The following is a 57,671-nucleotide window of genomic DNA, read 5'->3' on the forward strand; positions in this document are numbered from 1 at the left end:
ATACGGCAGATAACAAGTCGTACCTGTGGCCGTAGCATAAACCAGGTGATCGAACAGTTGCGGCGATACGTGCTGGGATGGAAAGCTTACTTCAATCTGGCTCAAACTCCGGGAGTCTGGCGCAAGCTCGACGAATGGATGCGGCATCGGATGAGGGCGATTCAACTTAAGCAATGGCGTCGTGGCCCGACGATATACCGTGAACTGCTGAAACTTGGGGCGCCCGCGAAAGTGGCGCGATTGGTAGCGGCGAACAGCCACCGTTGGTGGCATAACAGCGCCTTGGCGTTGAATAGCGTGTTGACAATCGCCTACTTTGATCGCCTTGGCATGCCTCGCCTCACATAACCTCAACTACTCGAACCGCCCGGTGCGGACCCGCATGCCGGGTGGTGTGGCAGGGGAGCAGCTATATTTAGCTGCCCCCTATGCCGATGTCAAAACGGCGGTGTCAGGTCTGACATTCGGACACGAGCTGATCCGCAGGGAAAATGGAGCAGCTATCTACAGCCGGGCCCGTGTCCGAATGTCAGACCTGACACCATGTTGTGACACCATGTTGTGGTGGGGCAGGCATCACGCGGGGCGATCCACTTGGGCGCTGCCTGCAAGATTGATGAGGATCAGGCATACTAGCCGTCTTATCAACCCTACATTATGGAGCCTCGAATGACTATTAAAATCGGCGACCGCCTGCCGGAAGGCACCCTCTCTGAATTCGTCGAGACCGAAACCGAAGGCTGCTCGCTCGGCCCGAACACCTTCCAGGTGGCCGACCTGGTCAAGGGCAAGAAGATCGCCATCTTCGGCCTGCCGGGCGCCTACACCCCGACCTGCTCCGCGCAGCACGTGCCGGGTTACGTCAAGCTGGCCGACGAACTCAAAGCCAAGGGCGTCGACGAAATCTGGTGCATCTCGGTCAATGACGCTTTCGTCATGGGCGCCTGGGGCCGCGACCAGAAAGCCACCGGCATCGTGCGCATGATGGCCGACGGTAACGCCGCCTACAGCAAGGCCCTCGGCCTGGATGCCGACTTCTCCAAGTTCGGCATGGGCACGCGCTCGCAGCGCTACTCGCTGCTGGTCGACGACGGCGTGGTCAAGCAATTGAACGTGGAGCAGGGCGGCGCTTTCGAAGTATCGAACGCCGAAACGCTGCTCAAGCAAGTCGCTTAATACCTGCCTGTTACCCCTGTCGCACAAACGGCGCCGCGGCGCCGTTTTTTATATCGCCATGCATATTCAAACCGAAACTCCGCGCCAGAGCGACGTCATCGCCATGCTCGAACGACTGGACGCCTATTTTGCCGCTCTTTATCCGCCCGAGAGCAACCACTTGATGGATGTCGACTCGCTCTGCCAGAGCGGCGTGGTGTTCCTGGTCGCCCGCGATGCGCAAGGCCGCGCGCTTGGCTGCGGCGCTTACGTCGACCGGGGCGGCTACGGCGAAGTCAAACGCATGTATGTCGAACCGGCCAGCCGTGGCCAGGGCGTGGGCGGCAAGCTGCTGGGCGAGATTGCGCAGCGCGCGGCTGCCGCCGGCCTGCCGGCGTTGATGCTCGAAGCGGGCATCAGCCAGCCGGAAGCCATCGGCCTGTATGAGCGCGACGGCTTTATCCGCTGCGCGCCGTTCGGCGACTATCAGCCGGATCCCCTGAGCCTGTTCATGGTCAAGCGCCTGTGACGGCGAACAGCGGCAATCTGCGCGCCATCTACGCGATGCTGATCGCGGTGGCCATGTTCTCGCTGATGGACACGGTGATGAAGCTGCTGTCGGCGCATTATCCGGCGTTGCAGGTGGCCGCCATGCGCGGCCTGTCGTCGCTGCCGCTGGTGCTCGCGTACGTGCTCTGGCGCGGCGCGTTCGCCCGCGCCCTGCAGGTGCGCTGGCCGCTGCACCTGCTGCGCGCGGGCCTGAGCATCACCATGCTTGGCCTGTTCGCCTTCGGCCTGCGCAATCTGTCGCTGGCCGAGGCGTACTCGATCTTTTTCATCGCGCCGGCCCTGATCACCGCCTTGTCGGTGGTGTTTTTGAAAGAGAGCGTCAACCTGGCGCGCTGGATCGCCATTGCGGTCGGCCTGGGCGGGGTGCTGGTGGTGCTGCGCCCGAGCGGGACCGGCATGCTGACCCTGGGCGGACTGGCGGTGCTGGGCGCGGCGCTGTGCTACGCGGTGTCGGCGATTACCACCCGCATCGTCGGGCGCACCGACCGCTCCGAACACATGGTGCTGTGGCTGATGGTGTTCCTGGCCATTGGCGCCACCGCCCTGGCCGCGCCCGACTGGGTGGCGGTGCGCAGCGCCGATGTATGGCTGCTGTGCGGCCTGTCGCTCAGCGGCTTCCTGGGGCAACTGGCGGTGACGGAAGCGTTCAATTCCGGCGAAGCGTCGCGCGTGGCGCCGTTCGAGTATTCGGGGCTGGCCTGGGGTGTGGGGCTGGACTGGATCCTGTGGCGCACCTTGCCCGACCAGTACACCCTGATCGGCGCGGCCATCATCATCGGCAGCGGCATCTACCTGGTGCGGCACGAGCGCGCGCACGCCCAGGCCGAGCATCCGTAGCTAAGTAAGTGCGCATAAATTCTTGTAATTTCTAGCTTCCATAAGCGGCGCCTTGCTGCGTTGCCCACCGCTAGCAGTACACGCACTGCGTCGCGGCGTGCGCCTTGCAAGGCATCCGCTTCTGTTCGCTATAAATCACAATAATTTCTGCACACTTACTTGCCGGCAGCCCCTGCCCATCAAGTTCGCTATAATCGCCGGATGTTAAAACAAAGAACCGTCAAACAACTGGTGCGCACCGTCGGCGTGGGGCTGCACTCCGGGACCAAGGTCGAGCTGACCCTGCGCCCGGCCGACATCGACACCGGCATCGTGTTTCGCCGCGTCGACCTGAACCCGGTGGTGGAGTTTCCGGCCAGCGCCGGCGTGGTGGGCGATACGCGCATGGCGTCGGTGCTGGTCAAGGACGACGCGCGCGTGTCCACGGTGGAGCACCTGATGTCGGCCTGCGCCGGGCTCGGGATCGACAACCTGTATGTGGACGTGTCGGCCGAAGAAATTCCGATCATGGACGGCTCGGCATCGTCGTTTGTCTTTTTGCTGCAACAGGCGGGCGTGCAGGAGCAGGGCGCGGCGAAAAAATTCATCCGCGTGCTGAAAGACGTGGAGGTGCGCCAGGGCAGCGGCGCCAACGAAAAATGGGCGCGCCTGACCCCGTACGACGGTTTCAAGCTCGATTTTTTCATCGAATTCAATCATCCGGCGGTCGACGGCACGACCCAGCGCGCCTTCGTCGACTTTGGCGACGTATCGTATGTACACGATGTGGCGCGCGCGCGCACCTTCGGTTTCATGCAGGACGTGGAAAGCTTGCGCGGCATGGGCCTGGCGCGCGGCGGCTCGCTCGAAAACGCGATCGTCATGGACGAATACCGCATCCTCAATTCCGATGGCCTGCGCTACGACGACGAATTCGTGCGCCACAAGATCCTCGACGCGATCGGCGACTTGTACCTGGTCGGGCACCCGCTGCTGGCTGGGTACGAGGCGCACAAGTCGGGCCATGCGCTCAACAATCTGCTGCTGCTGGAACTGCTCAAGCATCCGGACGCGTACGAGATCGTGGCGTTCGAAAAACCCGGCAGCGCCCCGGCCTCATACGTGCGCCAGATGGCGCGCGAGTGGGCGCTTACCTAGCGGGTATTCCGATCAGCGCTGGCGCGCCGCCATCGCCTTGACGGCGGCGATCAGGGTAGCGTTGGCCTTGGTTTTCGGCAGCGCGTCAGCGAGCGCTTCGAACGCCGAGCGCGCCGTGCCGGGCAGGATCAGCTGGTGCGTATGCACCACTTGGGCGATGCTGCGCGTGACCTGTACCTTCAGTTTGATGTCGTCGATATGCCAGCCGCGCTTTTGCAGCGCCCCTTGCAGTTTGGGCAGTTGCTGTTTGAGCTTGGCGGCGACGGCCGAACTGGGCGTGGCCAGCACCAGGCGCGCGTCTTCGAACGAGAGCACGTCGCAATTGCCGAACATCGGCGGCAGCGCTTTGGCGCAGTCGCTCTGCAGGCTGGCCATGCGCATCGCCGTCGGCAGCAGCGCCGCCATCTTGTCGTTACGCTTGAGAAAATCGGTAGCGACAATCGAGGTGCGGCGCGTCTTGGTTCCGTAGATATGCATAAGGCGCAACATATCACAGCGCGCGGCGTCCCGCTACCAGCGCGTCCCGGAGTCATTTTATTAACTTTGTTTTGCCCCTGCCCCTTGAGTTCCGGGCCAATATCCCCAAGTGTGGCCGTATCGCATGATAAAATCACAGTCTTTTTTGCATAGTCGGCCGTTGGGTGATATGTTTTTGCTATCATTGCGGCTTCTTTTTGCGGCGTTTTTTTCAAGAATTCAAGCATGTCATTACTGACCCAGATTTTCGGTAGCCGCAACCAGCGGCTGCTCAAGCAATATCAAAAAACCGTGCGCGAGATTAACGCGCTCGAGCCACAGATCGAAAAGCTGTCGGACGCTGAACTTCAAGCGAAGACGCCGCAGTTCCAGCAGCGCTTCGCGAAGGGCGAAACGCTCGACCAGCTGCTGCCGGAAGCGTTCGCGGTGTGCCGCGAAGCGGCCAAGCGGGTGCTCAAGATGCGCCACTTCGATGTGCAGATGATCGGCGGGATGGTCCTCCATTACGGCAAAATCGCCGAGATGGGCACCGGCGAGGGCAAGACGCTGATGGCGACCCTGCCGACCTACCTGAACGCGCTGTCCGGCAAGGGCGTGCATGTCATCACGGTCAACGATTACCTGGCCCAGCGCGATGCCGAGTGGATGGGACGCCTGTACGGCTGGCTGGGCCTGACGACCGGCATCAACCTGTCGCAGATGGATCACAGCGTCAAGCAGGCCGCCTACGCCTCCGACATCACCTACGGCACCAACAACGAATTCGGTTTCGACTACCTGCGCGACAATATGGTGTTCGAGGCCAGCGAGCGCGTTCAGCGCAGCCTCAATTTCGCGGTGGTCGATGAAGTCGACTCGATCCTGATCGATGAAGCGCGTACGCCGCTGATCATCTCGGGCCAGGCGGAAAACCACACCGAGCTGTATCACCAGATTAACTCGCTGCCGGCCATGCTGACCCTGCAGATCGGCGAAGAGACGCCGGACGGCAAGGGCGAAGTATCGGTCCCGGGCGACTACACCAAGGATGAAAAAGCGCACACGGTGCTGCTGACCGAACGCGGTCACGAGAACGCCGAGGCGATGCTGACCAAAATGGGCCTGCTGCCGGAAGGCGCCTCGCTCTACGACGCCGCCCACATCACCCTGATCCATCACCTGTACGCGGCCCTGCGCGCGCACGCGCTGTACCACAAGGACCAGCACTACGTGGTGCAGAACGATGAAGTGGTGATCGTCGACGAATTCACCGGCCGCCTGATGACGGGCCGGCGCTGGTCGGACGGCCTGCACCAGGCGGTCGAAGCGAAGGAAGGCGTGCGCATCCAGAACGAGAACCAGACCCTCGCTTCGATCACGTTCCAGAACTACTTCCGCATGTATGCCAAGCTGTCCGGCATGACCGGTACGGCCGATACGGAAGCGTACGAATTCCAGGAAATCTACGGTCTCGAAACCGTGGTCATTCCGCCGAACCGTCCGTCGCAGCGCAAGGACCGCCAGGATCAGGTGTACAAGTCCTCGGCCGAGAAATACAACGCGATGCTGATCGATATCCGCGATTGCTACGAGCGCGGGCAGCCTGTCCTGGTGGGCACCACCTCGATCGAAAACTCCGAGATGCTGTCGGGGATCCTCGACAAGGCCAAGCTGGCGCACAACGTCCTCAATGCGAAGCAGCATGCGCGCGAGGCCGAAATCATCGCCCAGGCGGGTCGTCCGAAGATGATCACCATCGCCACCAACATGGCCGGCCGTGGTACCGACATCGTTTTGGGCGGTAACGTCGAAAAGCAGATCCAGATCATCGAAGCCAATGCAGCGCTGACCGATGCCGACAAGGCGGCCCAGGCCGAAAAGCTGCGCAGCGAGTGGAAGTCGCTCAATGAGCACGTGGTCAAAGCCGGCGGCCTGCACATCATCGGCACCGAGCGTCACGAATCGCGCCGCGTCGACAACCAGTTGCGTGGCCGTTCCGGCCGCCAGGGCGATCCGGGTTCATCGCGCTTCTACCTGTCGCTCGACGATGCGCTGCTGCGCATTTTCGCGGGCGACCGCGTGCGCGCCATCATGGACCGCCTGAAGATGCCGGAAGGCGAACCGATTGAAGCGGGCATCGTCTCGCGCTCGATCGAATCGGCCCAGCGCAAGGTCGAAGCGCGCAACTTCGACATCCGCAAACAGCTGCTCGAATACGACGACGTGGCCAACGACCAGCGCAAGGTGATCTACACCCAGCGTAACGAACTGCTGGAAACGACCGACATCGCCGAACTGATTGCCTCGCTGCGCGCCGGTGTGTTCACCGATGTGGTGCATGCCTACGTGCCGGAAGAATCGGTCGAAGAGCAATGGGACATCGCCGGCCTGGAAGCGACCCTGGCCAACGAATGGCAGCTCAATGTGCCGCTGGCGCAAATGCTGTCCACCGATACCAGCATGACCGACGACGACATCCGCGAGCGCGTGCTGGCCGCGGCCGACGCCTCGTACAACAGCAAGATCGCGATTGTCGGCAAGGAGTCGTTTGGCGGCTTCGAGCGCAACGTCATGCTGCAAAGCGTGGACAGCCACTGGCGCGAGCACCTGGCGGCGCTGGACCACCTGCGCCAGGGTATCCACCTGCGCGGCTATGCGCAGAAGAACCCGAAGCAGGAGTACAAGCGCGAAGCGTTCGAGTTGTTCGGATCGATGCTCGACATGATCAAGAACGAAGTGATCCGCATGGTCATGACGGTACGGATCCAGTCGCGCGAAGAGATCGATGCGGCCGAAGCGGCAATGCACCAGTCGCACGTCGAAAACGTCAGCTACCAGCACGCCGACTTCAATCCGGACACGGCGCCGGAAGACTTGCTGGCGCCGGTCGGCGTGGTGGGCGAAGACGAGATGCTCGGACCGAAGGTCGGCCGCAACGACCCATGCCCTTGCGGCAGCGGCAAAAAGTACAAGGCATGCCACGGCAAGCTCGCATAAAGCGCCCGGCATGACGGACAGGGGAGGCGGAACGTGATGTTCTTCCTCCCTTTTTTTATGGCTGCGCGCAGTTCGCGCGGCCGTATCGCCAATATTTCAGGAGAATTTCATGACTGTTTCGGTGAACCGCACCATGCTGGCGGCGCTGGCGCTGGCGCTGGCGCTGCTCGTTGGCGGAATGGCGCTCGCCGCGCCGGCGATCGAACAAATTTTGCCGCCAGCGGGCTTGTACCGGCTCGATTCGGCATCGACCAGCAGCCTGCCGGCGCCGGCGCCGGCCAACCGGGTAGATACGCGGGTCGATGGGTCCAGTGGCGACATCGTGCGGCGCGAACGGGTCGCCGGGGCTGACTCGGGCGAGAAGGTCTATGAAGGCAAGGGACCGGTAACGCATTGCATCCGGCCACGCAGGATCTCGGATGCGCTGTATTCGTCGGCGGTGGCGCTGGTGTCCTGCCCTGACCAATCGAGCCAGGTGGGTGCGGATGGGGTGCTGGTGCATACGGCGAATTGTCCGGCGGCGGTGGTGACGCTGACCATCCGGCGCATCGACAAGGTGACGTGGGACTACGACACTGTCAGCGCCACCCGGGCCAGCGATCCGGCGGCCGACCTGGCGTGGATGCGCCCCGTGCTCGAACGCGAGGCGGCACAGGGCAAGACGGCGCAAGCGCGCGCCAGGGCGGCGCAGCAGCTGCTTGACTTGCCACGCTTGCAGCGCGAGCTGGCGGAAAAGCAGGTGGCGGTCAATGTGGAGTTTGCGAAAGCGCTGCGCAATGCGAAGACGCCCGAGGAAGCGGAGGCGGTACGCGCGGCGATGGCGCAGTCGGGCAAGTCGGTGGCGACCGATACGCGCCAGCGGGTGCGCTGGACGCGGATCGGAAATACCTGCGCGGCTGGCAGCGGCGGCTGAAGTGGTGTGACGGCGTCGCGCGGATGCCACGTTTGTGGCATTGCGTACAGGTAAGAAAATAAGAGTTGATTTTACGCAACAATGACGTGGACACTTCCTGCAATGGTTAGGTTTCACCGCCAAGCAAGAGGACGTCATGAAAGCCATTTTTATCGCTGTCGCCGTGTTTGCAGGCTTGCTGCTTGCATCGGTGTGGACCAAGCCGCCCCATATGCCGGGTGGGTCCGGGCTGACTGTGCAGCGCTCGGACAAGCCATGTCCGGCCAACAGTTACCTTGCAGGGACGCATTGCGCCTGTCCTGAAGCGACCAACTGGACCGGTGCCGAGTGCATGCAGGTGTGGTCCAATTCGGACCGCAAGTTGGCTGTCGTGGCGCCACCTAAGCCGAGCGTGGCCAAGTCACGCCAAGTGCATACTTACTGAGCAATGAAAAAGGCTGCAGGCCCCATGAGGCAGCTGCAGCCTTGTTTCGCCGGCTGCCGTCCTGGTCAGGTTTTCACCACTTTAACGAGCTCGACACGGCGATTTTTGGCGCGACTTGCTTCGTCCGTGTTGGGCACCAGCGGCTGGTCGGCACCGTGACCGGCAGCGGCGAGACGCGTCTTGTCGATGCCGCTGGCGAGCAGGGCTTGGACGACGGCGTCGGCACGCTGTTTCGACAATGCGCTGTTGTGTCCGGCGTCACCGACGTTGTCGGTATGGCCTTCAATCGACAGGCGAAGCGCGGGATCCGACTTGAGGACGGTCGAAATTTCATCGACTGCCGCCTTGCCGTCGGCCTTGACGATGGCCTTGTCCGTATCGAAGTTGATATACAAGGCGATGTGGCCTTTGGCATCGAGTTCCGACTTGATTGCTGCGGCGCGCTTCAAGATCACCGGCGAGACCAGCTCCTTGGCTTGCGCAACGAAGATATTCGTACGCGATTCGTTCACCATCAGGACGATCCAGGAAATGCCTTCGGTGGTGCGCAGGGCGTAGGCGTCATAGGACATTTCCCGCTCGGGGATGTGCAAATCTTTGCGCAGTTTTGGAGAATCAAATTCCTTGAGAAACGTTGGATCATCTGGCGATACGCTGTTCACCTTGACGGCACCGAGTGCCTCGATAGCATTGGTATAACTACGGTGCGAAGCCAAGACAGTCAGATTTGCCTCCCGGTTCGAAAATAGAATTTCCGCATAACGTCCTTCCACAAAACGCACCTTGTTCTCAACAATGATGCCAACTCTGTCGAATTCCACAAGCTCCCCTCGATATTGATGTTTAGGGATTACTGCTGGATATTCAAAAAATGGGTAGGGCGGCACCGCAGCTGTGGTAAGGGGAATCTTATCTAAGATATCGCTTCTCGCGAGAGTGGGCGGCTCGGCATTTGCAGATCCCGAAATAGGAGAGTTTTCGAGGGTGGCCGGCGGACCAAGTGGAGCAGCTGACAATGTCGGCGGCGATGATGAAGTGGCAGGAAGTGGCCCCGCAGGGCTAGCGCTCTCAGCATGAAGCGTTGGCTCGGTGCGAGCTGCAGGCGTTGTGCCGGTGTCGGATTGGCGTGAACACCCGCTTAAGAGCGAGCAGATGACGGCGGTTGTCGGCAATAGAAGATAGAAATTGTTTGCCATGATATGCCCAGTTAGGTTGATAGAAAAGTATTGGTTGACGATACATCAACAAGACCTGATTTCGCACGGTAAGAATATTGAGAATTCTGCCGGATTAAGGTGACGTGGCCTCTGCGAAAAATTTCGCTGGGAAGCGATGAAACAAGTCACGCAGCGGACAATTTTGATTTTTGTAAGTATCCACTCTGGGAAATTGACTGATAGTGATTCTAGCAAGAACTATTCTTCTCCAATCTTGACTTTCCTCAAACAAACGCCGGCCAATCGCCTCACACCCATAGGCTCGTCATTTGCATGCTACGTTGGCAAGGTTCAGTTAGCGAAATTTAACAGCGCATATTCATGCGGATTTGTGATTTATACGCTATTCGATAAATTTCAGTATGGCAATAATTTTTCCAATTTGCAAACATGAATGAAGATATAGATCAAAACATTAAACTTATGATCAGCTAATCTGACTCGTGACTATTCAGCCTCTGGGAGGGGTGTAAAAACCTATTTAAAATCAATGGGTTGCGGCCATCTGAAAACAGCTGAAAAACGCGAAAACCCGGCTTTTTTCATAAAAACTGAGTAAATCGCGCCTTTTTCAAGCGTGAAAATCACGTAACTCATTGATTTGTAAGGGCTGAATAGTTACTCTGACTCAACATTTTCATCCAGACACATTTCATACACGATCGTTCATTGGTTGAATCTGGATGAAATGGCAATCGCAGTTGTCACGTCGACTATCAAGCATCGCAGTATTAAGAGGTGAAAGGAGGTTGAGCTAAATTTGCAACAGTTGTGGAAAAATCTTGAGACAATTTGATCTAGGTTAAACACCTTGCATTCAGGATTTTTCACTTCCTATTACATGAGTATAGTTCGTCCAGTTCGTGTGGTTTCTCTCGATCAATATTAATGGAGTCAACATGAATAAGTTCATTACGCGTCGTCGTCAACTTGGCCAAGGCATGACTGAATACATCATTATCGTTGCGCTGATTGCTATCGCGGCCATTGGGGTATACCAGGCCTTCGGAGACGTGATCCGTGGCCAAACAGGTGTCGCCGCCTCGACCTTGGCTGGGGCTAAGAATGAAGGAGCGCGAAAGGTCGTGACTGACGGGAACACTGCAGCAAATGCTCGGGCTAAAAGCCTCCACTTGGATGCCTACGAGTCGACTGCCGGCGTCAAATAATATCGGTAGTGCTAGTTGATTTCTTGAGCTCGGGGGAGCGTCCCCCGAGACATAATCGCCGGGGGCGGTGTGCGAAAAATCAGAAACTATCAGAATGGCCAGGCTCTTGTCCTATTCCTTGCCTTTGCTGCTGCGCTGACCGGGATCATGCTCGTGGCGTTCAATTCCGGGCAGGTGACCAACGCAAAAATGCGCGCTATGAACGCGGCTGACGCTGCTGCCTACAGCGGTGCTGTGTGGCAGGCGCGTACTCTTAATTTTCAGGCTTACATGAACCGGGCCATGATCGTCAATGAAGTGACGATCGCCCAATCCGTGAGCCTTCGTTCATGGATTGACTATTTGGCGGAGCTTGTCAGAAATGTCAGTCACATAGCAAAACTTTATCCTCCGGTTTATGCTGCCGTACAGAAAGTATCTGTGGTCCTGGACAAAGTCAACAACGAGATACAACGACAGTTACCGCAGGTTGAAGATGCACTGCGCGCGCTAAATACCGTTGAACACACCGCGCAGATTGTATTTAATAACTCCGGTAGCGTTATCGCTGCTGACATTGCTTACGAGGTAACAAAGAGGAATGGTGCGGAAATCTCGCGCGGTGGCATTGCACTCTTCGCATACAACATTAAAGAATGGTCTGAATTCACCGAAACATACAATAAGACAAATCGCCCCTCAATAGGAAAAAACAGTGATGGCCGTGCTCGCTTACGAGAAGTTGCGCTTAATTCGCGAGATGAATTCTCGCGGGCGCGTGACTGGAAGTTGGGTACTTTTATCAGCCTTAGAAAGCAGGGTGGGACCGATTTAATCGACTATGATGCATGGAAGGCAATGGATTCATTGAAGTTCCGAATGGGTTTCTCGGGTTTGGGCGTGCAGATACCGTTAGGGTGGGGCGGTGCACAAGCGTATTCGACGTCTCGAGCAGTCAGCAAGATTGGTGATCATGGTGACATCAACGAATGGGGCGCTTACGATGGCCTGCTGGCGCGTAATGCAGCGATGAGCAAGCTTACTGCAAATCAGCTTACTTTCAGGTCAAGGCAAGCCCCCTTTCCGAATTACAGAGATATCCAGGAATTTGACGTCAAAAACTTAAAGAAAAACATGCTTCCGTTTGCTGTCGAAGTCGTAATAAAGAAGAATGTCATAGCGACAGCTGACAGCGCACTTGCGGCTAAGGCGGTGTTAATAGATGGCAGTGTGATCGAGCATGATCCTCAATATATAGATGAAGGCGGTGTCTATGCGATTGCCGAAGCATGTATCACCTTTCAACGTCCATTCGATCATCCGCGCGGAGGTGGCGGGGTAGAGTTTCCGAGCCTGTTCAATCCCTACTGGCGTGCTTCTTTGGCGACTGATGATGTTATACCGATAAGTATCGTTGCGTTCGCTAAAGGAATTCCTGTTTTGAGTGCTGCAATGAAAGGTAGAGGATCGTGCAGAGTATAATAAACTCAATTTTGTTAAGATTTCGGCTATTTTTTTTGATGGGACTCGCATTATTAGCTTCATGTGGAGAGGAGGAAAAAATAGGGAAGCAAGATACACAATCCCTTATCCACAATAATGGCCGAGATAGTTATGAGTTAATCACTATACGCCGGCCTACATCGGTTGAGGAATATTTCAAGCTGTGGAGTTTGCCTTACAAGCTTTGCGTTGCGTCTGCCAAATTGAAGAACATTCCTGTCAAACCGTTTCCAGCTATTCCCAAAGATTTTGTAATGAGGCGAACCACGGTAACAAGTGACGGCAAGTCATTTAGGACAACCGAAGAGGAATTCGGAGTGGATATTCAAGATATAACGGCCGAAAACGGATGTGCAACAAGCTATGGAAGTGGTTTCAGAACTTGGGTTGCCCATAATGGAATTGAGGCGGACCTTGATTCGGAAAATCAAAGTGAGAATCATGAGGGGCGAGTTTCATATCAGTTAAAACCATATGATCCAGAGCTTGCACAAGCCTATTCTATTGTAAAAAAGATCAATGGAATTGCCGTAAGATGCACGGGGGCGCACGATCTTATGGTTGCTGGTAAAGTGGTTGACGAAATGTGTGTGCTCGATCCAATTCTCGGGAGAATAGCAATGGCTGATGGAAAACCTCCAATTGTCTACACGCGCGATATTCCGGGTCCGTCATTGTTTGGTAGCGCTATGGTAGATGAGCCTATATCGTTAAAAGTTGGCATAGAGGTAAATCCTGAGATTTTTGTAAATGCGGCGGCAAAATGAGCATTTCCCCCTATTTTCTACGTCAGCGTGGCCAAGCGATGGTGGAAATGACCATAGTTACGAGTTTTGTAGTTATGATTTTTTTGGCTATTTGCTATTTGGGGAAATTCCACGATATTCAGGCGAGCACAATTCAAGCTGCGCGTTATAGCGCATGGGAACGCACGGTACGCCCCCCATCATTTAGCGATAGCAAGCTCCAGGAGCAGACGCGTGCACGTCTTTTTCATTGGAATCTGGACGCGTTTAAGAGCGGCGACGGTATGACCGATAGTTCAGAATGGGGCGTCCAAAGTCAGGTCTGGAAGGACCACTCGGGGGAACAACGTTTACTTGATAAACCGATAGATGTAACGGTCCGCACCGTACACGATAAACTGCCGGGCAAGGCCGCAAGCGTGATTACAGACGTTATGGGTTTGGTAACGGAAACCCTCGCAACAATATCCGACGGCGAAAAACTCCCCGAAGGCGGCCTGTACACCAGCACCGTCAGCGTCAAACTGAGCAACGTGACCTCGTTGCCCGCACCGCTCAACGAGCTCAATCTCACACTTAACGAAACATCTTCGCTCATCACCGACAACTGGGATGCCAACAGTCCGTCCCAGGTCGCCGAACGTACCCGTGTCTTCACCGGAGCCGGGCTGTTCCACAGGATAACGCCGGTGATCAAGGCCGCCAGCTACCTTCTGGTGCCCCTCGAACCAGCCTTTCGGCATTTCGAACCAGGCAAGATCTGCCCCGACATCGTCCCGGCCGATCGTGTCACAGGCAGCAATCTGCCGGCCTACGGAGGCGCTCAATGTTTCTGACAACGATGACGGCCCGCCTCGTACTTGTCCTGATGGCGCTCGCACTCCCTGGCGTCGCCCGCGCCGGCTGGCAAGACATGCCCGACACGGTACAGCTGCAAGCGATGGGCGACACCTTGCAGGTCAACGGCACGCCGATGCAAGTGCGCGCTTTCGCCTCGAGGCTCGCTCTCGACGCACTATTACAGGACGTCGAAACCCGCTGGCGCCGCTCGCCGGGCGAAGTCAAACGCTCAGTCAACAGCGCCTGGACCGTCCTCAATCAAACCGTCGGCGCGCAGCACCGCAGTTTTCAGGTGCGCCAGGCCAGCGCCTCGACCATCGAAGGCTTCGTCGCGCTGACATCGCCGTCGGCCACCCGCGAACCGAAGCTGGCAGTGCGCCTGCCGCCCGATATGACCCCTGTTTCCATCATCGATTCGGTCGACCAGGGCCGCGCATCCCAGCAAGTGATCGCCGTGTCGAAGCGTTCGATGACCGCCACCGCTGCCTCGCTCGAAGCATCCCTCAAAGCGTCTGGTTGGGAACGCCACCGCTTCAAGGCGGAACCCACCGGCATTGTGTTCGCCGCCAATAAGGGCAAGCAGCAATTCGACGCAACCCTGACCGCGCAACCGAACGGTTCGATCGTCATGATGAATACCCTTCTTAACTAAGCCAGGATGAACCGCATGCGCCGCCATCAATCGACTTCCACCGCAGCGCCACCGCCGGGCACACGCCAGCGCGGCCAGGCCATGATCGAATACCTGGTCGTGACCAGCACCGTGGCACTGGTCCTGTTCATCCCCACCGCCCTGACCAACGACATGTCGCTGGCCGATTACCTCGCGCGCGCTGTGCGGGCATTCTTCCGCAGCTACAGCTTCATGATGTCCGTTTCTTAACCTACCGTCCGAATGCGTCCCTTGAAAATCTCTAAAAATACCCTGTTGCTGGGTGGAGCGGTTGGTCTCGGCATCGTGTGCTTTGTCGGCGCCAACTACTTCCTGCGCGCCCATCTCAGTCGCGAGGAAGCCAGGCTCGCCGGCGACTACCAGACCAAGAAAATCCTCGTGGCCAAGGCCGAGATTCCGGCCGGCGCCACGCTCAGCGGCGCCAATCTGGCGGTGCGCTCGGTGCCGGAGCGTTATCTGAGCAGTACCGTGCTGGCGCCCGATTCGTTCGACATGGTGCAGGGCCAGAAAATCATGGTGGCGCTCAAACCCGGTGACCCGATCGACCGCGGCGCGCTCGAACGCGGCGACCACGCAGCCCTCTCGACCACCGTCGCCAAGGGCGAGCGTGCGATCACGTTTCCGGTCGACGAAATCAGTTCGATTTCGGGCATGCTGGTCCCGGGCGACATCATCGACCTGCTGTTCACCGGCCCCGGCACCACCAGCAATTCCTACAACCAGCCACCCGAAGCCGACGGCCAGGCGCGCGCCAAGGAGCTGCTGCATGTGCGCTTGATCATGCAGGCGGTCTCGGTCATGGCGACAGGTAAAACCACCCAAAAGCGCGTCGTGCGCACTGAAGGCGGTGGCGAACACGAAGTCAACGCGGAATTTAGCACCGTCACCTTGAACGTCGGCCCGCGCGACGCCGAGCAGATCCTGCTGGCCCAGCAAATCGGCAAACTGACCGCGGTGCTGCGCAACCCGGAAGACAAGGATGTGCTCAAGCGCGTCGTACTCGACGAGGCGACTTTCAAGCAGGTGGAAGGGGCCCCGCCCAAGCCGGACGAGGGTCGCTTTATCGAGATCATTATCGGCGGCACCGGCACCGCCGGCGGGGCGCGCGTCAAGGCGCCCGAGGGCGGCGAGGCGCTGGTCAACCTGCTCAAGGAGATCGCGCCGCGCCCGGCAGCGCCGGCCGCCGCACCCGCGTCGGCGCCCAGCGCCGGCAATGTGCATAACCGTCTCGGCCTTGTAGCGGCGCCGGCGCCATTGGTCGCTACCGCGGCGTCCCCCACCAAACCATAAGAACGGACCAACCAAGTGATCAAAGCACTCGTCGCTACATTGAGCATCCTGGTGATGCTGGCCACGCCGGCACATGCCGCGCCACCGACTACGATCGATATGTTCGTCGGCGAAGCACGCGTGCTGCCCTTGTCGCCGTCGCGTATCGCGATCGGCAACGGCAAGGTGATCTCCGCTTCCAGCCTGGCCAATAACCAGATGCTGGTGCTGGCCGAAAGCGGCGGCAGTACCACCTTGCACGTCTGGCTCAAGGGCGGCGGCGAGAAAATCATGACGGTGCAGGTGCGCGAGGCGAATCTGGCGGCCACGCTGGAAGACATCAACCGGCTGCTGGCCAATGTCCAGAATGTCCGCGCCCGCGTGGCCGGCGCCCGCATCGTGCTCGAGGGCGAGATGGTCAGCGATATCAACCAGGAACGGGCGCAGTCGATCCAGAAGATGTTCCCGGAGCAGGTGGTCAATTTCGTCGGCAAGGTGGGCTGGGAAAAAATGGTCTACCTCGACGTCAAGGTCCTCGAATTGACCACCAAGGGCTCGCGCGACCTCGGCATCCGCTGGGACTCGAACGTCAATGGGCCGCATGCCGGCGTCATCGCCGATTTCTACAGCAACCCGACGTTTCGTTACCTTCCCCCCGCCGGCAGCAGTGGCATCGATATCGCCGACGGCGCCCTGGCCAACAAGATCTGGCCGCCGAAAGGCTTCATCAACCTCACGTCGCTGATTACCTCGCGCATCAACTTGCTGGTGCAGGACGGTGAAGCCCAGGTGCTTGCCGCCCCCAGCCTGAGCACGCGCAGCGGTTCGAAAGCGCGCTTCGTGGCCGGCGGCGAAATCCCGCTGCCCAGCGTCGATGCGCTTGGCCGCACCAGCGTCGAGATGAAGGAATATGGCGTCATCCTCGATGTCACGCCGGTGACGGACGAATCGGGCGCCATTTACGCCAAGGTCGACGTCGAAGTGAGCAGCATCGACCGCTCGGTCACCGTGCTCGGCGTCCCTGGCCTGCTCAAACGTAAATCGACCGCCGAATTCAATTCGCGCGACGGCGAAACGGTGGTCCTTAATGGCATGTACTCGTACGAGGGCGCGCGCGACACGCAGAAGGTGCCGGGGGCCGGGCAGATTCCTTTTCTCGGTGGCCTGTTCCGCAACAAGGCGACGGTCAGCGCCACGCGTGAAGTGGCCATCATGATCACGCCGCGCCTGGTGCAGGCAACCCCCAATCCCACTGCCGGGCCGGCGGATGTGAACAAGCAGAAGCTGTATGAATTCGACAAGGCCCTGCGCGACAAGCAACTTGGCCCGAAGCCCCCCGCACCGCTGACGATGACGGAATAATCCCATGATCACGATCGAATCCAGACAGCCCGACGGCCAGCTCGCCGACTATGTCATCAGTAAAACCGCCGTGATCGGCGCCGAGGCAGCCTCGCCGATTCCGCTGCCTGCCGCAGCCGGCAAGGGCGCGCTGCACCTGACCGTGGACGCGCAAGGCGGCACCAGCGTGATCGACCTGGCCTCGCTGGCCGGCGTCTTCGTCAACGGCGAGCGGATCGTGCGTTACGGCCCATTGCGCGTGGACGACGCCATCATGGTCGGCGGCCAGCACCTGCGGGTCAAGGCGGTTGGTCTGGCGCGTCCGGCCGAACCGGTCAAGCCTTCCCTGTGTGACCCGGTTACGCCGGCCGCCGCCGCGCAGGCGCTGCTCCAGCCGGTCGAGGAGCCGCGCGGCGGCGCCCGCAGCGACGCCGCGCGCGCACTGCACCTGGCCCTGTCGCGCAATGCCGAGGTGCTGCACGCGGAGCTGATCCAGACACTCGACCTGCGCCGCCAGGATGTGACGCGCATGGGCGACACCGAGTTGCGCGGCGTGGCCGATAAGCTGATCCGCGAGTTGATGGCGAAGGTCACCCTGCCGGCCGTGACCGATCCCGATGAACTGGCCAGGTTCGTGCTCGACGAAGCGGTCGGCCTGGGCGTTCTCGAAAGCCTGCTGGCCGACGACTCGGTGACCGAGATCATGGTCAACGGCGCCCAGGATATTTTTGTCGAACGCGATGGACAGACGCGCCGCAGCGACATTGCCTTCAGCAGCGAGAAGGCGCTGATGGGCGTGATCGAGCGCATCGTCTCGCCCATCGGACGCCGCGTCGATGAATCGTCCCCCTTGTGCGACGGGCGCCTGAAAGACGGCTCGCGGGTCAATATCGCGATCCGCCCGATTGCGCTCAAGGGGCCGTCGGTCTCTATCCGCAAGTTCGCCAAGCGCCGCCTGGGTGTGGCCGACCTGGTCAAGTTCGATTCGGTCGACGCCGCCATGGTCGCCTTCCTGCGCACCTGCGTCGAGCAGAAAAAGAACATCGTCATCTCCGGCGGCACCGGCTCGGGCAAGACCACGCTGCTCAATATCATTTCGAACCTGATTCCGCCCTACGAGCGCATCGTCACGATCGAAGATGCCGCCGAACTGAAGCTGTATCACGACAATCTGGTCACGCTCGAAGCGCGCCCGGCCAACGTCGAGGGGCGCGGCCAGATCACCATCCGCGAGCTGGTCAAGAATGCGCTGCGCATGCGGCCCGACCGCATCGTGGTCGGCGAGTGCCGCGGGGGCGAGGCGCTCGACATGCTGCAGGCGATGAACACGGGCCACGATGGTTCGCTCACGACGGCCCACGCCAATTCGCCGCGCGATATGCTCTCGCGCCTCGAAGTGATGGTGATGATGGGCGGGATGGAGCTGCCGGTGATGGCGATCCGCGAACAGGTGGCGTCCGCGGTCCAGATCATCGTCCAGCAAACCCGCTTTGCCTGCGGCACGCGCAAGGTCACCAGCATCACCGAAATCACCGGCATGGAGCGCGGCGTGATCCAGATGCAGGAAATCTACCGCTTCCAGCGTCTCGGCTTTTACGATAACGGCAAGGTGCGCGGCCAGTTCGTTCCGTGCGGGAACGTGCCCACCTTTTACGAAGAACTGCGCGGCTTCGGCATCGACATCGACCTGACCACCTTTGGCGTCGACGGCGCCGTCGGGGCGGGCCAGGCCGGCCATGGATGACGCGCTGCTGCCCAGCGTGATCGCGGCCGGCATCGCCGTGGCCACGGTGCTGTTCGTGGCCGCCGTATGGATGCTGGGACGCAGCCTGGCCGCGTCTTACCAGGAAAAGGTGCTCGATACGACCAGCCTGAAGCTGTCGGACATGTTCATCTTCATGGACCCGCGCCTGCTGACCAAGCTCAGTATCGTCGCCACCGTGCTGGTGCCTGTCGTGCTGCTGGTTTTGAGCCGCAATCCGCTGCTGGCTGTCGCCGGCGCCGTGGCGTGCCTGGTCGGCCCCGGCCTGGTGCATAAGCGCCTCAGGGCGCGCCGCCGCAGGATGCTGATCCGCCAGTTGCCCGACACCCTAGACTCGCTGGTCGGCGCCCTGCGTTCGGGCATGAGCTTGCAGCAGGGACTGGCGCTGCTGGCCGAGCAGTTGCCCAAGCCATCGAGCCAGGAATTTTCGCTGTTGGTGCGCAAGCTGCGCATGGGCGTGGGCATGGACGAAGCGGTCGATGAACTGGAGTCGCGCATCGGCTCGCGCGAGTACACGATGTTTGCCACCAGCATGCGCATCGCGCGCGAGGTCGGCGGCAACCTGACCGAGTCGCTCGAACGCCTGGCCGACACCATGCGCCGCAAACTGGCGATGGAAGACAAGATCGACGCCCTGACCGCGCAGGGCAAGCTGCAAGGACTCATCGTCGGCTGCCTGCCGCTGTTCCTCATGGCGGCGCTCAACGGCATGGAGCCGGAGGCCATGGCGCCGCTGTTTACGACCTGGATCGGTTATGGCGTGCTACTGCTCATTTTCGTGCTCGAGTGCGTCGGGTTCGTCCTGATCCGCAAGATCGTCGCCATCGATGTGTAAGGGGAGCTGCGCATGATCGAAATGTATCTGCTCGCCGGCGCGTTTGCGATGGCCATGATGTTCGGCGCGGTATTCGCTTACCGGATCGTCACCGCGGTCGAAGTCGAAGACCGCACCTATGCCGACAAGCCGCCGCCGGCCATGGCGCGTGTCTGGCCGCTGATTGTCCTGGTCACCCATTATCTTGGTCCCTTGCTGTCGGTCGAGTACCGCGAGAAGACCATCCGCCGGCTGCGCAAGGTGGAACTCGACTATGCGCTCTCGCCCCAGCAGTGGTTTGCGTCGAAGGTCGTGTATGCGTGCCTGATCGGCGCCCTGGTCACGCTGCTGGCCTTATGGGTGGGGGCGAAGGGCCTGGTGATACCGATGGCCGGCTTCCTGTTCGGTTTCTGCTACCTCGAAATCTGGATGCGCGACCGCATCAAGCGCACCGAGATCGACGTGCTGAAAAACCTGCCGGCCTTTCTCGACATGCTGACCCTGGCCATCGAATCCGGCTGCAACCTGACCGTGGGGATGAACATCGCCGTCGAGAAAACGCCCGACAATGCCTTGCGCCGCGCCTTTGCCCGCCTGCTGCGCGAGATCCGCTCGGGACGCAACCGCATCGACGCGCTGCGCATGCTCGAGGAGCGGCTCGACAACGCCGCCGTCAGCTCCCTCATCAGCGCACTGGTCCAGGCCGAAAAGACCGGCGCCAGCCTCGGCATGGTGCTGCGCGCGCAGTCGACCCAGCGCACCAACGAGCGCTTTTCGCGCGCCGAGAAGCTGGCCATGGAAGCGCCGGTCAAGATGCTTGGCCCCCTGATCCTGTGTATTTTCCCTTGCACCTTCGTCGTGATCGGTTTTCCCATCGTGGTCAAGATGCTGGGCGCAATCAACTGAGGAGGCCTTGATGCTCAAGCCACGCAACGCCGTTTTTCGCGCAGCGCTGATGTGCTGCAGTTCCTTTCTGTTGGCCTGCACCACGCCGGCGCCGGCGCCGCAGGCTGCCGGTCCGATGAGCGAGGCGCAGATGACGCAACTGGCGGCGCGGGCCGAGCAGGAAATCGGCGCCGGCCGTTTTGGCGATGCCGAGCTGCGTTACCTGCAAATCGTGGACGCCTTTCCCGCCAACGCCACGGCCTGGTTCCGGCTCGGCACCGTGTACCTGCGCACCAAGCAGGTGCGCCAGGCCCAGGGCGCGTTCGAACAAGCCTTGCGGGTTGACCCGGGCATGGCCAAGGCCCAGGCCAACCTGGCGCTGGCGCACGCGATCTTGTTGCGCGGCGCGGCCGGCATCGCCGTGCGCAGCGGCGATGTCGCCGCGCCTAACCGGCAAGCGCTGCAAGCGCTGATGCGCGATGTCGATCATGCGCTCGGCCCGCAGGCGCCGCCAGCGCCGCAGGCCGCGCTGGAGCCCTTGCAGTGACACGGCGTGACGGCGCCGGCCGCGTGTACGCTCAGTGCGGCGCCGCGACGATCGAGTTCTACATCATCGCGTTCTGGGTTCTGGTTCCCTTGTTCATGGCGATCCTGCAATTGGGTTTGTTCATGGTGGCCAAGAACACGGCCAATGTCGCTACGCTCGCTGCCGCCCGCGCCGGGGCGGCCTCGGGGCTGGACATGGGCGAGATGCGCCGCGCTTTTGCCTTGCACATCGCGCCCTTGTACGCTACCAGCGGGTTGTGGCGTATCAGCGATGAGGGCTTCGCCGACGCGCAATCGAATTACAAGAGCGTGGGCCTGTCCGCGATTGTGCGTGCCAGATTGGAGACCGAGGGCATGAAAATCCACCGCATCACGGTCCTCAATCCGACCAGCAAGTCATTCGACGACTTCCAGATCACGCGTGCGTCGGACAAGGCGCAGATTATTCCCGTGGACGGCCTGTACGCCAACAATGCCATGGGTGGAAAATCGCAGCAGCAGCGCTCCGATGCACTGCTGCTCAAGATCGAAACGCGCTACTGCTACCAGATGATCATTCCGGTCATCGACAGCATGATCATCAAGGTATTGACCAGCGACTTGTGGTCCGATCATAGCCTCGATCACCTCACCTGTTATGCCATCAACGCCATCCCGATCCTGTCGCAATCGGTGGTGCGCATCACCGTGCCGCCGGAACGCGGCAAACTGGAGAAATGAACATGGATAAGCGGTGCGTCGAGGTGCGTGGCATGCGAATCAGCGTAGCGTGCTCGTTTGGCGCGCGCCTGGTCGGCTTGCTGGGACGGCGCGCGCTGGCGCCGGACGAGGGGCTGTTGCTGGCGCCCTGTTCCAACATTCATACCTTGTTCATGCGCTTCGCCATCGATGTCGTGTTTCTCGACAGTGAAGGGCTGATCCTGGCGATCCACCGCGACGTCAAGCCGTGGCGCGTGCGGGCCGCGCGGCGCGCGCACGCCTGCCTCGAACTTGCCGGTGGCGGAGCGCTGCGGGCCGGGCTGGCAGTGGACCAACGCCTGGCCAGGCTGGCCAGCCACCGTCTGGCCGTGGCGTCATGAGCCGCGCGTGCCTGCTGATAGCGATGCTGGTGGCGCTGTCGCCCGCGCTGGCTGAAATCCATGTCCGCGTCGACCGCGCCAGCGGTGTCACCGTATTGAGCAATGTGCCGCCCAAACCCGGGCTCGCGACAGCGCCGTTATCCCCGGCAGTCCCGCTGCGCAGTGCGACGGTGGCGTCCTTCCCCAGGGTCGATCCGCACACGCAACAGGAGCGCGACATCGACCGCCGCGCGATCCTGGAAAACGAATTGGTCTCGGAACAGAAGGCGTTGACGACTGCCCGTGAACATGGCGCCGACGCCGATGTGCGCCATCGTCATATCGCCAATCTGGCGGCGCTGCGACGTGAACTGCGCAGCATTCGCTGAGCGATGGCCGCCGGTTGATGCCTGGCTTGCTTACCGCTCAGGTGCTGCTTGCTTGATACTTACTTGCTGCGGCGCGCCCGCTTCTTGCCGCCAGCGGCCGGCGTCTTGCCAGCGCCGCCCGGCATGGCGATGGCCTTGCCGTTGACCGTCAGCTTGCCTGCCTTGTAGTCGAGCATCGACACCAGCACATCGCCTTCCAGGCGCGCATAACCCGCATCGACGGCCATTGTCACGTACGTGTCGGTCATCGACTTGACGGTGGCGTCGATCGCTTCAGGCGATGGCTTGTCGGCCTGTTTTTCAGCCTGCGACAGCGTGATCTTGCGCGTCACGGCGCTCACCAGCGCGACCGGCACGCGCATTTCGAAGCGCGCATCCATTTTCTTGACCAGCGCGCTGGTCGTCTTAAAGTCGCTCTCGACCGTCTTGCCCAGGGAGAAGCGGCCTTTCAGGAGCGCGCGGTGACCCAGGTAGCCCACGCTCATCTCGGTCAGTTCGATCGCCGTGCCGCGCGCCGACATGCCCTTGGCGAAGGCCTTGATCTGCGGGCCTAACTCGTCCAGCTTCGGCTCGGCGCCCGGCTTGGTCTTTTTCCTGATCTCACTGCTTAATTGCTCGAACGCTTTCAGGTCGAGCTTGCTCATGCGCAGGGACGCGCGCAAGTCCTCGATTTTTTCGTCCATGACCGTGATCAGTTCGATGCGCAAGTCGCTGGCGAGGTCGTAGTCCTTGCCGTTCGGCTCAACCACGGACGTGACCGACAGCTTGTCCATTTTCATGCTGAACGGCTTGTCCTTGCCGCTCATCTCGATCGACTTGGCCTCCACGCGTGCCGCGCCGATCCAGACGTCGTCGCTGTTGCGGCTTTGCTTGCTTTCCAGGGTGATATTGTTGACGATCCCCTTGCCCGATTTACTGTCGAACATGAACACTGGCCAGCTACCGGTGCTGGTCATGGTGCGGCCGGCCTGGTCGGTCAGCATATGGAGCTTGAGCGCGCTCCACGACCAGTTTTGTTCGTTCAGGTCGGCGTAATTGTGCGCGGGCACCGAGAAATCGAAAGCGATCATGCCGCCTGCGGCCGGCGCGCGCGTGAGCGTGTACGGACGGGCCGAACCGAAGACTTTTTTCAGCTTCTCGCCGGTCGGCGCGCTGAACTCGTACACAGCCAGCTTGTCGAAAACAGGAATCGGATTGCCCTTGGCCGTGCCGAAACTCTGCTCGAGTTCGACTGTGGCCGCTTCCATGGCGTCGGCCATGTTCGACTCGGTCTTGGCGGCGGGCGCCTTGGCGTTGTCGGTGGCATTGGCGGCCATGGCCGGGAAGGAGGCCATCAGGGCCGCGCACAGGAGAAATTTTTTCACTGGAGATTGATTGATAAATAGATAATGTTAAACATTATCCGGCAAATGTGTTTACTTGTCATTAAGCATGTTTGTGGTTGCTAAATTGCAACGCGTGGAAGGTCCGGCCTTGTCTTGCGACAGCCGGCAGGGGCACGCTGTCGCCCCGCTCAGCCAGCGCGGCCCGGGCTTGCGAGCCCTTGCAGCCATCCCGGCGCCGCACCCCTACGAGCGCGCCGCAGTGTACCCGGGTAGCGCCGCCTCGATCACGTGGACCGCCGCGCCGGGCGCGCGGTGCGCGGCGCAGCGCGCCTGCGTTGCCTCGCCGTCAGTGCCCCAGACGTCGAAGATCAGCTGCGCGCCGATGCGCTCGACGATGGCGTCCATGGCCTCGTAATCCCTGGCCATGCAGGCAAAGTAGGCGAACGCATTGAGGTTCCACGCGGCCGGGTACAAGCTGACCAGGTGCTCGAAGCTGGCGCGCATGGTCGGCCAGTCGGCGCGGCCGGCGTCGAACAGGTGCCCGTGATACTCGCTCTGGTCCATGAACCAGTAAATGCGCGCATACATCGACGGCTGCTCCCTGCCGGCGGCATGGCTGGCATCGTGCGCCAGGCGCGCCACGCCGTCGGGCGTGCCGCCCCAGCGCGGGTGCGAGTACAGCGCGGCGGTGAAGTAGGCGGCGTGATAGTTCGGATGGCGCGCCAGCGCCTGCCGCACCTTTTTGCGATAACCCTCGGCCGACATGCCGTCCACGTAGGGCGCCACGCTAAGCACGGCGCGATGCCATTCCGGATCGTTGGCCCGCTCGGCCAGCACCCGGGTTTTTTCCAGCATGCGCATGGCCACGTCGGCGCCGTACGAGACGGCGTCGCGCTGTTGCTCCGGCAGCTTGCTGAACAAGCCGCTGCCGCGCGCCACATGCAGCCGCCCCAGTTGCAGGTACACGCCGAACAGGCGCGCAGGCACCGACTTCGGATAGCCGGCCTGCCATTGGCGCGCCTGCTCTTCCACCGCCTCCCAGTAGTCCATGTCGGTGGTGTGGGTGCCGAAACGGCGCAGCTGGTTGTAGAAGATCGCCAGTTTCCACAGCCCGCTCGGCGTGCGCTGGCCGGCGTGGTTCAGGGAGCGATACAGCGCTTCCAGGCGCCGGAAGTCGCCCGCCACCAGATAGCGCTCGGTTTCCTGCTTGATCGCTTCGTGTGCATGCGTTTCCGCATCCGCCGGCGGATTGTCGGTTGCGGCCGGCGCGGCGGCATGGCTGCACAAGGCCGCCGACAGGCACGCCAGCGCGAGGACGGCGCGAGCGCCCCGGGAAATGCGCGAAAATGTCGTCATGATGTCCCTTTCAGTGCCGGATCGCGCCTTGAAACGCATCCACGGCAGGGAAATAATGACAGCGTGCAACTCTTTACGATCTGCGAAAACGCAAGGGATGACGCCGCTCGGGCGCACGACGCCCTACAGGCGCGCCGCGGCAGGGGCCTGGTGCGCCAGGCAGCGCGCGTACGTGGCCTTGCCAGCGGCGCCCCAGAGGGCGGGGAACAGCCCGGGGCCGATGCGTTCGACGAGGGTGTCCATGGTCTTGTAATCCTTGGCCATGCAGGCAAAGTAGGCGAACCCGTTCAGGTTCCACGCGGCCGGGTACTGCGCAACCATGTGCTCGAAGCTGGCGCGCATGCTGGGCCAGTCGGCGCCGCCGGCATCGAACAGGCGGCCCTGATACGCGCGCTGGTCCATGGCCCAGAAAATGCGCGCATACATCGAAGGCGATTCCTTGCCGCCGGCATGGCTGGCGTCGCGGGCCAGGCGCGCCACGCCATCGCGCGTGCCGCCCCCGCGCGGCTGCGAGTAAAGCGCGGCGGTGAAGTAGGCCTCGTGATAGTCCGGGTGGCGCGCCAGTGCCTCCCGCACCTTTTCGCGGTAGCCGTCGGCGGACATATTACGCATGTACGGCGCCACGTTGAGCATGGCGCGCTGCCATTCCGGGTCGTTGGCTTGAACGGCGAGGCGCCGGGTATCTTCCAGCATCTGCATGGCCTTGATCGCGTAGGCATCGAGGATGCGGCGCTCCACTGCCTTCAGCTTGCCGAGGGGGCGGCCGGCGCGCGTTAGCTCCAGCAGTTCCAGTTTCACGTACACGTCCAGCAAGCGTGCCGGCACCGAGTCCGGATAGCGGGCCTGCCACTGATTGGCCTGGCCTTGCATCTCAAGCCAATCATTCATGTCCGGGACCTGGGTGCGGAAGCTGCGCAGCTGATTGTAAAAGATGGAGAGCTTCCAGAGTCCGCTCGGGGTGCGCTCGCCGGGCCGGTTCAGCCTGAGGTGCAGCGCTTCCAGGCGCTCGAAGTCGCCCGCCAGCACATAGCGCGAGGTTTGCTGTGCGATCCCTTGTTGGGCGCGTATTTCCGCGTCCAAGGTCGCACCCTCGTTTCCGGCCGCAAAGGCGGCATGGCTGCACAGGCTCGCCGACAGGCCGGCCAGCACCAGGAGAGCGCGCATCCCCACGAACATACGCGCAATGATTGTCATGACGGTTCTTTCAATGGTCGACAAGGCCGCGGATTATCTCCACGGCGGGTAAATAAATCACAGCGCATCGCAGCGGGCCGGCGCCCGCCTACGCGGCCGCGGCGCTGCGTACGAAGCAGTTTTCCGGCACCCCGTCGTCGGCCTCGGCATAGGTGAAACCGAGTCCCACCGAGAACGCCGGCAGGCCGAGCGCTTCGGCCAGGCGTTCGTGCCGTTCCACCGCCATCATGAACGACTCGTCGCGCAGCACCGCCTCGACCGCGCCGACATCGGCCGCGCCGAACGCGGCGCACAGGCGCGCCGCGTCGCCCCCTTGCGGCACGCCGAATCCATCCTCGTCATCTTCCGAAAACGCCGCCGGATTCGAGTTGTACTGATCGGTCTTCGCGCCGTTCTCGTACAGCTCCAGGTACAGGAAATTGTCATCGTGATTGAGCAGCGCCAGCACCGGGCAGGCGAAAAAGGCCGACAGGCTTTGCCCCAGCGCCCCGAGCACCTGCGGGTCCTGGCATTCGCTCGCCTCGTCGAGCACCGTGAGATTGCCGTCTTGCTCGCGCGAGACGAAGGCGCGCCGCTCGTTCAGGTGGGCCAGCACGGCCTGCTGGCGCGGACCGCGCACTGTGTGGCTGGTGTAAAAAGAACCCATGTTCGCTCCCTTGCGATGATTGATTCAAGGCGCATCCGGCTTGATTTGATAGCAATATTTCAATGCTACTATAAGTTGTCTGCCGCATCGATGGGGCGGTGTTGCGGCGCCCGTCCGCCGTCCGCTTGCAGTTGCCTCCCGCATATCGTTTCAAGCGTTACAATAGCGTCTTCCCACTTCCACGCTAGAGAATCCGCCATGGCCGTTAATTCCCCTCTGCCCGTCGCCGCCGACCTGAAGCCCGTCAACGGGATCGAGATCGGTTTTGCCGAAGCCGGCATCAAAAAGCCCAACCGCAAGGACATCCTGGTGATGAAGCTGGCCGACACGGCCACCGTGGCCGGCGTGTTCACCACCAACCGCTTTTGCGCCGCTCCCGTGCAGGTTTGCAAAGCCAACCTGGCGGCTGTCGCCGCTGGCGGCGCGCCGATCCGCGCGCTGGTGGTCAACACCGGCAACGCCAACGCCGGCACCGGCGAGACCGGCCTTGCCAGCGCCAACGCCACTTGCGCCGCGCTGGCCAGGCTGCTCGCCTGCGAGCCGCACCAGATCCTGCCGTTTTCGACAGGCGTGATCCTCGAGCCGCTGCCGGTCGACAAAGTCATCGGCGCGCTGCCGGCGGCCATCGGCAAGCTGAAAGCCGACAACTGGTTCAACGCCGCCGAGGCGATCATGACCACCGACACCCAGCCGAAAGCGGCCTCGCGCACGGTCGACATCTGCGGCCACAGCGTGACCATGACCGGCATCAGCAAGGGTGCCGGCATGATCCGCCCGAACATGGCCACCATGCTCGGCTACCTGGCGATCGACGCCAAAGTGTCGCAGGACGTCTTGAATGAACTGGTCAAGCATGCGGCCGACCATTCGTTCAACTGCATTACCATCGACGGCGACACCTCGACCAACGATTCGTTCATGCTGATCGCCACCGGCACCGGCAGCCTGGCCATCGCCAACACCGATTCGACCGAATACGCCGAACTGAAAACCGCGGTGACCGAGCTCGCCCGTTCGCTGGCGCAGATGATCATCCGCGACGGCGAAGGCGCCACCAAGTTCATCACCGTCACGGTGGAAGAGGGCGGCAACATGGAAGAGTGCCGCAAGATCGCCTATTCGATCGCCCATTCGCCGCTGGTGAAAACCGCGTTCTTCGCGTCCGACCCGAACCTGGGCCGCATCCTGTGCGCGATCGGCTACGCCGGCGTGGACGACCTCGATGTCACCAAGCTCGATCTGTACCTCGACGACGTGCTGGTGGCCAAAAGCGGCGGGCGCAATCCGGCCTACCAGGAAGCCGACGGCCAGCGCGTGATGCAAAAGAGCGAAATCACCGTGCGCGTGCGCCTGGGACGCGGCGCCCACAGCGCCACCGTCTGGACCTGCGACCTGTCGCACGAGTACGTGACCATCAACGCCGACTACCGTTCCTGAGTCGCGCCTTGACGACGCCACTCGAACAATTCCTGCGCCGCGCCGAGGCCCTGCTGCAGCGGGTCGAGGCGGTGCTGCCGCCGGCCTACCCGCGCATGCCCGACTGGCGCTCGGGCACCGCGTTCCGCTGGCGCAAGCGCCCCGGCAGTACCGTCAATTACCTGCAGCCGGTGCAGCATGCGGCCACCATCGCGCTGTCGGACCTGCACAACGTGGGGCCGCAAAAGCAGCAGATCGAGCGCAACACGCGCCAGTTCGTGCAGGGGCGCCCGGCCAACAATGTGCTGCTGACCGGCGCGCGCGGGACCGGCAAGTCGTCGCTGATCAAGGCCTGCCTGAACCAGTTCGCCGCCGACGGCCTGCGCCTGATCGAAGTCGACAAGGCCGACCTGGCCGAACTGCCCGACATCGTCGACCTGGTGGCCGGACGCCCCGAGCGCTTCATCATCTTTTGCGACGACCTCTCGTTCGAAGAAGGCGAAGCCGGTTACAAGGCGCTCAAGGTGGCGCTGGACGGCTCGATCGCGGCGCAGTCGGACAATGTGCTGATCTACGCCACCTCCAACCGGCGCCACCTGCTGCCCGAAAAAACCAGCGACAACGCCAGCTACAAGCATGGTGACGACGGCGACCTGCATCCGGGCGAAACGGTGGAAGAGCGCATTTCGCTGTCCGAGCGCTTCGGCCTGTGGCTCTCGTTCTATCCGTTCAAGCAGGATGATTATCTCGACATCGCGGCGCACTGGCTGGCCAGTTTCGGCTGCAGCGCGCAGCAGATCGAGCAAGCGCGCCCCGAGGCCCTGCAATGGGCCTTGCAGCGCGGTTCGCGTTCGGGCCGGGTGGCGTGGCAGTTCGCGCGCGATTACGCGGGAAGGCTGCCCGAATGACCGAATCGACCAGTAAAAAACCGATCGATGTCGCGGTCGGCATTTTGATGAAACCCAATGGCGACGTGCTGCTTGGCCAGCGTCCCGCCGGCAAACCGTACGACGGCTATTGGGAATTCCCGGGTGGGAAAGTGGAAACCGGCGAAGCCCTGCTCGACGCGCTCAAACGCGAATTCGTCGAGGAGCTTGGCGTTCATATCCTGAGCGCGAGCGAATGGTGCGGGGTCGAGCACGTGTACGAACACGCGCACGTGCGCCTGCACTTCTTTATCTGCCGCCAGTGGCGGGGCGAACCGCAAAGCCTCGAAGGGCAGGCCTTTGCGTGGCAGGGCGTGGTGGGTGTGTCGCCGCTGCTGCCGGCCACCATTCCGCTGCTCGCATGCCTCGACCAGGTGCGCTACCCGTAAGCTTTTTCACCTGTATTTGCCGCTTCGGCAAACCAACGCACCGCAAGGAAGTCCGTGAAAATTATCGTGCTCGGTAGTGGCGTGGTCGGTACCACGTCGGCCTATTTCCTGGCCAGGGCCGGCCATGAAGTGACCGTCATCGAGCGCCAGGACGGCGCCGCGCTGGAGACCAGTTTCGCCAACGCCGGCGAAGTCTCGTCGGGCATGGCCGCGCCGTGGGCCGCGCCGGGCATTCCGATGAAGGCGCTGCGCTGGCTGGCCATGCGACACAGTCCGCTGGTGGTGCGCCCCTCGTTCGATCCGCGCATGTGGCGCTGGTTGATGCAGATGCTGGGCAACTGCAATCCGGCCAGCTACGCCGTCAACAAGAGCCGCATGGTGCGCCTGGCCGAGTACAGCCGCGATTGCCTGATCGCGCTGCGCGAGGAGACCGGCATCGCCTACGACCATCGCAGCAAGGGCACCTTGCAGGTGTTCCGCAATCCGCGCCAGTTGGATGAAGCCCAGGACGATATCGCGGTGCTCCAGCGCTACGGCGTGCCGCATGCGCTGTTCGACGCCGCCGGCTGCGAAACGGTGGAGCCGGCCCTGGCGCGGGTGCGCGGCAAGATCGTCGGCGGCCTGCACCTGCCTTGTGACGAAACCGGCGACTGCTTCAAGTTCACCCAGGCGCTGGCGCAGATGGCGAAAGGCCTCGGCGTGGTTTTTCGTAACAAGGTCGAGATCCGGCGCCTGCTGCATGAGGGCGACGCCGTCACGGCGGTCGATACCTCGCTGGGCGAACTCAAGGCCGATGCCTTCGTCATGGCGCTGGGGAGCTATTCGCCGCTGATGCTGGCGCCTTTGGGGATCAAGATCCCGGTGTATCCGGTCAAGGGCTATTCGATCACCTTGCCGATCATCGACGCGGCCAGCGCGCCCGAGTCGACCATCATGGAAGAGACCTACAAGGTCGGCATCACGCGCCTGGGCGAGCGGATCCGCGTCGGCGGCACCGCCGAAATCGCCGGCTACGACCTGCGCCTGCACGAGGCGCGCCGCGCCACCCTGGTGCATGCGGTGAGCGAGTTGTTTCCGGGCGGGGGCGACGTGGAAAAGGCGACCTTCTGGTGCGGGCTGCGCCCGATGACGCCGGACGGCACGCCGGTGATCGGGCCGACCCGCTACCGCAAGCTGTTCCTCAACACCGGGCACGGCACCCTGGGCTGGACCATGTCGTGCGGTTCGGCGCGGGTGCTGGCCGACCTGGTGTCGGGGCGCGCGCCCGAGATCGATACCGAGGGCTTGTCCATCGAACGCTACCGGCCCTGAGGCGCGCGTCCGCGGGATGGTATTGTTGATGGTTTTATAATAAGATACTGGCAACAAGTTATTTCTGCGGGAACTACAAGTGATACTACGATACAAGACAAACCAGCCACGCTGCCTGCTGGTGCTGCTCGCCGCGCTGTGTGCCGGTCCTGCCGCCGGCGCCAACGCCAACCGGGTCGACGCCGACAAGCCGGGAGGCAGCGATCATCCGCTCATCTCGCGCTACGCCGGCTCCACGCTGTACACCTACGGCGACGACAATGTCGGCACCGCCCCCATGCTCGAGCCGGGCAAGGGCCGGCCGGTAGAGCAAATTATCGAAGGCAAGGTCGCCACCCGCGCCTACTGGGGACCGGCGGGGCGCAGCGCGCTCGAAGTGTTTCGCAACTACCAGAGCGCGCTGCGCAACGCCGGCTTCCAGCCGGTCTACGAATGCGAGGTGGCGCGTTGCGAAGCGGACAAGGTCCAGCACATCCTGGTGCGCTGGCCGATCGCCGCGCGCTGGGTCGGCAACGACAAGTCGGATTACCACGTCATCCGCATGTTCGAATACAAGCCGGGCTTTCACTACATCCATGCGCGCAAAAGCGGCCCGCATGGGCCGGTCGATGTCCAGGTAGCGCTGCGCGAGGGCGACGCAGGCAACAAGGGCACGGCAGACAAGGTCCTGCAATACGTGCAGGTGGTGGAAGCTGCCACGGTCGAACAGGGCAAGGTCACGGTCGACGCGGCCGCCATCGGCAGCGCGCTCAAACGCGAAGGGCGCATTGCGCTCTACGGCGTGCTGTTCGATACCAGCCAGGCCGCGATCAAGCCCGAATCGGGCGCCACGCTCGAACAGATGGCCAAGACGCTCAAGGATGACCCGCAGTTGCAGGTGCTGATCGTCGGTCACACCGACAACCAGGGAGCGATCGACGCCAACCTGGCCTTGTCGCGCAAGCGTGCCCAGGCCGTGGTCGAGCGCCTGACGGGCCGCTACGGCATTGCGCCGGCGCGCTTGCAGGCGCATGGGGTGGCCAATCTCTCGCCCACGTCGAGCAACAGCGACGACGCCGGACGCGCGCGCAACCGCCGGGTCGAAATGGTGGTTCGCTGATGCGCCCGCTGTTGTGGACGGCCGTGCTGGGATGCGCGGCGGTGCTGGCGGCGCCGGCCTGCCTGGCTACGCCGATGAGTCACGTCACGCCCGAGCCGGGCCTGTACCGGGTCGATTTCGATGGCCGCATCGAGATGGCAAACGGGCAGCCGCAGTTCAGGCAGCACAGCGATGGCGCGAGCGGTGATGTCCACGCCGAACACTACGCCGATGGCGCGCTCAAGAACAAGCGCACCTTCAAGGGCGCGCCGCCGGTAACCCAGTGCATCAAGTCGTGGCAAAAGAGCGACGTCGTCCAGCTGCTGCCGCTGCTTCCGGGCGCTTGCAAGAATCAACGCATGCAGGAAACGCAGGATGGCGCCATCATGACGGCAGAGTGCAGCATGGGCCTGACAACGACCACGATCCGCAAGCTGAGCGCCGAGCAATGGGAATACCTGATTGACATGCCGTCCGGCCGTCCTGCTGGCGGCGCGCCCGATATGTCGGCCATCATTCAGATGATGCAAACGCAAATCAAACAGACGCCGGTGCCGGAGGCGCGTGCCAAACTTGAAAAGCAACTGGCCGAATTGTTGCAGGCGCAGAAAGAAATGGCGAAAATCTATCGCGAGGCCAGTGAACAGGGTGCCCTTGCGAACAAGTCAGCGCCTGCGGCGTCGAAGGGCGCAGCAGCGCCGATGCGTGCCAGGAGCCGCGCCGTGTTGACGAAAATTAGTAACACCTGCAACTGACGGCGCGAGGGTCTCATCGACATCACAAGGGGGATCACGGCGCGGGTTTGCGCCATCGCGCTGGCATTCGCACTGCCCCTGACGCTGCCGCTGGCGGCGCATGCCCACCTCGGTGCGTCGGACCCAGCCTGCGAACGCAGCGGGGCCGGCGGCGCGCGCACCGCGCTGGTGCTCAAGCGCTCGTACCTGAACAAGCGCGGGGAATTCATCGGCGTGTTTGAATTGCGCAATGATGCTATCAGCCCGGCGCTGGCCGTGCCGGGCGAACGGCGCGGTGGCCGCTTCATGGTGGGGCCGCCGGATACCTGGATCGACTTCCAGGATGTAAACGGTCGCTGGGATATGCTGCTGTTCGGTGCGATATCGCATTACCTGCCGCGTCCGCACGCGCTCAGCGTCAAGCAGGGCAGGGCGGTGCAATTCGACGCCTATCTTTTCCCCCGCGACCTGGTGCGCAAGGACGGCGCCGCATTCACCTTGACCTTGTATTCCAGCGCGCCACGCCATTGCGTGGTCTCGCTGCCGTTTACGGCCGTGCGCGCACCCAGGCCGGTCACGCGCCTGGTATCCGATCCGGTGCCGCCGATGGTTGGCTGGATCGAGGAAACCGATGTCAAAACGAAGCAGAAATGACGCCATGAAGGCGATGTGGGCGCGCGTGCCAGTCGCAGCGGCATTGCTGGCTGCGTTGACGGGCGCTGCCCCGGCGCTGGCCGAGGAAGAATGCGAAGGCGAGGAATTCATCGCTCCGGGCGCGACCCTGGTGCTCAAGCACGGGAGCGTCGACCAGCAGGGCCGGTTCATGGGGACGTTTGAATTTCACAACTACCATCTCGGCCCGGCAGTCGAGCTGGCAGGCCAGTTCGAGCAAATGCCCGGCCAGCGCAAGATGCTGGTGGTGTCCGCGCGCGACACGCGCATCGAGTTCAAGGATTTCACCCCGGCCTGGAGGGCGCTGGCGCGCCCGTCTGCCCATAAGGCTAGTGCGGCCGGCAAGCTGGTCGTCAAGGCACGCAGCTCGGTGCCGGTCAAGGCCTACCTGTTCGACCAGCGCGTGGTGCGCCATAGCGGCTCCGCATTCCGGCTCAAGCTGTACACCAGCAATCCGCACGGATGTGTTGTGTCGGTGCCTTTTTCGGTAGCGCCGGCGCGTGCGCCGGTGACAGGATTCGTGTCGGCGCGCCCTGTGGCGCCTGGCAAATAAGCGCGCTTGCGGTGCGCTTGCTGCGCGCGCCGGATCAGGCGTTGGCCAGCTGCGCCTTCGGTGCGCGCGGCAAGTGGGCCGTGAAAGTGGTGCCGCACTCCACGCTGGAGGTGACGTTCAAGGTCCCGCCATGCGCCACGGCGATTTCGCGCGCGACGAACAAACCCAGTCCCAGGCTGGTGCGCGGGCGTGCCTCGGCTTCGCCCTCGCCCGGCAACTGGATCAGCGGACTGAAAATACTCTCCAGCGCCGAGGGCGGAATCACCGGGCCGTCATTGGTCACGGCCACCGTCAGCGCGTCCGGATGGGCGCGCGCGACGATGCGCACGGCGGCGCCGCGCGTACCGTACTGGGCGGCGTTGACCATCAGGTTGGTCAATAACTGGTGCAGGCGCACGGCGTCATACTGGCCTTTGATCGCCTCGTCGGCCTCGATCTCGAAGCGCGTGGCCGGATGGGTGGCGTGGGCGTCGGCCAGCGCGGCGCGGCAGACGTCGCCCAGGTCGACCTCGCGCAGCACGGTCGGCATGCCGCCGCCGAGCTGGGTGCGGGTGTAGCCGATCAGGTCATCGACCATGCTGCTCATCAGGCGCGCACCGCGCTTGACCCTGCCGCCGATTTCGGCGGCCTGGGTGGCGTCGACCCGTTGGCGGCTGAGCAGCTCGCCCGCCATCGACATGCTCGACAGCGGCGCGCGCAGGTCGTGCCCCAAGATAGCCAGGAACAGTTCGCGCATGTGGTCGGCGCGCGCCGAATACGTCACCACCGATTCGGCCAGGGCCTGGTCGATGGCTTCGTTAAAGCGCACCATTTCGTCGGCCACGTCGGACGTCATGCGTTGTACCTGCGGCAGCCACAGGCGCAGCACGGTGGCGCGCAGGGCGCGGTATTCGGCGCTGAGCTGGAGCAGGGAAAAATTGCTGGCCTGGCGCAGCGCGCCGTGGATCGAGGCGGCGCTCTCGCCCTCGACCGTGTCGGGCGCGCGGCCCTGCGACTTGGCGATCTGCTGTTGCGGGTTCTGCGAGGTTTCGATGTCGAGTGCGATCGCCTGCAGGATCTGGCGCGCGTGGTCGCGCAGCGCCAGGTCGGTCATCTGGCTGGCGGCCGGCAGCAGGGTCTGGGCGAACGCCTCCCACTCCGTCAGGATGGCTTCCATGCGCTCTTTGATGAAACGGTCGAGTCTCATCGGTATGCCCGTGGCATTGCCATGACGTTGCATCCTTTGCAAGTGGGAAGGTCAGTCATTGTAAGCGTTTTGCCGCCGCTGTGGCGAACACGACGCTACTGGGGCAGGTTCTCGTCGTCGAGCAAGGGGTCGGACGGGGCGGCGCCGGGAATGGTGTATTTTTCCTCGGCCCAGGCGCCCAGGTCGATCTGTTTGCAACGTTCCGAACAGAAGGGGCGGAACTTGTTGGCCTCGGTCCATTCGACCTTTTTGGCGCAGGTGGGGCAGCTGACAACGGTCATGGCAACATCAAACAGTTAGAAATTACAGAGCGTGAGCTCGAACGGGACGTCTTCTTCCAGCGGCTTGGGCTTCAAATCCCCGCCCTGCGTGGTGAAACGGACCCACAACATGTACTTGTTGGCGGAAATCTCGGGGATCGCCCCCATCGACTCATCCATGGTCAGGCGCAACATCTGATAGACCTTGCCTTGGAGCATTTGCTGGTAGCTGCCGGCGATGGCGATCATCTTGACCGGGCCGCCCGAGTCGCGCAACAGGCGCAGCACCAGGGCCAGGGCGTCGAACAGGGGCGCCAGCGGGGCGAACCAGTTGACGATATCGTTGAAGCGCTGTTCGGCCGGGCGTTTTTGCCAGGCGTAGTAGGACGGCAAGTCGAATTCGCAGGCGCCGCCGGGAATGATGGTGCGTCCGCGGATGCTCATCAGCCATTCGTTGTCGCGCACGTTCTGGCCAGTCTTGCCCTGGGCTGCGACCAGGGCGGCGCTGACCGTTTCGACCTCGAGCAGGACGGCGTCGAGCATGTCGGCCGCCACGTTCGGATTCGACCGGTAGCTCAGCAAGCTTTGCTTCTGGCGTTCGAGTTCCTGCAGCAGGTCGCTCTTGAGATCGGCGCGGCCGGCCACTTCGAGCATGTCGAAAATGGTGGCCAGGGCAACGTGATGCTGCATTGCATGTTCCTGATGCACAAAGAACTTGAACTTCTCATACAGGTCTTCCAGCCGCAACAACGTGCGTATGCGCTCGTTGAAAGGGTATTCGTAGACGATCAAAATGACATCCCTTTACATGGCAGGAGAAGAATTCCGTGATTCTGAACCAAGCGAGGCAAAATTACAAACGCCGCACCGGTTATCGTGCCATTCTCCCGCAAAATGCCAGATATTGGGCATGCAATAGAGCAATTTGACGGTCCAGGGCGTCCAGGCCGCCATCGTTGGACAGCACATCGTCGGCTTGCGCCAGCCGTTCGGCGCGGCTGGCCTGGGTGGCCATGATGGCGCGCACCTGGGCTTCGCTCATGGCGTTGCGGCGCATCACGCGCGCGATTTGCATTTCTTCGGGGCAATCGATGACCAGCACGCGGTCGACCCGCTCGCGCCAGCCGCCGGACTCGACCAGCAGCGGTACCACGTAGATCAGATAGGGACCGCTGGCAACACGGGCCGCCGCCGCGGTGGCGGCGCGGATGCGCGGATGCAGGATCGCTTCCAGGCGCGCCTTGGCGGGCGGCTCGGAAAACACCAGTTCGCGCATGCGCACGCGCTCGAGGGCGCCGTCGGCGCTGACGAAGGCCGGGCCGAATTCTTGCAGCAGGGCATCCATGGCAGCGCCGCCGGGGGCGGTCAGGGCGTGGGCGATGAGATCGGTATCGATGATGCTCGCGCCGAGCGCGGCGAAACGGTCGGAGACGGCCGTCTTGCCGCAGCCGATGCCGCCGGTCAGGCCGACGCTGAACTTGCCGCGCTGTGCCGCGCCAGGCGACGCGCTATGCGACGCGCCAGGCGACGCGCTATCCGACGCGCTATGCACTTTACTGGACCCAGTGCTTGATGACGACATCGGTCACGCCGGCGATTTGCTTGCCGTATATCATCACGATCAGGCCGGCCGCCGCCAGGTAGGGACCGAAGGGAATCTTGACGTTGCGCTCGCGCCCGCCGAACACGATCAGGCAGATGCCGACCAGCGAGCCGACCGCCGACGAAATCAGGATCACGCTCGGCAGCATGCTCCAGCCCATCCAGGCGCCGAGCGCGGCCAGCAGCTTGAAGTCGCCATGGCCCATGCCGACCTGGCCGCGCAGCTTCTCGTACAAGGTCGCCACCGACCACAATGCCAGATAGCCGACCGCGGCGCCGATGACGGCGTCCTGCAGCGGCACGAAGCGGCCCTGGATATTGAGCAACAGGCCGATCCACAGCAGCGGATAGGTCAGCTCGTCGGGCAGCAGTTGGGTGTCGGCGTCGATGAAGGTCATCGCGATCAGCAGGTACAGGAAGACCAAGGTGGCCAGCCCGGTATAGTCGCTGCCGAAGGTCCACACCAGCAGGGCCGACAGCAGGCCGCTGGCCAGTTCGATGAGCGGATAGCGCGGCGAAATTTTCGCCTTGCAGCCTTTGCACTTGCCGCCCAACATCAGGTAGCTGATCACCGGAATGTTTTCCAGTGCGCCGATCTTGTGGCCGCAATGCGGGCAGGCCGAGCGCGGCACCATCAGGTTGAAGGTGTCGGTGTGCGCCTTGCGGGTGCCGCAGCCGCAGCCGTATTCGCCGGCCAGGTAATCGTTATAGTCGCGCTCCATCATCTTGGGAAGGCGGTAGATGACGACATTGAGGAAGCTGCCGATCAACAGGCCGAACAGGCCGGCGACGAGGGCCGGGCCCAGGGAGCCGGGGGCGGCGAACAAAAGTGTTTCCGGTAGCATGATGCTCCACGTTATGAATTGATCAAGCAGTTCTGTACAACAATCTATTTTAGGGGCTTTCCGCCGCTTTGGGGAAGGCCGATGGCCTTCTGACCGCGCGCAAGGCCGATGTTGTCGCATTTGGACCGCCGCCGGCGTCGCGCGCCATCGCGCATCGGCGTAGGCGGGCAATGGCGATGCGTGCGCAAGCGAGTGGGAAGGGCCGGGCGCATGTGAAAACGGACCGCAGCTTGCTGCGATCCGTCATGCGATGTCACCGTGTCCGAGGCCAGGTGAGCCCGGGAAGGCTGGCCTTCCCGACGTGGCCGGGCGATTACACCACCGCGCCCAGTTTGAAGATCGGCAGGTACATGGCAACGACCAGGCCGCCGATGATCACGCCCAGGATCACCATGATCAGCGGTTCCATCAGCGAAGCGAGCGAGGCCACCGCTTCGTCGACTTCATCTTCGAAGAAGCCGGCGACCTTGCCCAGCATCGAATCGAGCGCACCCGATTCTTCCCCGATGGCGACCATCTGGGTGACCATCGGCGGAAACACATTGGCGTTCTGCATCGCCACCGTCAGGCTGGTGCCGGTGCTGACCTCGTTCTGGATTTTCTTGGTCGCTTCCAGGTACAGGGCATTGCCGGCCGCGCCGCCGACCGAGTCGAGCGCTTCGACCAGCGGCACGCCGGCCGCGAACATGGTGGCCAGGGTGCGGGTCCAGCGCGCAATGGTCGCCTTGCGGATCACGGAACCGAAAATCGGCGCCTTGAGCAGGGCCAGGTCCATGAAACGCTGCATCTTGGCCGAACGTTGCCAGGCCTGGAAGAAGAAGTACAGGCCGGCAAAGATGGAGCCGAAGATCGCCCACCAGTACGAGACGAAGAAGTCCGAGATATCCATCACGATGACGGTCGGGGTCGGCAAGTTGGCGCCGAAGCTCTCGAACACCGTCTTAAACGCCGGCACCACCCAGATCATGATCACGGCCGTGACGATGAACGCGATCCCCAGGATCGACACCGGATAAATCAGCGCCGAGCGGATCTTGGCCTTGATGGCCAGGGTCTTTTCCTTGTAGATCGCCAGGCGCGTGAGCAAGTCTTCCAGGATACCGGCCTGTTCGCCGGCGCCGACCAGATTGCAGAACAGCGGGTCGAAGTAGAGCGGATACTTGCGGAAAGCATTGTTCAGGCTGGTACCGGTTTCGATATCGCCGCGCAGTTCCATGATCAGCTTGGACATCGAGGGGTTCGAGTGGCCCTTGCCGACGATGTCGAATGATTGCAGCAGCGGCACGCCGGCCTTCATCATCGTGGCCAGCTGGCGCGTGAACAGGGAAATATCCTTGTCGGTGATTCTTTTACCGCTGCGATAGCGCTTTTTCTTGACCTTGGTCACCATCACACCCTGGCGCCGCAAGGTCACATTGACCACGGCTTCGCCGCCGGCGCGCAGTTCGCCGCGCACGGTCTTGCCGGTCTTGTCCTTGCCTTCCCAGGCGTAGACCGACTCCTTGGCGGCGGCGGCGGTTTTGGTTTGAGCGAGTGCCATACTGTATTTTCCTATTCGTTGGTGCAGCCGAGAACTTCTTCAAGACTGGTCAAGCCTTGCTTTACTTTCATCAGGCCGGAGCGGCGCAGGGACTTGACGCCCTCCAGCTCCGATTGCGCGGCAATTTCCATCGAATTGCCGTGCGCCAGAATGATTTTTTCGATCGCCGGGGTGATCGGCATGATCTGGTAGATACCGACCCGTCCCTTGTAGCCGCCACCCATGCAGCGCTCGCACCCGACCGGACCGTAGGGCTTCCAGCCGCCTTCCAGTTCATCGTCCTTGAAGCCGGCCGCGAGCAGGATTTCGCGGCTGGTCTCGACCGGTTTCTTGCAGGTACACAAGCGGCGCGCCAGGCGCTGCGCCGTGATCATGATCACCGAGGAGGCGATGTTAAAGGGCGCCACGCCCATGTTCATCAGGCGCGTCAGGGTCGACGGCGCATCGTTGGTGTGCAGGGTCGAGAACACCATGTGGCCCGTTTGCGCAGCCTTGATGGCGATGTCGGCCGTTTCCAGGTCGCGGATCTCGCCGACCATGATGATGTCGGGATCCTGGCGCAGGAAGGACTTGAGCGCGACCGGGAAGGTCAGGCCGGAGCGGTCGTTGATGTTGACCTGGTTCACGCCGGGCAAGTTGATCTCGGCCGGGTCTTCCGCGGTCGAAATATTGATGCCGGGCTTGTTGATCACGTTCAGGCAGGTGTACAGCGACACCGTCTTGCCGGAGCCGGTCGGGCCGGTCACCAGCACCATGCCGTACGGGCGCTGGATCGCTTCGAGCAGCAACTCTTTCTGGTCTGGATCGTAGCCGAGCGCGTCGATGCCCATCTGGGCCTGGGTGGCGTCCAGGATCCGCATCACGGTCTTTTCTCCGAACAGGGTAGGGCAGGTGCTGACCCGGAAGTCGATCGCCTTGGTGGGCGAGAGGATCAGGCGCATGCGGCCATCCTGCGGCACCCTTTTTTCGGAAATGTCGAGCTTGGAGAGCACCTTGATGCGCGAGACCAGCTTGTCGCGGATGGTGATCGGCGGCTGCGCGTGCTCGCGCAGCATGCCGTCCACGCGCAGGCGGATGCGGTAGAATTTTTCGAACGGTTCGAAGTGGATATCGGACGCGCCCAGGTTGATCGCGTCGGTCAGGATCTTGTTGAGGAACTTGACGATCGGTGCGTCTTCGATTTCCGCCGCGCCCTGGTCGATCACCGTGGTGGGCGCGTCGTCCTCGCCGAACTGGATTTCTTCCTGCTCGCCCACCATGTCGTTGAGACTGGTTTCGGCGTTGCGGCCCAGGCTGGCCAGCAAGGTCAGCAGCACGTCGTGCAGCACGATCACCGGTTCGACCGAGGCTTCGCTCTGGAACTTGATCTGGTCCAGGGCCTGGATATTGGTCGGGTCGGAAATGGCCACCGACATCTTGTTGCCGCGCTTGGCCAGGGCGATCACGCGCTGGCTTTGCATCAGCTTGCCGTCGATGGCGTTGGCCGGCAGGGCGTCGACATTAAAGCTCTGCAAGTCCATCAGCGGGTAGCCGAAGGTTTCCGCGCAAAAGGCGGCCAAGGTGCGCGAGTCGAAGGTGCCGGTCAGCAGCAGGGTATCGATGAAGGGACTCTTGTCCGCCAGCGACTTCTTGTGCAGCGAATCGGCCTGCTGCGCACTCAGGCGGCCCGCCTGCATCAAGGCGCGGGCCAGGCCCGGCATCGGGGTTCCGGGGGTCGTATTGGGGAGGACTGCAGCCATATGCGCGCTTGGTTTAAAGAGTACGGGGAACGACAAAGCGCCGTCCAGGAGTGACTGTTGCGGCGAACTGCCTTGGATCATGCCTCCGGGCATCACATTTGTAAAGCGTTTGCTGCATGGGGGAGGCAACCATACCACGTAGCCAAAATGGAACGTTTTTTAGTCTTTTGGAACTTCTATGGTTGGAGTGAAATTGTTGGTGACAGTCTGATTAGGGACTGTCTCAGCGCGCCGGAGGGCGGGTCAGCTTGACCAGCTTGATCGCCTGGTTTTGCACCTGGATGACTTCGATCGCCACGTTGCCGATTTTCATGCTGATCGGGGCCTCGGGAATTTCCTGCAATTGCTCCAGCATGAGGCCGTTGACGGTCTTGGGGCCGTCCAGCGGAAACGCCAGTCCCAGGCGTTTATTGATCTCGCGCAGGGGCGCCGTGCCTTCCAGCACACATTCGCCGCGCGCATCCCAGCAGACGTTATCGCTGGGCGCCGCGCCGGGCGCCGAGGTGGTGAAGTCGCCGATCATTTCTTCGATGATATCGTCGAGGGTGACCAGGCCCTGCACTTCGCCGTACTCGTCGACAATGATGCCCAGGCGTTCTTTGTTTTCTTGAAAATATTGTAGCTGAGTAAAGACGCTGGTGTCCTGCGGAATGAAATACGGTGTTGTCAGCAAACCACGGAAATGCGCGATGGTCAGTTCATCTTCCGCGTTGAGCAGGGCGATCGCATGGCGCACATGCAAGATCCCGATGATGTGGTTGATCTCGCCTTCATACACGGGCAGCTTGTTGTGGTAGCACCTGGTCAGCTGGGCCTTGAGCTCGGCGACCGGGACGGCCAGGTTGAGCGCCTCGATCTGGGCGCGCGGGGTCATGATGTCTTCGATCGAGGTGGTGTCGAGGTCGAACAGGTTGAGCAGGATGCTTTTATGCTTTTGCGGAATGAAATTGCCGCCTTCGAGCACGATGGCGCGCAATTCGTCGGGCGAGACGCGGTTCTGGGCGGCGCTGTCGGCCGGCTTGACGCGCAGAATAGTCAAGAACAGGCGCACGAACAGGTTGACGAACCAGATCAGCGGCTTGGCTGCCGCCATCATCGGCTTGAGCAAGGTGCTGGCGACCAGCGAAATGGTTTCGGGATAGGTGGCGCCGATGAACTTGGGCGCGATTTCGGCGAACACGATCAGCACGAACACCAGCAGCGCGATGGCGATCGCAATGACGCTCTCTTCATAGCCGAACAGCAAAATCGCAATGGCGGTGGCCAGCACCGTCGCCATGGCGTTGACCAGGGTATTGGCGATGAGGATCAGCGAGAGCAGCTTGTCGGTGCGCTCGAGCAGCCATAAGGTGGTGATGGCGCCGCGGTGGCCGCGCTTGGCCAGGCTGCGCAGGCGGAATTTGTTGGCGGCCATGAGCGCCGTTTCCGCCATGGCGAAAAAGGCTGAACACAGGATCAGCAAGACCAGCGCGGCGACAAGCACCCAGGGTGACACGGTATCCAAGGGTCAGCGTGCGGCAGCGGTAGAAGAACAGGGGAGCATCGAAAGCGGGCCACGCCCAGAATGGTGCGTCGCCGGAACGGCAACCGCAGAGCTGCTGATTTTAAGTCAAGGTCCGTTTCCGTGCAAGTTTGACTAGAATTATGTGCGTCACGTAGTGCGGCAACTATTCGCCCTGCATCCGCGCATGCGTTGTCAGCCGTTCCACCAGTGCGAGGTGGTTCCCGCAGCCGGCAGGCGCGCCTGCACGGCCTTGTGGATGATGCCGGCCTCGACCGCCTGGGTGGCGTCGTAGATGCGCGCGTTGCCGAACAGGTTGGTGCGGATATTGTCCCGCACCCCGGCCGGCCTGGTCGCTTCCTCGAAGATGCAGGCATAGCGTTCGGCATCGAAATCGAGGCAGTCGCGCCACTCGCTCACGCGCGAATGGTCGGCCGCGACCAGGCTGCCGAAGCCCCAGTGCAGGGGATGGACCAGAAAGCGCGTGCCGGGACAGGCATAGCGCTTGGCGCCGGCCAGGAAAATCACCACCCCGACCGATTCGACGCTGCCGATGTTATGGGTGGTCAGCGGCAGGGGCAGCGACTTGAGGAAGAAATACAAGGCGAAGCCGGCGGTCATGTTGCCGCCTTCGGTCGACATGTGCAGCTCGATCTCGCTGGCGCCGCTTTGCAAGGCTTGCAGGCAGAGATTGCGGACCGCGCACACCGCGCTGTGGTTGATGGGGCCGATAAAGTGAACGATGTGCAGCGACATTATCTCTCCTGTAGCTCGTCGCCCAAGAATAGCAAGTTTTTGCCCGCCGCATGGTTTCCTTGTTGTTCAACTGCCCCGGTAAGTGGAATACGACCACGGCGTCACCACCAGCGGCACATGATAATTCTGGGCCGGATCGGCGATGCCGAAGGCCAGGGTCACCTGATCGATGAAGCGCGGTTCGGGCAGCTTCACGCCCTGGGCGGCAAAATAATCGCCGGCGCCAAACACCAGCTCATAGCGCCCGGCCAGCATGGCCTCGCCTTCGAGCAGGGGCGTGTCGACCCGGCCGTCGCGGTTGGTGGTGACGGTCTTGAGCAGGGTGCGGCCGCCGGGCGTGAGCGCGTACAGTTCGACCACCACGCCGTTGCCTGGCTTGCCTTGCGTTGTATCGAGCACGTGCGTACTAAGTTTTCCCATCATCGTTCCTATATGATCAATATGCGGCATCTTATCTGGCTGATCATATACCGGCGCGCGAACGCCGCTATATGATGCGAACTATACCTCCCATGCATTCACTTCCCTCCCGAGCCCATTCATGACGACTTACGACAACTATCCACGCGACCTGGCCGGCTACGGGCGCACGCCGCCCCATCCCCACTGGCCGGGCCAGGCGCGGGTGGCGCTGCAGTTCGTGCTCAACTATGAAGAGGGCGGCGAAAACAATGTGTTGCATGGCGACGCCGCCTCTGAAACCTTTCTGTCCGAAATCATCGGCGCCGCGGCCTTTCCCATGCGCCACATGAGCATGGAGTCGCTCTACGAATACGGCTCGCGCGCCGGCCTGTGGCGCCTGCTGCGCATGTTTGAAGGGCGCAAGCTGCCGCTGACCGTGTTCGGCGTGGCCATGGCGCTCAAGCGCAACCCGGAAGCGGTGGCAGCCTTCCAGCAGCTGGGCCACGAAATCGCCTGCCACGGCCTGAAGTGGATTTCCTATCAAAACGTGGACCAGGCGACCGAGCGCGCCCACATGGAGGAGGCGGTGCAGATCATGCGCGAGCTGACCGGGTCCGCGCCGCTGGGCTGGTACACCGGGCGCGACTCGCCCAACACGCGCCGCCTGGTGGTCGAGCATGGCGGTTTTGCCTACGACGCCGATCACTACGGCGACGACTTGCCGTTCTGGCAGCAGGTCGAGCACGCGGGCGGCGTCACGCCGCACCTGGTGGTGCCGTACACGCTCGACACCAACGACATGCGCTTTTGCGCCATGCAGGGATTTAACTCCGGCACCCAGTTCTTCGATTATCTGAAAGACGCCTTCGACGTGCTGTATGCGGAAGGCGACCCGGATGGCCTGAACCAGCCGAAAATGCTCTCCATCGGCCTGCATTGCCGCATCGTGGGCCGTCCCGGGCGCTCGGCGGCGCTGGCGCGCTTTCTCGATTACGTGCAAAGCCACGACAAGGTCTGGATCACGCGCCGCATCGATATCGCCGAGCATTGGAGGGCGGTCCACCCGGCATAGTGCTTTTGGGTGATAACAGACATCTCCAAATAGATATAATTACGGATGCCTTGGGTGTTAGCCTTGCAGACTGGGATAAAGCCGAGGCAAGCATGTCAACACCGATCCGTTTTTACTATCAGGGCGCCGTGCGCGAAGTCACGCAGGCCGCGCCGACGCAGACCATCCTCCAGCATTTGCGCGAGGACCTGCACTGCACCGGCACCAAGGAAGGCTGCGCCGAAGGCGACTGCGGCGCCTGCACGGTCGTCATTGGCACGCTCGGCGCCGACGGCCAGGTCGAGATGAAGGCGGTGAACTCCTGCATCCAGTTGACCCCCACGCTCGACGGCAAGGCCCTGTTTACAGTCGAAGATGTGCAGCAGCCGAACGGCCTGCTGCACCCCGTGCAGCAGGCCATGCTTGAATGCCACGGTTCCCAGTGCGGCTTTTGCACGCCCGGCTTCGTCATGTCCCTGTGGGGCATGTACCTCAAGCAGGAGGGGCAAGCGCCATCGCGCTGCCAGATCGACGACGCCCTCTCGGGTAACCTGTGCCGCTGCACCGGCTACCGCCCGATCATCGACGCCGCCAAACGCATGGGCGAACTGCCGCCCGTGAGTTTCGACCGCGCCGCGCTGGCGGCCCGGCTGGCGCCCCTGCAACGCGGCGCCATGGCCACCTACAGCGCCGGCGGCGCCCCCTTCTACGCTCCGCGCACGCTCGATGAACTGGTGCGCATCCGCGCCGACAAACCCGACGCCGTGCTGCTGGCCGGCTCCACCGACATCGGCCTGTGGGTCACCAAGCAGATGCGCGAGCTGGGCGACATCATCTACCTCGGCCACGTCGACGCCCTCAAACAGGTCACGCAAGGCGACGGCATGATCGACATCGGCGCCGGCGTCACCCTGGAAGAAGCCTACAAGGCCGTCGCCGCGCACTATCCGGCCGAACTCTCAAGCATGTGGCAGCGCTTTGCCTCGCTCCCGATCCGCAACGCCGGCACCCTGGGCGGCAACGTCGCCAACGGCTCGCCCATCGGCGACTCGATGCCGTGGCTGATCGCACTCGGCGCGCGCGTGGTGCTGCGCGGCGCCGCCGGCGAACGCGAGCTGGCGCTGGAAGCGCTGTACCTCGGCTACCAGAAAAAGGACCTGCAAGCGGGCGAATTCGTCCAGGCGGTGCGCGTGCCGCTGCCGCGCGCCGGCGTGCGGTTCCGCACCTACAAACTGGCCAAGCGCTTCGATCAGGATATTTCCGCCGTGTGCGCCGCCTTTGCGCTGCGCTTCGACGGCGATGTGGTGAGCGAAGCCCGGATCGCCTTCGGCGGCATGGCCGCCACGCCCAAGCGCGCCGCGCGCACCGAAGCGATGCTGGTCGGCCAGGCGTGGAGCGAGGCGACCGTGGATGTGGCCATGGCCATGCTGGCGCACGATTACGCGCCGCTGTCGGACATGCGCGCGTCGAGCCAATACCGCATGAAGACGGCGCAGAACCTGCTGCGCCGCTACTGGTTCGAGACCCGTCAACACAACCCGCTGACGGCCGATGCCGTCAACGCCTTTGCCGTGCGCGCGTAAGGAGAACACCATGAACGACGCAGCTACCCCAGCGCTCAAAGCGGCGGCGTGGACCGGCGTGGGCGTCTCGCGCGCCCACGAATCGGCCGCGCTGCACGTGCTCGGCCAGGCCACCTACACCGACGACATCCCGGAAGTGCAGGGCACCCTGCACGCGGCGCTCGGCTTATCGAGCAAGGCGCACGCCAACATTAGCGCCATCGACCTGGCGGCCGTGCGCGCCAGCGCGGGCGTGGTGGCCGTGCTGACGGTGGCCGACATCCCCGGCACCAACGATAGCGGCCCGATCATCCACGACGACCCGATCCTGGCCGATGGCCTGGTCATGTACGTCGGCCAGCCGATCTTCATCGTCGTCGCCGACACCCACGACCATGCGCGCCGCGCCGCGCGCCTGGGCCAGGTGACGTACGAAGAACTGCCCGCCATCCTCACGCCGCAAGCTGCGCGCGCCGCGCAATCGTACGTGCTGCCGCCAATGCGCCTGGCACGCGGCGACTATCAAGCCGCCTTTGAAAAGGCGCCGCGCTCGGTCAAGGGCGAGCTGTATGTGGGCGGGCAGGAGCAGTTCTACCTGGAAGGGCAGATCTCGTACGCGATCCCGAAGGAAGACAAGGGCATGCTGGTGCTCTGCTCGACCCAGCACCCGAGCGAAATGCAGCACGTGGTGGCCCATGCGCTCGGCCTGCACTCGCATAACATCGTCGTCGAATGCCGCCGCATGGGTGGTGGCTTCGGCGGCAAGGAGTCGCAATCGGCGCTGTGGGCGGCCGCTTCCGCCATCGCCGCCGCGAAACTCAAGCGCCCGGTCAAGCTGCGCGCCGACCGCGACGACGACATGCTCGTCACCGGCAAGCGCCACTGCTTCCATTACGAATACGAAGTCGGCTACGACGACCACGGCCGCATTCTGGCCGCCAAGGTCGACATGGTGACGCGCGCCGGCTATTCGGCCGACTTGTCGGGGCCGGTGGCCACGCGCGCGGTCTGCCACTTCGACAACACCTATTATTTGTCGGACGTCGACATCCGCGCCGCCTGCGGCAAGACCAACACGCAATCGAATACGGCCTTCCGTGGTTTCGGCGGCCCGCAGGGCGCGATCGCCATCGAATATGTGATCGACGACATCGCCCGTGAGCTCGGACGCGACGCGCTCGATATCCGGCGCCTCAATTTCTATGGCCGTGACGATCGCAACGTCACTCCGTACGGCCAGGTGGTGCTCGACAATGTGATCGACGCGCTGTCCTTTGAGCTGGAACAGACCAGCCAATACCGCGCACGGCGCGCGGCGATTGCCGCTTTCAACGCCGCCAGCCCGGTGCTCAAGAAAGGGCTGGCGCTCACGCCGGTCAAATTCGGGATCGCGTTCAACGTCACCCACCTGAACCAGGCCGGCGCGCTGGTACACGTGTACGTCGATGGCTCGATCATCGTCAATCACGGCGGCACCGAAATGGGGCAGGGCATCAACACCAAGGTGATGCAGGTGGTCGCGCATGAACTGGGCGTGGACCTCGCCAACGTGCGCGCCACCGCGACCGACACCAGCAAGGTATCGAACACCTCGGCCACGGCCGCATCGACCGGGGCCGACCTGAACGGCAAGGCGGCGCAGGACGCGGCGCGCCAGATCCGCGAACGCCTGGCCGGGTACGCGGTCAAGCTGTATGGCGGGGTAGCGGGCGAGGTAGTGTTCGCCAACGACACGGTGTTCGTCAACGGCCACGAGCTCGCGTTTCCGGTGCTGGTGCAAAAAGCCTATCTGGCGCGCGTGCAGCTGTGGTCCGACGGTTTTTACGCCACCCCCGGCCTGCACTGGGACCCGAAGACCATGAACGGCCGCCCGTTCTCCTACTACGCCTACGGCGCCGCCGTGGCCGAAGTGGTGGTCGATACGCTCACCGGCGAATGGAAGCTGCTGCGCGCCGACGCGCTGTACGACGCCGGCAAGTCGCTCAACCCGGCCATCGACATCGGCCAGGTCGAAGGCGCCTTCATCCAGGGCATGGGCTGGCTCACCACCGAAGAACTGTGGTGGAACCCGGCCGGTAAACTCATGACGCACGCGCCATCGACCTACAAGATTCCCGGCGTATCGGACTGCCCGGAAGACTTCCGCGTGCGCCTGTTCGACAACCGCAACGTCGAAGACAGCATCCACCGTTCCAAGGCGGTGGGCGAGCCGCCGTTGCTGCTGCCGTTCTCGGTGTTCTTCGCCATCCGCGATGCGGTGTCCAGCGTCGGCGGGCACAAGGTCAACCCGCCGCTCAATGCGCCGGCCACCAGCGAAGAAATCCTCAAGTCGATTTCCGCTGTCGAAGCGGCGCTCAAGGCGGCCTGATGGACGACTGGCTCAGCGCCGGCGCCTGCGCGCCCGCCATCCTGGTGACCGTGGCCGTCGTCGAAGGCTCGGGCCCGCGCGAATGCGGCGCCAAGATGCTGGTCGACGCGACCCGGGTGCTGGACACCATCGGCGGCGGCCACCTGGAGCACCGCGCCATCGAGACCGCGCGCGCCATGCTGGCCGGTGGCCGTGCGCGCCATGTCGAGCGCTATGCGCTCGGTCCGAGCCTGGGCCAGTGCTGCGGCGGCGTGGTGCATCTGTCGTTCGAACTGTTCGATGCGGCGCAGGCCGCGCTGCTCGGCCAGCGCCGCCAGCACGACAGCTGGCGCGTGAGCGCCATCGACGGCGCGCCAGAGACCGCGCTGTTCGATGGCGACGGCCGCTGGCTGGCGGGCCAGCGTCCACCCGTATTCGCGCGCGACCGCGGCGCCTACGTCATGCAGGAGCCGGACGGGCGGCGCTGGCTGGTCGACCCGGTGTTCGCGCCGCGTGCGCACCTGCTGTTGTTCGGCGCCGGCCACGTGGGCACGGCCATCGTGCGTACACTGGCGCACCTGCCGTGCCACGTCACCTGGGTGGACGGGCGCGACGACATGTTCCCCCAACAGGTACCGGCCAACGTCGCCATCGAAGCGACCGACCTGCCCGAGGCGCTGGTGGCCGCCGCGCCGGCCAATGCCAGTTACCTTGTCATGACGCACAGCCACGCGCTCGACCAGCGCCTGACGGAGGCGATCGTGGCCCGTCCTGATGTGGGCTGGTTCGGCCTGATCGGATCGAAAACCAAGCGCCGCCAGTTCGAACACCGCCTGCTTGCGCGCGGCGTGGACGCGGCGCGGATTGATGCAATGGTCTGCCCGATCGGGCTGGCCGGCATCACCAACAAGGCGCCGGCGGTCATCGCCGCTTCTGTCTGCGCGCAATTACTGACCGTCTGGGAAGCCATGCAAGGAACGCCGGGCGCGTTCAAGCGTGTCATGGCAACACCGCCGGCCGCAATCACCGAAAGAACCTGATGTCCAACGTACCAAGCACCGTGCAAGCCTACCGAGCCAGCTTGCTGCATTTTCACGCCGACCCGGCCTTCAGCAAGGACGCCTGCCTGTGGCACGAAGATGGCCTGTTGATCGTCGCCGACGGCAAAGTCCGGGCGGCCGGCGATTACGCGCAGCTGCTGGCGACGCTCCCTGACGGCGTGCAGGTGGTCGATTATCGCGGCAAGGTGATCATGCCGGGCTTTATCGACACCCACCTGCATTTTCCGCAGACCGACATGATCGCCTCGCCGGCGCCGGGCCTGCTGCCGTGGCTGGAGACCTACACCTTCCCGACCGAGCGCCAGTTCGGCGACCCGGTACACGCGCGCGAAGTGGCCGACTTCTTCCTCGACGAGCTGCTGCGCTGCGGGACCACCACGGCCATGGTGTACTGCACCGTACACCGCGAGTCGGTCGACTCTTTTTTTGAAGCCAGCGCGGCGCGCAACCTGCGCATGGCGGCCGGCAAGGTGCTCATGGACCGCAACTGTCCCGAGTTCCTGCGCGATACCGCCGAGGGCGGGGTGCGCGACAGCGAGGACCTGATCAAAAAATGGCACAACAAGGGCCGCGCCATGTATGCGATTACCCCGCGCTTCGCGCCCACGTCCAGCGACGCGCAGTTGCGCTTGAGCGGCGAGCTGGCGGCGGCATACCCGGACACGTACATACAGACCCACGTGTCGGAGAATGCGGACGAATGCAGCTGGGTCAAGTCGCTGTTCCCGGATGCGCGCAGCTATCTGGACGTGTACGACCAGTATGGGCTGATGCGCGAGCGCGCCATGTTCGGCCACTGCATCTGGCTCGATGACGCCGATTTTGCACGGATGGCCGACACCGGGTCGGCGGCGGCGATCTGCCCGACCTCCAACTTCTTCCTCGGCAGCGGCTTGTTCGACTTTGAAAAGGCCGACGCGGCGCGGGTATCGCTGTCGCTGGCGACCGACGTGGGGGCGGGGACTTCCTTCTCCATGTTGCAAACTATGAATGAAGCCTATAAAGTAGCGCGCTTAAGAGGCAGTTACCTGCCGGCCGCGCGCATGTTTTACCTGGCGACGCTGGGCGCGGCGCGCAGCATGCGACTCGAAGGGACCATCGGCAGCTTTGTCGCGGGGGCGGAAGCCGATTTCATCGTGCTCGACCCGAAAGCGACGCCCTTGCTGGCGCGCCGCACGGAGCGTTGCAATAACCTCGAGGAGCTGCTGTTCGCGCTGGCGCTGCTGGGCGATGACCGGTGCGTGGGTGCGACGTATGCGGCTGGCCGCAAGGTGCATGAGCGCACCACTGACTTATAGCCGTCTTCCCCGCGCGGGCGGGGATCCATACCACCGTTGATCAGAGGTGCTATGGGTCCCCGCCTTCGCGGGGAAGACGGATATTCTACTATCGAGAGAAGAAATCCATGATCCGTAAAACGAGCAGCCTGTTGATCGCCCTGGCCCTGGCCGCCAGCGCGCACGCGGCGCCGCCGACCGTCCAATCCAAAGCCAACGAAGCGGCCACCGCGCGCCACCTTGCGGGCCTGATCGCCGGCGCCGGGCCGAAGCTGTCCGAACTGACCCTGTTCTTCTCGCAGATGCCCAAGGGCGCCGACCTGCACCACCATTATTCGGGCGCCCTCTACGCCGAACAATACGTCGACTTCCTCGACAAGCAGGGCCTGTGCGTCAACAAGCAGACCTACCGCGTCGAAACCAGCAAAGCCGTCATCGACGCCCAGCGCGCGCTGCCCGCCGCCGAGCGCACCTGCCTGTCATCAAGCGAGGTGCTGGCAGACGACTTGACCTACCGCGAACTGCTGCAGCGCTGGTCGAGCAAGGACTTCTCCAACCACGGCGCGACCCAGCCGCCGCCGGACCGCCATTTCTTCCAGACCTTCGGCTTTTTCGGCCCGGTCTCGAACGCCAACTATAACGAAGGCTTGCTGGAGCTGAAAAAGCGCGCCGTCGCCGAAAACGTCGGCTATATCGAAACCATGTTCAAGCTCGCGCCGATGACCGGCAGCGCCGGCGCCGATACGGCCATGTGGAAGGCCGCCGACGATGCCGCGCTCACCACCGCCATGCGCAACTGGATGGAAAAGCTCGACAAGGACCCGAGCTTCAACCAGGGCCTGGAAGACTACGTCGCGCGCATCGAGACCAACCATGCCAACATCGACGACGCGCAGTTCACCATGCGCTACCAGGCGTATGTACTGCGCCTGGTCAACCCGTCGCTGGTGTTTTCGTCGATGCTGGCCGGCTTCAAGGCCGCCAGCCGGAGCGAGTTGATCGTCGGCGTCAATATCGTCGGCCAGGAAAGCCTGGCGCCGTCGATGCGCGACTATGAACTGCACATGAAGATGTTCCGCTTCCTGAAGACCCAGTATCCGAAAGTGAAGCTGGCGCTGCACGCCGGCGAGCTGGCGCTGGGCGACGTGCCGCCGGAAGGGCTCAAGTTCCACATCGAGCAAGCCCTGAACGTGGCCGGCGCCGACCGCATCGGCCACGGCATCGACCTGGCGCACGAGTCGAATGCGATCGCGATCATGAAGACCATGCGCGAGAAGGATATTCCGGTCGAGATCAACCTGACCAGCAATGCCTTCATCTCCGGCATCGAAGGCGCCAATCATCCGGTGACCTTGTACCGCAAGTTCGGCGTGCCGTATGTGATTTCGACCGACGACGCCGGTGTCACGCGCCATAACCTGTCGCAGGAATACACGCTGTTCGCCAGCCGCTACCAGCCTTCGTACGCCGAAATCAAGAAGGTCTCGTACAACGGCGTGCGCTACGCCTTTTTGCCGGAGCAGCAAAAGCAGCGCCTGACGCGCCAGCTCGACGAGCGCTTTGCGCGCTTTGAAGCGCAGGTGGCAAGCTGGCCGACGGACGTCAGCGCCACGCCGCGCGCGCGCTGACTTGCCCGCATCGCCTCCGGTACTGCCGGAGGCGATGGCGTTTTGCCGTTTTCCCGCTCCCACCTCCCAAACTCAGCACAACCCCTCCCGTGCGATCTTGAGTTAGCCCAAATCTCCCCGCTTTAGTTGTAAAAAATGATTTACGTAATGGAAAGTGTGTGGCCGTCCCGCTACACATTTGCGTGTCCGGGCAAACGTTTGTCGAAATTCTGTATGAAAGGATTTCACCTCAGAACGTAGGATTTATAATCCCGCCAAGGCCACAAGCCCGGAAACACGTCTCAGGAACCCCTTCTAGCACTACTTTATGCATGAATTTATATGATCGATATATAAATGCATAAATGAAATGGTATTTGTCAGCCGCGCAGCCAGTGCTGCATAGTTGCCTGAGGATGATCCACGAAGCAATCTTGCCAGTCGCCACTTGGTCATGCTGGTGACATATTAAGTCAGTAGACTTGCGCGCTGCGCAGGACATTGTCGCGGTCGAGCGCGCTCGCTTGACGGACCTGGCCGATGAGAACAAGAACGGCATCGCGTTGATGCGACTGGTTTTTCGTGGCGGCGCCAATCCGCGCCGCCAGCGCAGATTTGCAACAAAGTACAGAGGGAAAGCATCGCCGCTTTCCCACCATAACATGTCTTTTTTTGGGGTTACACAATGATCAAACATAATCGGATGCAGGTCACCAAGCTGGCGCTGGCGCTATCGATCGCGCTGGCGACCTTGCCGGCCATGGCGCAGAACACCACGTCGGCCATCGGCGGGCGCATTTCCGCCGCCGACGGCAAGCCGGCCAGCGGCGCGACCGTATCCATCGTCCACGCCGAATCCGGTTCCGTCAGCAATGTCGTCACCGATGGCGAAGGGCGCTATGTGGCGCGCGGTCTGCGTTCGGGCGGCCCGTACACGATCATCGTCACCAAAGACGGCATCACCGAAAAACGCGAAGGCGTGTTCATCCAGCTGGCCGAGACCGCTTCCATCGACGCCACCCTGGGCGCGCCGATGCAGACCGTGACCATCGCCGGTTCGGCTGCCCGCTCCGAAAAATTCTCGAAAACCAGCATGGGCTCGGGCACCAGCCTCGGTTCGACCGAAATCGCCACCCAGGCATCGATCCAGCGCAACCTGCAGGACTACGCCCGCGCCGACCCGCGCGTGGCCCAGACCGACAAGGAACGCGGCGAAATCTCCGTGGCCGGCCAGAACTCGCGCTACAACTCGCTGACCATCGACGGCGTGGCCGTGAACGATACCTTCGGCCTCGAATCGAACGGCAGCCCGACCGCCAAGCAGCCGATCTCGATCGAAGCGATCCAGACCGTGCAAGTCAACGTCGCCAATTACGACGTTACGCAAAAGGGCTACACCGGCGGCAACATCAATGCCGTCACCAAGTCCGGCACCAACACCCTCAAGGGCAGCCTGTATTACGTGTTCCGTAACGACAAGATGTCGGGCGACCGCTACAACAACGCCAACGACACTTACTACGCGCCGCCCTCGACCAAGGACACCACCGCCGGCTTCACCCTGGGCGGACCGCTGATCCAGGACAAGCTGTTCATCTTCGCCAACTACGAGAAGCTCGAATCGAGCCGCGCCGCGCCGGCCTTCGGCCCGCTGGGCAGCTCGCTGACCAACGTCGGCATTTCGCCGCTGCTGATCTCATCGGCCCAACGCATTGCCAAGGACCGTTACGGCCTCAATGCCGGCACCACCGAGGTGCCAAGCGGCGCCAAGCTGAATGTGGAAGATGCGCTGGTCAAGGTCGACTGGAACATCAACGACGACCACCGCGCCATGTTCCGCTACTCGAAGACGTCGCAGTCCGAGCCGCAATTTGCCGGCATTTCCGCCACCGGCCTGTCGCTCAATTCGCAGTGGTTCGCGCAAGACAAGACCATCGAAACCTTCGTGGCCCAGCTGACGTCCGACTGGACCCCGACCTTCTCGAGCGAATTCAAAGTATCGCAGCGCGACTACGACAGCGTGCCGACCCTGAACTCGCGCCTGCCGTCGATCAGCCTGTCGATGACCGGACCGAATCCGACCGGCACGCCGGCATCGGTGCCGACCACCAACCGCTCGCTCGCCTTCGGCACCGAGAACAGCCGTCACCGTAACATTCTCGGCACCAAGACCGACGACATCTACCTGGGCGCAAACTGGGCCCTGGGCGCCCATGAAGTCAAGTTCGGCACCGACTACAGCAACAACAAGGTCTACAACGCCTTCCAGCAAAACATTTTCGGCAACTATTCGTTCAGCTGCCAGAATCCGAGCAATACCTGGACCTACAGCTTCGCCTTCTCCACCTGCGCCAATGCGACGCCGGCCCAGGTTGAACAAGCCATCCTGGAAAACTTCAGCAAGGGCCGTCCAAGTTCGTACCAGTTGCAGGTTGCCGCCCAGGGCGTGAACCTGAACGACGCCGTGGCCGATTTCGCACTGAAGAACTACGGCGCGTTTGTGCAGGATACCTGGACCATCAGCCCACGCCTGACCCTGACCGCCGGCGTGCGCCTCGACGCTGCCCGCATCAGCGACCGTCCGCGCCGCAACAACGCCATCGCTGCACCGAAAATCGAAGGCAATGTGCTGACCGGCTTGCGCGAAAAAGGCGGCTATGGCATGGACAACACCAACACCTTCGATGGCCAGAACCTGGTGCAGCCGCGTTTCGGCATCAACTACCAGCTCGACACCACCCGCAAGATGCAAATCCGCGGTGGCGCCGGCCTGTTCCAGGGTAATGCTGCCGCTGTCTGGCTGTCGAACCCGTTCTCCAATCCTGGCGTGGCAACCACCACCGTCGGTTGCGGCACTGGTAACTTCGCATCGTGCAACGGCGCAACCATCTTCAGCCCCAATCCGGACCAGCAACCGACCGCCATCGGCGGCAACGCCTCCACGCCGGCGGCCAACGTCGACATCCTGGCGCAAGGCTTGCGCCAGCCGTCGGTGTGGAAAGCGAACGTCGCTTTCGACATGGAACTGCCATGGTACGGCCTGGTGTTCAGCGCGGAATACCTGCACGTCAAGTCCAAAGATGCGATCTACTACCAGAACTTGAACCTCGGCGCGCCAACCCGCAAGGGCAGCGACGGACGCGATCTGTACTACACCAACCAGGCTTACAACAAGGATTGCTGGAGCGCGACCGGTAACGTGATCAACAGCGGCACCGTCTGTGGCGGCCTGCGTTCTAAAGCGCTGAGCAACGAATCGTTCGCCAACGTGTTGCTGGCGCAAAAGACCGACAAAGGCGGCAGCGGCATGGCCACCATGTCGCTCAGCCGTCCCCTGACCTCGGGCCTGGGCTGGTCGCTGGCGTACACCTACACGGACGCCAAGGAAGTTTCGCCGCTGACCTCGTCGACCTCGAACTCGAACTTCACCGGCCGTTCGGTGTTCAATCCGAATGAAGAAGTCAACGCCAATTCGAGCTACCTGGTCAAGAACCGCGTGAACGCCATCGTCAACTTCCAGAAGAACTTCTTCGGTGCTTACAAGACGCGCTTCGGCATGTTCTACGAAGGCCGTTCGGGTAAACCTTACAGCTGGACCATCAACAATGACTTGAACGGCGACGGCTCCGGTGGTAACGACCTGATGTACATCCCGTCGGCGCCAGGTTCGGGCGAGGTGGCGTTCTGGGGCGACACGGCAAGCAATCATGCCAACGAAGACAAATTCTGGGGCGTGGTCAACAGCAACAGCGTGCTGAAAAAAGCCGCTGGCGGCGTGGTTGGCCGTAACACGGACTTCTCGCCATGGACCAACAGCTTCGACATGCGCATCGCTCAGGAACTGCCAGGTCTGTTCGCCAAAAACAAGGCCGTGTTCAGCCTCGACTTCTTCAACGTGGGCAACCTGCTGAACAAGAAATGGGGCCGTATCAATGAAGTGGCCTTCCAGGGCGCCGGCGCCCAGGCGCGCAGCTTCGTCGACTACGTCGGCATGGAAAACGGCAAGTACATCTACAAGGTACGCGACAACGTCGAATCGCTCGACGTTCGCCAGACCAAGGGCGAATCGCAGTGGGCCATCCAGGCGACCGTCAAGTACGAATTCTGATGCGTAGCTAAGTAATTCAAGGAACGGCCGGTGGCGACACTGGCCGTTTTTTTTCGTCCCGCGCGATACATTCCCGATACATTTCAAGGGGCGTAGCGTCCGCTGCGGCCCGCGCTCTTCGGTTATCCTACTACCTATGACACTATTCTCAAGGCCCCTTTGCGCCGCGCTCGCCGCGGCCTTCCTGTCGGCGGGCTGCGCCACGCGCCCGACGACCCAGATCGAGATCAACCTGGTTGCGCTGAACGACTTCCACGGCCACCTCGACGCCACCAAATTCCAGTACAACAGCATCCACGCCAGCGGCCAGCAAACCGTGCAAGCGGGCGGGGTCGACACCATCGCCGCCGCCGTGCAAGCCTGGCGCCGCGAAGACAAGGAGCTGTTGTTCGTCGGCGCCGGCGACCTGATTGGCGCCTCGCCCGCCATGTCGTCGATGTGGGCCGACGAACCGGCGCTCGAAGCCTTGAGCATGGCCGGCATGCGCATCTCCTCGGTCGGCAATCACGAATTCGATAACGGCCGCGCCGAACTGCTGCGCCAGCAG

55 protein-coding genes (1 of these 55 running past the window's edge) are annotated in these 57,671 nt (G+C 62.4%); 39 read left to right on the forward strand and 16 right to left on the reverse strand.

All coding sequences use genetic code 11. The annotated features are described in order from the left end of the window. The 5 genes from F1735_RS06110 to lpxC all read left to right on the forward strand — a co-directional run. The coding region (locus F1735_RS06110) for a group II intron maturase-specific domain-containing protein (protein ID WP_308626775.1) at window positions 1-348 on the forward strand (348 nt) is incomplete at its 5' end. Between the two features lie 321 nt (window positions 349-669). Then, the gene (locus F1735_RS06115) at window positions 670-1,176 is read left to right on the forward strand and encodes a peroxiredoxin (protein ID WP_126074515.1); all 507 of its coding nucleotides are present in this window, start codon (window positions 670-672) and stop codon (window positions 1,174-1,176) included. Window positions 1,177-1,234: 58 nt separating this feature from the next. Then, window positions 1,235-1,684, forward strand: coding sequence for a GNAT family N-acetyltransferase (locus tag F1735_RS06120; protein ID WP_167236103.1), 450 nt, complete (start codon window positions 1,235-1,237; stop codon window positions 1,682-1,684). Window positions 1,685-1,719: 35 nt separating this feature from the next. Then, window positions 1,720-2,562: a DMT family transporter gene (locus tag F1735_RS06125; RefSeq protein WP_167236186.1), complete on the forward strand. Its 843-nt coding sequence runs from the start codon at window positions 1,720-1,722 to the stop codon at window positions 2,560-2,562. A 201-nt stretch (window positions 2,563-2,763) separates the two neighbouring features. Beyond that, window positions 2,764-3,699, forward strand: coding sequence for a UDP-3-O-acyl-N-acetylglucosamine deacetylase (gene lpxC, locus F1735_RS06130; protein WP_167236104.1), 936 nt, complete (start codon window positions 2,764-2,766; stop codon window positions 3,697-3,699). A gap of 12 nt (window positions 3,700-3,711) precedes the next feature. Here lpxC and F1735_RS06135 read toward each other — a convergent pair whose 3' ends face one another. Continuing rightward, complete coding sequence (locus F1735_RS06135) at window positions 3,712-4,176, reverse strand: DciA family protein (RefSeq protein ID WP_167236105.1); 465 nt, start codon at window positions 4,174-4,176, stop codon at window positions 3,712-3,714. Between the two features lie 225 nt (window positions 4,177-4,401). Between F1735_RS06135 and secA the strand changes: the two genes are divergently transcribed. The 3 genes from secA (at window position 4,402) to F1735_RS06150 (ending at window position 8,489) form a co-directional block, all read left to right on the forward strand. After that, window positions 4,402-7,152, forward strand: coding sequence for a preprotein translocase subunit SecA (secA, locus tag F1735_RS06140; protein ID WP_167236106.1), 2,751 nt, complete (start codon window positions 4,402-4,404; stop codon window positions 7,150-7,152). A gap of 109 nt (window positions 7,153-7,261) precedes the next feature. Next, window positions 7,262-8,065 carry a hypothetical protein gene (locus tag F1735_RS06145; protein WP_167236107.1) on the forward strand — a complete coding sequence of 268 codons (804 nt, stop codon included), beginning with the start codon at window positions 7,262-7,264 and terminating at the stop codon, window positions 8,063-8,065. 136 nt (window positions 8,066-8,201) lie between these two features. Beyond that, complete coding sequence (locus F1735_RS06150) at window positions 8,202-8,489, forward strand: hypothetical protein (RefSeq protein ID WP_167236108.1); 288 nt, start codon at window positions 8,202-8,204, stop codon at window positions 8,487-8,489. A 65-nt stretch (window positions 8,490-8,554) separates the two neighbouring features. On the opposite strand, the gene F1735_RS06155 is transcribed toward F1735_RS06150, so the two are convergent. Continuing rightward, window positions 8,555-9,685 (reverse strand): OmpA family protein, encoded by a 1,131-nt coding sequence (locus tag F1735_RS06155; RefSeq protein WP_167236109.1) that lies wholly within the window; start codon window positions 9,683-9,685, stop codon window positions 8,555-8,557. Window positions 9,686-10,605: 920 nt separating this feature from the next. Between F1735_RS06155 and F1735_RS06160 the strand changes: the two genes are divergently transcribed. From F1735_RS06160 to F1735_RS06230, 15 genes are all read left to right on the forward strand, one after another. Further along, window positions 10,606-10,875, forward strand: a complete 270-nt coding sequence (locus tag F1735_RS06160; protein WP_167236110.1) for a hypothetical protein — start codon at window positions 10,606-10,608, stop codon at window positions 10,873-10,875. 69 nt (window positions 10,876-10,944) lie between these two features. Continuing rightward, complete coding sequence (locus F1735_RS06165; RefSeq protein WP_167236111.1) at window positions 10,945-12,336, forward strand: pilus assembly protein TadG-related protein; 1,392 nt, start codon at window positions 10,945-10,947, stop codon at window positions 12,334-12,336. A gap of 35 nt (window positions 12,337-12,371) precedes the next feature. Next, window positions 12,372-13,124 carry a hypothetical protein gene (locus F1735_RS06170; RefSeq protein ID WP_167236112.1) on the forward strand — a complete coding sequence of 251 codons (753 nt, stop codon included), beginning with the start codon at window positions 12,372-12,374 and terminating at the stop codon, window positions 13,122-13,124. Next, window positions 13,121-13,939 carry a TadE family protein gene (locus F1735_RS06175; protein WP_167236113.1) on the forward strand — a complete coding sequence of 273 codons (819 nt, stop codon included), beginning with the start codon at window positions 13,121-13,123 and terminating at the stop codon, window positions 13,937-13,939. Before F1735_RS06170 ends, F1735_RS06175 begins: the two co-directional genes overlap by 4 nt. Next, the gene (locus F1735_RS06180; RefSeq protein WP_167236114.1) at window positions 13,930-14,595 is read left to right on the forward strand and encodes a hypothetical protein; all 666 of its coding nucleotides are present in this window, start codon (window positions 13,930-13,932) and stop codon (window positions 14,593-14,595) included. Before F1735_RS06175 ends, F1735_RS06180 begins: the two co-directional genes overlap by 10 nt. A 15-nt stretch (window positions 14,596-14,610) precedes the next feature. Further along, on the forward strand, window positions 14,611-14,826 hold the full coding sequence (locus tag F1735_RS06185) for a hypothetical protein (RefSeq protein ID WP_166894205.1): 216 nt from the start codon (window positions 14,611-14,613) through the stop codon (window positions 14,824-14,826). Between the two features lie 21 nt (window positions 14,827-14,847). After that, a complete protein-coding gene (cpaB, locus tag F1735_RS06190) occupies window positions 14,848-15,906 on the forward strand; it encodes a Flp pilus assembly protein CpaB (protein WP_167236115.1) in 1,059 nt (352 codons plus the stop codon). 15 nt (window positions 15,907-15,921) lie between these two features. Next, on the forward strand, window positions 15,922-17,247 hold the full coding sequence (locus F1735_RS06195; protein ID WP_167236116.1) for a type II and III secretion system protein family protein: 1,326 nt from the start codon (window positions 15,922-15,924) through the stop codon (window positions 17,245-17,247). A 4-nt stretch (window positions 17,248-17,251) separates the two neighbouring features. Then, complete coding sequence (locus F1735_RS06200) at window positions 17,252-18,970, forward strand: ATPase, T2SS/T4P/T4SS family (protein ID WP_167236117.1); 1,719 nt, start codon at window positions 17,252-17,254, stop codon at window positions 18,968-18,970. Continuing rightward, entirely contained in the window at window positions 18,963-19,823 is an 861-nt protein-coding gene (locus tag F1735_RS06205) for a type II secretion system F family protein (RefSeq protein WP_167236118.1), read from the forward strand. Before F1735_RS06200 ends, F1735_RS06205 begins: the two co-directional genes overlap by 8 nt. 12 nt (window positions 19,824-19,835) lie before the next feature. After that, window positions 19,836-20,708, forward strand: a complete 873-nt coding sequence (locus F1735_RS06210) for a type II secretion system F family protein (protein ID WP_167236119.1) — start codon at window positions 19,836-19,838, stop codon at window positions 20,706-20,708. 10 nt (window positions 20,709-20,718) lie between these two features. After that, a complete protein-coding gene (locus tag F1735_RS06215) occupies window positions 20,719-21,234 on the forward strand; it encodes a tetratricopeptide repeat protein (protein WP_167236120.1) in 516 nt (171 codons plus the stop codon). Continuing rightward, complete coding sequence (locus tag F1735_RS06220) at window positions 21,231-21,953, forward strand: TadE family protein (protein ID WP_167236121.1); 723 nt, start codon at window positions 21,231-21,233, stop codon at window positions 21,951-21,953. Before F1735_RS06215 ends, F1735_RS06220 begins: the two co-directional genes overlap by 4 nt. Before the next feature lie 32 nt (window positions 21,954-21,985). Then, window positions 21,986-22,312: a DUF192 domain-containing protein gene (locus tag F1735_RS06225; protein WP_167236122.1), complete on the forward strand. Its 327-nt coding sequence runs from the start codon at window positions 21,986-21,988 to the stop codon at window positions 22,310-22,312. Continuing rightward, window positions 22,309-22,680 (forward strand): hypothetical protein, encoded by a 372-nt coding sequence (locus tag F1735_RS06230; RefSeq protein ID WP_167236123.1) that lies wholly within the window; start codon window positions 22,309-22,311, stop codon window positions 22,678-22,680. The genes F1735_RS06225 and F1735_RS06230 overlap by 4 nt, the downstream gene beginning before the upstream one ends. Window positions 22,681-22,739: 59 nt before the next feature. Here the strand turns inward: F1735_RS06230 and F1735_RS06235 are convergent, their stop codons facing one another. The 4 genes from F1735_RS06235 to F1735_RS06250 form a co-directional block, all read right to left on the reverse strand. Continuing rightward, window positions 22,740-24,044 carry a DUF945 family protein gene (locus F1735_RS06235; protein ID WP_167236124.1) on the reverse strand — a complete coding sequence of 435 codons (1,305 nt, stop codon included), beginning with the start codon at window positions 24,042-24,044 and terminating at the stop codon, window positions 22,740-22,742. Between the two features lie 204 nt (window positions 24,045-24,248). Continuing rightward, window positions 24,249-25,361, reverse strand: coding sequence for a hypothetical protein (locus F1735_RS06240; protein WP_167236125.1), 1,113 nt, complete (start codon window positions 25,359-25,361; stop codon window positions 24,249-24,251). A gap of 123 nt (window positions 25,362-25,484) precedes the next feature. Continuing rightward, complete coding sequence (locus tag F1735_RS06245) at window positions 25,485-26,555, reverse strand: hypothetical protein (RefSeq protein ID WP_167236126.1); 1,071 nt, start codon at window positions 26,553-26,555, stop codon at window positions 25,485-25,487. Between the two features lie 88 nt (window positions 26,556-26,643). Further along, a complete protein-coding gene (locus F1735_RS06250) occupies window positions 26,644-27,201 on the reverse strand; it encodes a hypothetical protein (RefSeq protein WP_167236127.1) in 558 nt (185 codons plus the stop codon). Window positions 27,202-27,399: 198 nt separating this feature from the next. Between F1735_RS06250 and argJ the strand changes: the two genes are divergently transcribed. The 8 genes from argJ to F1735_RS06290 all read left to right on the forward strand — a co-directional run bounded on the left by argJ (window position 27,400) and on the right by F1735_RS06290 (window position 34,280). Beyond that, complete coding sequence (argJ, locus tag F1735_RS06255; protein ID WP_167236128.1) at window positions 27,400-28,638, forward strand: bifunctional glutamate N-acetyltransferase/amino-acid acetyltransferase ArgJ; 1,239 nt, start codon at window positions 27,400-27,402, stop codon at window positions 28,636-28,638. An 8-nt stretch (window positions 28,639-28,646) separates the two neighbouring features. Further along, the gene (locus F1735_RS06260) at window positions 28,647-29,525 is read left to right on the forward strand and encodes an ATP-binding protein (RefSeq protein ID WP_167236129.1); all 879 of its coding nucleotides are present in this window, start codon (window positions 28,647-28,649) and stop codon (window positions 29,523-29,525) included. Continuing rightward, window positions 29,522-29,932, forward strand: coding sequence for an NUDIX domain-containing protein (locus F1735_RS06265; RefSeq protein WP_167236130.1), 411 nt, complete (start codon window positions 29,522-29,524; stop codon window positions 29,930-29,932). Before F1735_RS06260 ends, F1735_RS06265 begins: the two co-directional genes overlap by 4 nt. A 54-nt stretch (window positions 29,933-29,986) precedes the next feature. Next, entirely contained in the window at window positions 29,987-31,243 is a 1,257-nt protein-coding gene (locus tag F1735_RS06270) for a D-amino acid dehydrogenase (protein ID WP_167236131.1), read from the forward strand. Between the two features lie 79 nt (window positions 31,244-31,322). After that, window positions 31,323-32,342 (forward strand): OmpA family protein, encoded by a 1,020-nt coding sequence (locus tag F1735_RS38205; protein ID WP_167236132.1) that lies wholly within the window; start codon window positions 31,323-31,325, stop codon window positions 32,340-32,342. After that, window positions 32,342-33,076, forward strand: a complete 735-nt coding sequence (locus tag F1735_RS06280) for a hypothetical protein (RefSeq protein WP_167236133.1) — start codon at window positions 32,342-32,344, stop codon at window positions 33,074-33,076. The genes F1735_RS38205 and F1735_RS06280 overlap by 1 nt, the downstream gene beginning before the upstream one ends. Before the next feature lie 168 nt (window positions 33,077-33,244). Further along, window positions 33,245-33,709, forward strand: a complete 465-nt coding sequence (locus F1735_RS06285) for a hypothetical protein (RefSeq protein ID WP_167236134.1) — start codon at window positions 33,245-33,247, stop codon at window positions 33,707-33,709. Beyond that, window positions 33,687-34,280, forward strand: coding sequence for a hypothetical protein (locus F1735_RS06290; RefSeq protein WP_167236135.1), 594 nt, complete (start codon window positions 33,687-33,689; stop codon window positions 34,278-34,280). The genes F1735_RS06285 and F1735_RS06290 overlap by 23 nt, the downstream gene beginning before the upstream one ends. 34 nt (window positions 34,281-34,314) lie before the next feature. On the opposite strand, the gene F1735_RS06295 is transcribed toward F1735_RS06290, so the two are convergent. The 10 genes from F1735_RS06295 to uraH all read right to left on the reverse strand — a co-directional run bounded on the left by F1735_RS06295 (window position 34,315) and on the right by uraH (window position 44,129). Continuing rightward, window positions 34,315-35,466 carry a sensor histidine kinase gene (locus tag F1735_RS06295; protein WP_167236136.1) on the reverse strand — a complete coding sequence of 384 codons (1,152 nt, stop codon included), beginning with the start codon at window positions 35,464-35,466 and terminating at the stop codon, window positions 34,315-34,317. Between the two features lie 95 nt (window positions 35,467-35,561). Then, window positions 35,562-35,747, reverse strand: coding sequence for a DNA gyrase inhibitor YacG (yacG, locus tag F1735_RS06300; RefSeq protein WP_167226460.1), 186 nt, complete (start codon window positions 35,745-35,747; stop codon window positions 35,562-35,564). 15 nt (window positions 35,748-35,762) lie between these two features. Beyond that, on the reverse strand, window positions 35,763-36,518 hold the full coding sequence (zapD, locus tag F1735_RS06305) for a cell division protein ZapD (protein ID WP_166894242.1): 756 nt from the start codon (window positions 36,516-36,518) through the stop codon (window positions 35,763-35,765). A gap of 79 nt (window positions 36,519-36,597) precedes the next feature. Next, window positions 36,598-37,191 (reverse strand): dephospho-CoA kinase, encoded by a 594-nt coding sequence (gene coaE, locus F1735_RS06310; protein ID WP_229505657.1) that lies wholly within the window; start codon window positions 37,189-37,191, stop codon window positions 36,598-36,600. Between the two features lie 88 nt (window positions 37,192-37,279). After that, a complete protein-coding gene (locus F1735_RS06315) occupies window positions 37,280-38,173 on the reverse strand; it encodes a prepilin peptidase (RefSeq protein ID WP_167236138.1) in 894 nt (297 codons plus the stop codon). 313 nt (window positions 38,174-38,486) lie between these two features. Beyond that, window positions 38,487-39,713 (reverse strand): type II secretion system F family protein, encoded by a 1,227-nt coding sequence (locus tag F1735_RS06320; RefSeq protein ID WP_167236139.1) that lies wholly within the window; start codon window positions 39,711-39,713, stop codon window positions 38,487-38,489. An 11-nt stretch (window positions 39,714-39,724) separates the two neighbouring features. Next, on the reverse strand, window positions 39,725-41,452 hold the full coding sequence (gene pilB / locus F1735_RS06325) for a type IV-A pilus assembly ATPase PilB (RefSeq protein ID WP_167236140.1): 1,728 nt from the start codon (window positions 41,450-41,452) through the stop codon (window positions 39,725-39,727). 223 nt (window positions 41,453-41,675) lie between these two features. Further along, window positions 41,676-42,956 (reverse strand): HlyC/CorC family transporter, encoded by a 1,281-nt coding sequence (locus F1735_RS06330; RefSeq protein WP_167236141.1) that lies wholly within the window; start codon window positions 42,954-42,956, stop codon window positions 41,676-41,678. A 192-nt stretch (window positions 42,957-43,148) separates the two neighbouring features. Further along, window positions 43,149-43,709: an ATP-dependent Clp protease proteolytic subunit gene (locus F1735_RS06335; protein ID WP_167236142.1), complete on the reverse strand. Its 561-nt coding sequence runs from the start codon at window positions 43,707-43,709 to the stop codon at window positions 43,149-43,151. Window positions 43,710-43,775: 66 nt separating this feature from the next. Further along, window positions 43,776-44,129, reverse strand: coding sequence for a hydroxyisourate hydrolase (gene uraH / locus F1735_RS06340; RefSeq protein ID WP_167236143.1), 354 nt, complete (start codon window positions 44,127-44,129; stop codon window positions 43,776-43,778). Window positions 44,130-44,250: 121 nt separating this feature from the next. Here uraH and puuE point away from each other — a divergent pair, with 121 nt between their 5' ends. From puuE to F1735_RS06380, 8 genes are all read left to right on the forward strand, one after another. Continuing rightward, the gene (gene puuE, locus F1735_RS06345) at window positions 44,251-45,183 is read left to right on the forward strand and encodes an allantoinase PuuE (RefSeq protein ID WP_167236144.1); all 933 of its coding nucleotides are present in this window, start codon (window positions 44,251-44,253) and stop codon (window positions 45,181-45,183) included. A 92-nt stretch (window positions 45,184-45,275) separates the two neighbouring features. Then, the gene (xdhA, locus tag F1735_RS06350; protein WP_167236145.1) at window positions 45,276-46,745 is read left to right on the forward strand and encodes a xanthine dehydrogenase small subunit; all 1,470 of its coding nucleotides are present in this window, start codon (window positions 45,276-45,278) and stop codon (window positions 46,743-46,745) included. A 10-nt stretch (window positions 46,746-46,755) separates the two neighbouring features. Then, window positions 46,756-49,092 carry a xanthine dehydrogenase molybdopterin binding subunit gene (gene xdhB / locus F1735_RS06355; protein WP_167236146.1) on the forward strand — a complete coding sequence of 779 codons (2,337 nt, stop codon included), beginning with the start codon at window positions 46,756-46,758 and terminating at the stop codon, window positions 49,090-49,092. After that, entirely contained in the window at window positions 49,092-50,111 is a 1,020-nt protein-coding gene (xdhC, locus tag F1735_RS06360; protein WP_167236147.1) for a xanthine dehydrogenase accessory protein XdhC, read from the forward strand. Before xdhB ends, xdhC begins: the two co-directional genes overlap by 1 nt. Beyond that, the gene (gene guaD / locus F1735_RS06365) at window positions 50,111-51,430 is read left to right on the forward strand and encodes a guanine deaminase (protein WP_167236148.1); all 1,320 of its coding nucleotides are present in this window, start codon (window positions 50,111-50,113) and stop codon (window positions 51,428-51,430) included. The genes xdhC and guaD overlap by 1 nt, the downstream gene beginning before the upstream one ends. Window positions 51,431-51,537: 107 nt before the next feature. Beyond that, a complete protein-coding gene (locus F1735_RS06370; protein ID WP_167236149.1) occupies window positions 51,538-53,037 on the forward strand; it encodes an adenosine deaminase family protein in 1,500 nt (499 codons plus the stop codon). Between the two features lie 664 nt (window positions 53,038-53,701). Further along, window positions 53,702-57,124 (forward strand): TonB-dependent receptor, encoded by a 3,423-nt coding sequence (locus F1735_RS06375; RefSeq protein ID WP_167236150.1) that lies wholly within the window; start codon window positions 53,702-53,704, stop codon window positions 57,122-57,124. Between the two features lie 136 nt (window positions 57,125-57,260). After that, window positions 57,261-57,671, forward strand: the start of a protein-coding gene (locus F1735_RS06380) for a bifunctional metallophosphatase/5'-nucleotidase (RefSeq protein ID WP_167236151.1). It continues 1,278 nt past the right edge of the window; only the first 411 of its 1,689 coding nucleotides appear in the window; its start codon is at window positions 57,261-57,263; its stop codon lies off the right edge, out of view.

The sequence above is a fragment of the Massilia genomosp. 1 genome, assembly GCF_011682185.1.
In the GTDB taxonomy this organism is placed as follows: domain Bacteria; phylum Pseudomonadota; class Gammaproteobacteria; order Burkholderiales; family Burkholderiaceae_D; genus Telluria_A; species Telluria_A rubra.

What these genes read in the sequence shown, in the direction of transcription:
- xdhA (WP_167236145.1), top strand. Translation starts at nt 45,276, where the DNA reads ATGTCAACACCGATCCGTTTTTACTATCAGGGCGCCGTGCGCGAAGTC.
- F1735_RS06135 (WP_167236105.1), bottom strand. Translation starts at nt 4,176, where the DNA reads ATGCATATCTACGGAACCAAGACGCGCCGCACCTCGATTGTCGCTACC.
- F1735_RS06250 (WP_167236127.1), bottom strand. Translation starts at nt 27,201, where the DNA reads ATGGGTTCTTTTTACACCAGCCACACAGTGCGCGGTCCGCGCCAGCAG.
- F1735_RS06115 (WP_126074515.1), top strand. Translation starts at nt 670, where the DNA reads ATGACTATTAAAATCGGCGACCGCCTGCCGGAAGGCACCCTCTCTGAA.
- F1735_RS06290 (WP_167236135.1), top strand. Translation starts at nt 33,687, where the DNA reads ATGTCAAAACGAAGCAGAAATGACGCCATGAAGGCGATGTGGGCGCGC.
- F1735_RS06230 (WP_167236123.1), top strand. Translation starts at nt 22,309, where the DNA reads ATGAGCCGCGCGTGCCTGCTGATAGCGATGCTGGTGGCGCTGTCGCCC.
- pilB (WP_167236140.1), bottom strand. Translation starts at nt 41,452, where the DNA reads ATGGCTGCAGTCCTCCCCAATACGACCCCCGGAACCCCGATGCCGGGC.
- F1735_RS06185 (WP_166894205.1), top strand. Translation starts at nt 14,611, where the DNA reads ATGCGCCGCCATCAATCGACTTCCACCGCAGCGCCACCGCCGGGCACA.
- F1735_RS06225 (WP_167236122.1), top strand. Translation starts at nt 21,986, where the DNA reads ATGCGAATCAGCGTAGCGTGCTCGTTTGGCGCGCGCCTGGTCGGCTTG.
- F1735_RS06180 (WP_167236114.1), top strand. Translation starts at nt 13,930, where the DNA reads ATGTTTCTGACAACGATGACGGCCCGCCTCGTACTTGTCCTGATGGCG.
- F1735_RS06240 (WP_167236125.1), bottom strand. Translation starts at nt 25,361, where the DNA reads ATGACGACATTTTCGCGCATTTCCCGGGGCGCTCGCGCCGTCCTCGCG.
- F1735_RS06280 (WP_167236133.1), top strand. Translation starts at nt 32,342, where the DNA reads ATGCGCCCGCTGTTGTGGACGGCCGTGCTGGGATGCGCGGCGGTGCTG.
- F1735_RS06150 (WP_167236108.1), top strand. Translation starts at nt 8,202, where the DNA reads ATGAAAGCCATTTTTATCGCTGTCGCCGTGTTTGCAGGCTTGCTGCTT.
- secA (WP_167236106.1), top strand. Translation starts at nt 4,402, where the DNA reads ATGTCATTACTGACCCAGATTTTCGGTAGCCGCAACCAGCGGCTGCTC.
- F1735_RS06205 (WP_167236118.1), top strand. Translation starts at nt 18,963, where the DNA reads ATGGATGACGCGCTGCTGCCCAGCGTGATCGCGGCCGGCATCGCCGTG.
- F1735_RS06145 (WP_167236107.1), top strand. Translation starts at nt 7,262, where the DNA reads ATGACTGTTTCGGTGAACCGCACCATGCTGGCGGCGCTGGCGCTGGCG.
- F1735_RS06315 (WP_167236138.1), bottom strand. Translation starts at nt 38,173, where the DNA reads ATGCTACCGGAAACACTTTTGTTCGCCGCCCCCGGCTCCCTGGGCCCG.
- F1735_RS06320 (WP_167236139.1), bottom strand. Translation starts at nt 39,713, where the DNA reads ATGGCACTCGCTCAAACCAAAACCGCCGCCGCCGCCAAGGAGTCGGTC.
- F1735_RS06295 (WP_167236136.1), bottom strand. Translation starts at nt 35,466, where the DNA reads ATGAGACTCGACCGTTTCATCAAAGAGCGCATGGAAGCCATCCTGACG.
- F1735_RS06245 (WP_167236126.1), bottom strand. Translation starts at nt 26,555, where the DNA reads ATGACAATCATTGCGCGTATGTTCGTGGGGATGCGCGCTCTCCTGGTG.
- F1735_RS06160 (WP_167236110.1), top strand. Translation starts at nt 10,606, where the DNA reads ATGAATAAGTTCATTACGCGTCGTCGTCAACTTGGCCAAGGCATGACT.
- yacG (WP_167226460.1), bottom strand. Translation starts at nt 35,747, where the DNA reads ATGACCGTTGTCAGCTGCCCCACCTGCGCCAAAAAGGTCGAATGGACC.
- guaD (WP_167236148.1), top strand. Translation starts at nt 50,111, where the DNA reads ATGTCCAACGTACCAAGCACCGTGCAAGCCTACCGAGCCAGCTTGCTG.
- F1735_RS06370 (WP_167236149.1), top strand. Translation starts at nt 51,538, where the DNA reads ATGATCCGTAAAACGAGCAGCCTGTTGATCGCCCTGGCCCTGGCCGCC.
- F1735_RS06155 (WP_167236109.1), bottom strand. Translation starts at nt 9,685, where the DNA reads ATGGCAAACAATTTCTATCTTCTATTGCCGACAACCGCCGTCATCTGC.
- argJ (WP_167236128.1), top strand. Translation starts at nt 27,400, where the DNA reads ATGGCCGTTAATTCCCCTCTGCCCGTCGCCGCCGACCTGAAGCCCGTC.
- F1735_RS06120 (WP_167236103.1), top strand. Translation starts at nt 1,235, where the DNA reads ATGCATATTCAAACCGAAACTCCGCGCCAGAGCGACGTCATCGCCATG.
- F1735_RS06125 (WP_167236186.1), top strand. Translation starts at nt 1,720, where the DNA reads ATGCTGATCGCGGTGGCCATGTTCTCGCTGATGGACACGGTGATGAAG.
- F1735_RS06210 (WP_167236119.1), top strand. Translation starts at nt 19,836, where the DNA reads ATGATCGAAATGTATCTGCTCGCCGGCGCGTTTGCGATGGCCATGATG.
- xdhC (WP_167236147.1), top strand. Translation starts at nt 49,092, where the DNA reads ATGGACGACTGGCTCAGCGCCGGCGCCTGCGCGCCCGCCATCCTGGTG.
- F1735_RS06265 (WP_167236130.1), top strand. Translation starts at nt 29,522, where the DNA reads ATGACCGAATCGACCAGTAAAAAACCGATCGATGTCGCGGTCGGCATT.
- F1735_RS06200 (WP_167236117.1), top strand. Translation starts at nt 17,252, where the DNA reads ATGATCACGATCGAATCCAGACAGCCCGACGGCCAGCTCGCCGACTAT.
- puuE (WP_167236144.1), top strand. Translation starts at nt 44,251, where the DNA reads ATGACGACTTACGACAACTATCCACGCGACCTGGCCGGCTACGGGCGC.
- F1735_RS06175 (WP_167236113.1), top strand. Translation starts at nt 13,121, where the DNA reads ATGAGCATTTCCCCCTATTTTCTACGTCAGCGTGGCCAAGCGATGGTG.
- F1735_RS06375 (WP_167236150.1), top strand. Translation starts at nt 53,702, where the DNA reads ATGATCAAACATAATCGGATGCAGGTCACCAAGCTGGCGCTGGCGCTA.
- lpxC (WP_167236104.1), top strand. Translation starts at nt 2,764, where the DNA reads ATGTTAAAACAAAGAACCGTCAAACAACTGGTGCGCACCGTCGGCGTG.
- F1735_RS06215 (WP_167236120.1), top strand. Translation starts at nt 20,719, where the DNA reads ATGCTCAAGCCACGCAACGCCGTTTTTCGCGCAGCGCTGATGTGCTGC.
- F1735_RS06335 (WP_167236142.1), bottom strand. Translation starts at nt 43,709, where the DNA reads ATGTCGCTGCACATCGTTCACTTTATCGGCCCCATCAACCACAGCGCG.
- uraH (WP_167236143.1), bottom strand. Translation starts at nt 44,129, where the DNA reads ATGGGAAAACTTAGTACGCACGTGCTCGATACAACGCAAGGCAAGCCA.
- xdhB (WP_167236146.1), top strand. Translation starts at nt 46,756, where the DNA reads ATGAACGACGCAGCTACCCCAGCGCTCAAAGCGGCGGCGTGGACCGGC.